The sequence below is a fragment of the Aliiglaciecola lipolytica E3 genome (assembly GCF_000314975.1).
Classification (GTDB): domain Bacteria; phylum Pseudomonadota; class Gammaproteobacteria; order Enterobacterales; family Alteromonadaceae; genus Aliiglaciecola; species Aliiglaciecola lipolytica.
In genome coordinates this window covers 1-50,507 of the sequence record NZ_BAEN01000056.1, presented here as the reverse complement: position 1 = coordinate 50,507, position 50,507 = coordinate 1, and the positions used below count along the sequence as shown (strand labels likewise).

The 50,507-nt window shown below is 40.9% G+C and carries 49 protein-coding genes; 20 read left to right on the top strand and 29 right to left on the bottom strand.

Features of this window, described 5'->3' with window-relative positions; translation table 11 throughout:
• Both GLIP_RS13920 and GLIP_RS13915 read left to right on the top strand, forming a co-directional pair.
• Positions 1-1,753 (top strand): extracellular catalytic domain type 1 short-chain-length polyhydroxyalkanoate depolymerase (locus tag GLIP_RS13920; RefSeq protein WP_040523002.1); only part of this gene is annotated, 1,753 nt, incomplete at its 5' end.
• 261 nt (positions 1,754-2,014) lie between these two features.
• Positions 2,015-2,725: a phytanoyl-CoA dioxygenase family protein gene (locus tag GLIP_RS13915; protein ID WP_008845290.1), complete on the top strand. Its 711-nt coding sequence runs from the start codon at positions 2,015-2,017 to the stop codon at positions 2,723-2,725.
• Here the strand turns inward: GLIP_RS13915 and GLIP_RS13910 are convergent.
• Complete coding sequence (locus GLIP_RS13910; protein ID WP_008845289.1) at positions 2,703-3,812, bottom strand: NAD(P)/FAD-dependent oxidoreductase; 1,110 nt, start codon at positions 3,810-3,812, stop codon at positions 2,703-2,705. The two genes, GLIP_RS13915 and GLIP_RS13910, sit on opposite strands and share 23 nt — an antisense overlap.
• Positions 3,813-4,088: 276 nt before the next feature.
• Between GLIP_RS13910 and pckA the strand changes: the two genes are divergently transcribed.
• The 3 genes from pckA (at position 4,089) to GLIP_RS13895 (ending at position 6,457) form a co-directional block, all read left to right on the top strand.
• Entirely contained in the window at positions 4,089-5,699 is a 1,611-nt protein-coding gene (gene pckA / locus GLIP_RS13905) for a phosphoenolpyruvate carboxykinase (ATP) (protein ID WP_008845288.1), read from the top strand.
• A gap of 210 nt (positions 5,700-5,909) precedes the next feature.
• Positions 5,910-6,164 (top strand): hypothetical protein, encoded by a 255-nt coding sequence (locus GLIP_RS13900; protein ID WP_008845287.1) that lies wholly within the window; start codon positions 5,910-5,912, stop codon positions 6,162-6,164.
• 74 nt (positions 6,165-6,238) lie between these two features.
• Positions 6,239-6,457, top strand: coding sequence for a hypothetical protein (locus GLIP_RS13895; RefSeq protein ID WP_008845286.1), 219 nt, complete (start codon positions 6,239-6,241; stop codon positions 6,455-6,457).
• Between the two features lie 24 nt (positions 6,458-6,481).
• On the opposite strand, the gene htpX is transcribed toward GLIP_RS13895, so the two are convergent.
• Positions 6,482-7,354: a protease HtpX gene (gene htpX, locus GLIP_RS13890; protein ID WP_008845285.1), complete on the bottom strand. Its 873-nt coding sequence runs from the start codon at positions 7,352-7,354 to the stop codon at positions 6,482-6,484.
• A 319-nt stretch (positions 7,355-7,673) separates the two neighbouring features.
• Here htpX and GLIP_RS13885 point away from each other — a divergent pair, with 319 nt between their 5' ends.
• Together GLIP_RS13885 and GLIP_RS13880 are read left to right on the top strand one after the other, a co-directional pair.
• Positions 7,674-8,072: a c-type cytochrome gene (locus tag GLIP_RS13885; protein WP_008845284.1), complete on the top strand. Its 399-nt coding sequence runs from the start codon at positions 7,674-7,676 to the stop codon at positions 8,070-8,072.
• A 50-nt stretch (positions 8,073-8,122) separates the two neighbouring features.
• Positions 8,123-10,756, top strand: coding sequence for a bifunctional diguanylate cyclase/phosphodiesterase (locus GLIP_RS13880; protein ID WP_008845283.1), 2,634 nt, complete (start codon positions 8,123-8,125; stop codon positions 10,754-10,756).
• Here GLIP_RS13880 and rep read toward each other — a convergent pair.
• Positions 10,727-12,745 carry a DNA helicase Rep gene (gene rep / locus GLIP_RS13875; protein ID WP_008845282.1) on the bottom strand — a complete coding sequence of 673 codons (2,019 nt, stop codon included), beginning with the start codon at positions 12,743-12,745 and terminating at the stop codon, positions 10,727-10,729. The genes GLIP_RS13880 and rep overlap by 30 nt on opposite strands.
• Before the next feature lie 166 nt (positions 12,746-12,911).
• On the opposite strand from rep, the gene ubiK reads away from it, so the two are divergent.
• Positions 12,912-13,172, top strand: coding sequence for a ubiquinone biosynthesis accessory factor UbiK (gene ubiK / locus GLIP_RS13870; protein WP_040523013.1), 261 nt, complete (start codon positions 12,912-12,914; stop codon positions 13,170-13,172).
• Positions 13,173-13,180: 8 nt separating this feature from the next.
• On the opposite strand, the gene ubiA is transcribed toward ubiK, so the two are convergent.
• Both ubiA and GLIP_RS13860 read right to left on the bottom strand, forming a co-directional pair.
• The gene (gene ubiA / locus GLIP_RS13865; RefSeq protein ID WP_008845280.1) at positions 13,181-14,044 is read right to left on the bottom strand and encodes a 4-hydroxybenzoate octaprenyltransferase; all 864 of its coding nucleotides are present in this window, start codon (positions 14,042-14,044) and stop codon (positions 13,181-13,183) included.
• A 2-nt stretch (positions 14,045-14,046) separates the two neighbouring features.
• Positions 14,047-14,613 (bottom strand): chorismate--pyruvate lyase family protein, encoded by a 567-nt coding sequence (locus GLIP_RS13860; RefSeq protein WP_226992228.1) that lies wholly within the window; start codon positions 14,611-14,613, stop codon positions 14,047-14,049.
• A gap of 237 nt (positions 14,614-14,850) precedes the next feature.
• Between GLIP_RS13860 and GLIP_RS13855 the strand changes: the two genes are divergently transcribed.
• On the top strand, positions 14,851-15,261 hold the full coding sequence (locus GLIP_RS13855) for a flagellar basal body-associated protein FliL (protein ID WP_008845278.1): 411 nt from the start codon (positions 14,851-14,853) through the stop codon (positions 15,259-15,261).
• Here the strand turns inward: GLIP_RS13855 and glpG are convergent.
• The 8 genes from glpG to GLIP_RS13815 all read right to left on the bottom strand — a co-directional run bounded on the left by glpG (position 15,258) and on the right by GLIP_RS13815 (position 24,233).
• Entirely contained in the window at positions 15,258-16,157 is a 900-nt protein-coding gene (gene glpG, locus GLIP_RS13850; protein ID WP_008845277.1) for a rhomboid family intramembrane serine protease GlpG, read from the bottom strand. The genes GLIP_RS13855 and glpG overlap by 4 nt on opposite strands.
• Entirely contained in the window at positions 16,135-16,461 is a 327-nt protein-coding gene (glpE, locus tag GLIP_RS13845; RefSeq protein WP_008845276.1) for a thiosulfate sulfurtransferase GlpE, read from the bottom strand. Before glpE ends, glpG begins: the two co-directional genes overlap by 23 nt.
• Positions 16,462-16,492: 31 nt before the next feature.
• Positions 16,493-17,515: an L-threonine 3-dehydrogenase gene (gene tdh / locus GLIP_RS13840; protein WP_008845275.1), complete on the bottom strand. Its 1,023-nt coding sequence runs from the start codon at positions 17,513-17,515 to the stop codon at positions 16,493-16,495.
• Positions 17,512-18,708 carry a glycine C-acetyltransferase gene (locus tag GLIP_RS13835; protein WP_008845274.1) on the bottom strand — a complete coding sequence of 399 codons (1,197 nt, stop codon included), beginning with the start codon at positions 18,706-18,708 and terminating at the stop codon, positions 17,512-17,514. Before GLIP_RS13835 ends, tdh begins: the two co-directional genes overlap by 4 nt.
• 187 nt (positions 18,709-18,895) lie before the next feature.
• The gene (locus GLIP_RS13830) at positions 18,896-21,259 is read right to left on the bottom strand and encodes a bifunctional diguanylate cyclase/phosphodiesterase (protein WP_008845273.1); all 2,364 of its coding nucleotides are present in this window, start codon (positions 21,257-21,259) and stop codon (positions 18,896-18,898) included.
• A gap of 76 nt (positions 21,260-21,335) precedes the next feature.
• A complete protein-coding gene (locus GLIP_RS13825) occupies positions 21,336-22,517 on the bottom strand; it encodes a hypothetical protein (protein WP_008845272.1) in 1,182 nt (393 codons plus the stop codon).
• 3 nt (positions 22,518-22,520) lie between these two features.
• Positions 22,521-22,967, bottom strand: a complete 447-nt coding sequence (locus GLIP_RS13820; protein WP_407638176.1) for a type 2 periplasmic-binding domain-containing protein — start codon at positions 22,965-22,967, stop codon at positions 22,521-22,523.
• Between the two features lie 231 nt (positions 22,968-23,198).
• Positions 23,199-24,233 (bottom strand): glycosyltransferase family 9 protein, encoded by a 1,035-nt coding sequence (locus GLIP_RS13815; RefSeq protein WP_008845270.1) that lies wholly within the window; start codon positions 24,231-24,233, stop codon positions 23,199-23,201.
• A gap of 83 nt (positions 24,234-24,316) precedes the next feature.
• Here GLIP_RS13815 and GLIP_RS13810 point away from each other — a divergent pair, with 83 nt between their 5' ends.
• Positions 24,317-25,033 (top strand): 3-deoxy-D-manno-octulosonic acid kinase, encoded by a 717-nt coding sequence (locus GLIP_RS13810; RefSeq protein ID WP_040522998.1) that lies wholly within the window; start codon positions 24,317-24,319, stop codon positions 25,031-25,033.
• Positions 25,034-25,051: 18 nt separating this feature from the next.
• Here GLIP_RS13810 and GLIP_RS13805 read toward each other — a convergent pair whose 3' ends face one another.
• Genes GLIP_RS13805 through GLIP_RS13795 form a run of 3 tightly spaced genes read right to left on the bottom strand, consistent with a single transcriptional unit; the run spans position 25,052 to position 28,077 of the window.
• On the bottom strand, positions 25,052-25,825 hold the full coding sequence (locus GLIP_RS13805; RefSeq protein ID WP_008845268.1) for a glycosyltransferase family 2 protein: 774 nt from the start codon (positions 25,823-25,825) through the stop codon (positions 25,052-25,054).
• Entirely contained in the window at positions 25,825-26,607 is a 783-nt protein-coding gene (locus GLIP_RS13800) for a glycosyltransferase family 2 protein (RefSeq protein ID WP_040522996.1), read from the bottom strand. The genes GLIP_RS13805 and GLIP_RS13800 overlap by 1 nt, the downstream gene beginning before the upstream one ends.
• A gap of 15 nt (positions 26,608-26,622) precedes the next feature.
• Entirely contained in the window at positions 26,623-28,077 is a 1,455-nt protein-coding gene (locus tag GLIP_RS13795; RefSeq protein ID WP_008845266.1) for a capsule assembly Wzi family protein, read from the bottom strand.
• Positions 28,078-28,269: 192 nt separating this feature from the next.
• Between GLIP_RS13795 and coaD the strand changes: the two genes are divergently transcribed.
• Complete coding sequence (coaD, locus tag GLIP_RS13790; protein ID WP_008845265.1) at positions 28,270-28,761, top strand: pantetheine-phosphate adenylyltransferase; 492 nt, start codon at positions 28,270-28,272, stop codon at positions 28,759-28,761.
• A gap of 82 nt (positions 28,762-28,843) precedes the next feature.
• Here coaD and mutM read toward each other — a convergent pair whose 3' ends face one another.
• The 5 genes from mutM to radC form a co-directional block, all read right to left on the bottom strand.
• Entirely contained in the window at positions 28,844-29,656 is an 813-nt protein-coding gene (mutM, locus tag GLIP_RS13785; RefSeq protein WP_008845264.1) for a bifunctional DNA-formamidopyrimidine glycosylase/DNA-(apurinic or apyrimidinic site) lyase, read from the bottom strand.
• Positions 29,656-30,114, bottom strand: coding sequence for a hypothetical protein (locus GLIP_RS13780; RefSeq protein WP_153886345.1), 459 nt, complete (start codon positions 30,112-30,114; stop codon positions 29,656-29,658). The genes mutM and GLIP_RS13780 overlap by 1 nt, the downstream gene beginning before the upstream one ends.
• A gap of 141 nt (positions 30,115-30,255) precedes the next feature.
• Complete coding sequence (rpmG, locus tag GLIP_RS13775; protein ID WP_008845261.1) at positions 30,256-30,411, bottom strand: 50S ribosomal protein L33; 156 nt, start codon at positions 30,409-30,411, stop codon at positions 30,256-30,258.
• 11 nt (positions 30,412-30,422) lie between these two features.
• Positions 30,423-30,659, bottom strand: coding sequence for a 50S ribosomal protein L28 (gene rpmB / locus GLIP_RS13770; protein ID WP_008845260.1), 237 nt, complete (start codon positions 30,657-30,659; stop codon positions 30,423-30,425).
• Positions 30,660-30,888: 229 nt separating this feature from the next.
• The gene (radC, locus tag GLIP_RS13765; RefSeq protein ID WP_008845259.1) at positions 30,889-31,563 is read right to left on the bottom strand and encodes a RadC family protein; all 675 of its coding nucleotides are present in this window, start codon (positions 31,561-31,563) and stop codon (positions 30,889-30,891) included.
• A gap of 175 nt (positions 31,564-31,738) precedes the next feature.
• Here radC and coaBC point away from each other — a divergent pair, with 175 nt between their 5' ends.
• The 6 genes from coaBC to GLIP_RS13735 all read left to right on the top strand — a co-directional run bounded on the left by coaBC (position 31,739) and on the right by GLIP_RS13735 (position 37,224).
• Positions 31,739-32,947 carry a bifunctional phosphopantothenoylcysteine decarboxylase/phosphopantothenate--cysteine ligase CoaBC gene (coaBC, locus tag GLIP_RS13760; protein WP_008845258.1) on the top strand — a complete coding sequence of 403 codons (1,209 nt, stop codon included), beginning with the start codon at positions 31,739-31,741 and terminating at the stop codon, positions 32,945-32,947.
• A 45-nt stretch (positions 32,948-32,992) separates the two neighbouring features.
• Positions 32,993-33,583 carry a nucleoid occlusion factor SlmA gene (slmA, locus tag GLIP_RS13755; RefSeq protein ID WP_008845257.1) on the top strand — a complete coding sequence of 197 codons (591 nt, stop codon included), beginning with the start codon at positions 32,993-32,995 and terminating at the stop codon, positions 33,581-33,583.
• Positions 33,584-33,771: 188 nt separating this feature from the next.
• A complete protein-coding gene (locus GLIP_RS13750; protein WP_008845256.1) occupies positions 33,772-34,347 on the top strand; it encodes a TetR/AcrR family transcriptional regulator in 576 nt (191 codons plus the stop codon).
• A 151-nt stretch (positions 34,348-34,498) separates the two neighbouring features.
• A complete protein-coding gene (locus GLIP_RS13745) occupies positions 34,499-34,822 on the top strand; it encodes a DUF1820 family protein (protein ID WP_008845255.1) in 324 nt (107 codons plus the stop codon).
• A gap of 99 nt (positions 34,823-34,921) precedes the next feature.
• Positions 34,922-36,679, top strand: coding sequence for a DUF885 domain-containing protein (locus GLIP_RS13740; protein WP_008845254.1), 1,758 nt, complete (start codon positions 34,922-34,924; stop codon positions 36,677-36,679).
• A gap of 41 nt (positions 36,680-36,720) precedes the next feature.
• Positions 36,721-37,224: a hypothetical protein gene (locus GLIP_RS13735; protein ID WP_008845253.1), complete on the top strand. Its 504-nt coding sequence runs from the start codon at positions 36,721-36,723 to the stop codon at positions 37,222-37,224.
• A 37-nt stretch (positions 37,225-37,261) separates the two neighbouring features.
• Here the strand turns inward: GLIP_RS13735 and GLIP_RS13730 are convergent, their stop codons facing one another.
• Entirely contained in the window at positions 37,262-37,726 is a 465-nt protein-coding gene (locus tag GLIP_RS13730) for an EVE domain-containing protein (protein ID WP_008845252.1), read from the bottom strand.
• Between the two features lie 169 nt (positions 37,727-37,895).
• Between GLIP_RS13730 and imuA the strand changes: the two genes are divergently transcribed.
• The 3 genes from imuA to GLIP_RS13715 are packed head-to-tail and all read left to right on the top strand — an operon-like array spanning position 37,896 to position 43,119.
• A complete protein-coding gene (imuA, locus tag GLIP_RS13725; protein ID WP_008845251.1) occupies positions 37,896-38,576 on the top strand; it encodes a translesion DNA synthesis-associated protein ImuA in 681 nt (226 codons plus the stop codon).
• 2 nt (positions 38,577-38,578) lie between these two features.
• Entirely contained in the window at positions 38,579-40,033 is a 1,455-nt protein-coding gene (locus GLIP_RS13720; protein WP_008845250.1) for a Y-family DNA polymerase, read from the top strand.
• A gap of 11 nt (positions 40,034-40,044) precedes the next feature.
• Entirely contained in the window at positions 40,045-43,119 is a 3,075-nt protein-coding gene (locus GLIP_RS13715; RefSeq protein WP_008845249.1) for an error-prone DNA polymerase, read from the top strand.
• A gap of 12 nt (positions 43,120-43,131) precedes the next feature.
• Here GLIP_RS13715 and GLIP_RS13710 read toward each other — a convergent pair whose 3' ends face one another.
• From GLIP_RS13710 to GLIP_RS13680, 7 genes are all read right to left on the bottom strand, one after another.
• Entirely contained in the window at positions 43,132-43,563 is a 432-nt protein-coding gene (locus GLIP_RS13710) for an acyl-CoA thioesterase (RefSeq protein ID WP_008845248.1), read from the bottom strand.
• An 8-nt stretch (positions 43,564-43,571) separates the two neighbouring features.
• On the bottom strand, positions 43,572-44,738 hold the full coding sequence (locus GLIP_RS13705; RefSeq protein WP_008845247.1) for an iron-containing alcohol dehydrogenase: 1,167 nt from the start codon (positions 44,736-44,738) through the stop codon (positions 43,572-43,574).
• 167 nt (positions 44,739-44,905) lie between these two features.
• The gene (locus GLIP_RS13700) at positions 44,906-47,026 is read right to left on the bottom strand and encodes a YjbH domain-containing protein (protein ID WP_008845246.1); all 2,121 of its coding nucleotides are present in this window, start codon (positions 47,024-47,026) and stop codon (positions 44,906-44,908) included.
• On the bottom strand, positions 47,023-47,748 hold the full coding sequence (locus tag GLIP_RS13695; protein WP_008845245.1) for a capsule biosynthesis GfcC family protein: 726 nt from the start codon (positions 47,746-47,748) through the stop codon (positions 47,023-47,025). Before GLIP_RS13695 ends, GLIP_RS13700 begins: the two co-directional genes overlap by 4 nt.
• Complete coding sequence (locus GLIP_RS13690; protein WP_008845244.1) at positions 47,741-48,421, bottom strand: YjbF family lipoprotein; 681 nt, start codon at positions 48,419-48,421, stop codon at positions 47,741-47,743. Before GLIP_RS13690 ends, GLIP_RS13695 begins: the two co-directional genes overlap by 8 nt.
• Before the next feature lie 72 nt (positions 48,422-48,493).
• The gene (locus GLIP_RS13685; protein ID WP_008845243.1) at positions 48,494-48,856 is read right to left on the bottom strand and encodes a hypothetical protein; all 363 of its coding nucleotides are present in this window, start codon (positions 48,854-48,856) and stop codon (positions 48,494-48,496) included.
• A 238-nt stretch (positions 48,857-49,094) separates the two neighbouring features.
• On the bottom strand, positions 49,095-49,451 hold the full coding sequence (locus GLIP_RS13680; protein WP_008845242.1) for a VOC family protein: 357 nt from the start codon (positions 49,449-49,451) through the stop codon (positions 49,095-49,097).
• Between the last annotated feature and the right edge of the window lie 1,056 nt (positions 49,452-50,507).

The window sequence follows — 50,507 nt, the reverse complement described above, 5'->3', positions numbered from 1 at the left end:
TCAAGGTAGAGCTCTACTTATAGTTCTGCATGGTTGTACCCAATCTATCGACGCCTATTTAAATGCACAGCTTGAAGTTGCTGCAGAAACATACGGTATGGTAGTAGCGGTGCCAGATGCAATGAATAAAGCAGGCTTTAGCTGCTGGTCCTATTGGCAAGGCACAAAATCACGCACTGCGGGCGACTATAAAAATCTAATCAATCTAGCCATTGCGTTACGCAGTGACTCAGCCTACAACATTGATGATGATCAGGTATATATTTCTGGCCTTTCTTCAGGCGCTTCTTTTGCAAATACCACAGCATGTATCGCACCTGATGTTTTTGCTGGCATGGGCATTAGCGCAGGGCCAAGTATCGGCACTAGTTCCAGCGGGGCCTTAGGAAGTTGCGAGACAGCCAATGTTGCTAGCCGCTGTCAATCGTATGCAGGATCGTTTGCATCTCACTTCGACACGCAAATTGCGTCTATAGCGCATGGGGATGCAGATACCACCGTAGACAGTTGTTATAACCAGCAAAACGCGCAAGGCATGGCAGGCGTTTACAACGTATCTCAAATTCCCGGTAGTCAACAGATAAATCTGGCGGGCAGAACGGCCGATGAAACTCTATGGCAAGACAACCGCGTATCCATGTTATGGCTAAATGGTGTTGACCACTCGTGGTCTGGTGGGCAAGGCGCAAGTGGTTCTTATATTAGTGGCGCCGGAATCAATTATGCTATGTACTTAGGCCAATTTTTTGCGGACAATAATCAACGAGTCAGCCGCAATGAAGCCCCTGTTGTGAACGTACTTAATACACAGGAAAACAATAGTACTATTGTCATTACGGGTTCTGTATCGGACATCGATGGACAGGTTGTACAAGTTGACTTTGAACTAGAAGATTCTGTGGGGAACACCTATTCTTTAAGTACACAAACCCTAACCAATAATAACTTTACTGTTACAAGTGCTAGTTTACCTGATGAGCTCTACACAGTTTCAGCAGTGGCAACAGACGATCAAGGAACTGAATCTGAAACGGCAACAAGTACGGTCCGAGTGGGTCCACCGCCACCGGCCACGGCACCAAATCTAAGTGAAGTAATTGCCACAGTGAATAGCCAATGCGCAACCGTATCCGGAAAGGTTGTGGATGTTAATCAGAATCTGACCAGTGTTGTCGTTGCATTTGCAAATGGCAATCAAACAGCCCAAGTCCAAGGCAATTTGTTTAGTGCACAAGCGTGTAATTTAGCCGGTGGCCAACAAAGCGCAACGATAACCGCAAGCGATGATACGAATCTGCAGTCGAGTGAATCCGTTACGTTCACCATTGATGCAGGACAAACCGCCACGTTAGACCAACACATCAATGCAGGCAGATTAGATTATACAAACTATGCAAATTGCTATTTAGAATACAGCTCTAATGCATTCAAACTTAATGAAGTAGCCACTACAGCGCAGCAGTGTCAGTGGCAAGATGATGATGCCAGTTGTACTGGGCCGGTTCAGGCTTGTAGCAGTTCAGGTGGTGGAGACGGCGGTGACGGCGGTGACGGTGGTAGCCAAACCTGTGAACAGTTCACAACCTATAATTATTATCATAAAACAGCAGGTAGAGCTTATAGCAGCGGCAATCCTTATTCGCCAAACTACTTCGCACAGGGCAGTGATGATGCTATGGCAGGTTCTACTTGGGGCAATACCACATTGCATAGCAGTGATGCACAAACATGGTCGGTAGGAAGTTGTCCTTAGTCGGTACTCTTTATCGAGAAAGTTTATAAATAGCTAAAAGTATTTCAATGTAAACTGGCCAGAGGTGTTTATCATTACCCTCTGGCTTTTTTAGTAAAAGATAATGCCTTACGAAAGATAACTAGTGATGATTAGGTTTAGCCTAAATCGGTAAACGGGTCCAATTTAAGAGATGAAGCGGCGCTGGATGGATTGAAAACTGAGCATAAGTCGACCAATATTGAGTGTAGATATTATCCCTCGCTCACTAAGGACATCGTTATGCATCATGACACTATTGAAGCTATTGCAGAAGAATTTTGGCAACAAGGTTTTGTCGCGCTACCCAATTTCTTTGAATCCCAAGTGATGCAACAATTGCACTCGATTATTCTAGAGCACTTTTCCGATTCTCCACAGTATTTACATGATGCCGATTTCATCGAGAAATCTAAAGCAGAGGTAATTCCCTGGTTTCCACAAAGCGATGGCATCACTCAATTTGACAAGATCGAGCAAAACTCACAATTAAAAAGTTTAACCGAAGAAATTTTGGGAGCTGACTGGAAAACCCAACAATGCATGGTCATGCTGTCAAAGCCCCAATCCAAAGGTCAAGCATGGCATCAAGATTGTCCGCCCGAAGATCAGCAATCATTTAACCTGAATCGATTGGTGTACACAATGGATGTTAATGATGAGGTAGGTGGTCACGTGGTAATCAAACCCAAAAGTCATCTTAGCGGTGAAATAACTACTGGAGAGTTATTTGAAGATTTTGAAGATCAAGTGGTTCTTGCGCCCAAAGCAGGCACTTTAGTATTAATCCATGGTCACTGTTGGCACCGGGTAAAACCGGTTAATAACCAATCGCGGGTTTCGACTAATTTCAGGGCAATACCAAAAGGCATTCCTGAAGGGATCACTGATATCTGCGTTTATCGCAATATGCGCTACCAATTTTCTACTTCTACGATGCTAGTAGAACGTTAGCAACTTCTTCGCCTATGGCCAATGATGCAGTCAGTCCCGGTGACTCAAAACCATATAGATTAACTAATCCTTTGACTCCATGCGTGTCAGCAGTTTGTATCATGAAGTCATGGGCCGTTACCCCTTGCGGATGAAGTTTAGGGCGAATGCCAGCATACGCGGGATGCAAACTGTCATCTTTTAAAGATGGCCAATACTCTCTGATTTTTGCATAGAATTCGGTGCTTTTCGTAGGATCAACACGATAATCCAAGCGATCGACCCACTCCACATCAGGACCAAACTTGACTCCACCACCTAAATCTAATGTGGAATGCACCCCTAACCCTGCACTTTCCGGTAACGGATAAATCAAGTGTGAAAAAGGTGATTTACCGGACAACGAAAAATAACTACCTTTAGCATAATACAAAGGAGGGATGGTATTAACAGGCACCCCGGCAAATCGCTGCGCTAAAGGTTGCGCGTGTAAGCCGGCGCAATTAATCACAAATTTGGCTTTTAATACACAAGGTTGCTCACCGCCTACATGCAAAGTTATGCCCTGCTCTTGGCATGTCGCTTTAACAACCGGGCTTCCCAAAGCTATCGCTCCACCAGCACTCTCAATATCACCTTGTAAATTTAGCATCAACCCATGGCTGTCAATAATCCCCGTAGAGGGTGAATAAAGACCTGCATTACAACGAATTTCAGGCTCTAAAGCATTGACTTGTTGTTGGCTTAACAATTGAAGATCATCAACCTGATTGGCAATTGCCTTGCGTTGGATCTCTTGCAGTTTAGTTTGCTGCGTGTCTGATGTAGCGACAATCAGTTTGCCACAGCGTTGGTAATGAATATTTTTATCATCACAATAGCTATACAGCATCTTATTACCTTTGACACACAACTTGGCTTTTAGCGAGTTTGGAGGATAGTAAATACCAGCGTGAATCACCTCACTGTTGCGCGAGCTTATTCCAGTACCAATTTGTGTTTGGCCTTCCAATACAACGGTTTCTATATTAGACAACGCCATTTGTCTGGCCACTGCTAGCCCTATGACGCCAGCGCCAATGACAACACATTCAACTGATTCAACCAATCTGCTACCTCTACTGTCTAGATTTCATTTTACACCTTACAGACCTTAGCGGCATTTCATTACTACAACCATAATTTTAATACTTACATGCCATTAATTTATTTGGATCGGCAATTTTTTATACCTAATCAGGTTTTTTTCTAACGAGTGCAAACAAACGCTAGTTTTTAGCTCTTAGACCCTTTAGTGTTAGGGGTTCTAGCTTTAATAACGAAGTTAGTCTAATTAAAATAAAAATAATAATAAAAAAACATAAAACCCTACGGAAAATCGTTAATGAATACTGAAAAAATAACCAAATATTTAGATATAAACGGCATTTTGAATGCCACGGAGATAATTCATAATCCATCTTATGAGTTTTTGTTTAGCGAAGAGACAAAAAGCGGTTTAACTGGTTGTGAAAAAGGTATTGAAACTGAACTAGGCGCGGTATCAGTCGACACAGGTATATTTACTGGTCGTTCGCCCAAAGACAAATATATTGTGCGGGATGACACGACAAGGGATACAGTTTGGTGGTCAGATCAAGGGACTAATGATAATAAACCCATTTCTACCGAAGTATGGGATCAATTAAAACAAACCGTAACTCAGCAATTGTCAGCTAAACGTTTGTTTGTGGTGGATACATTTTGCGGTGCAAATGCGGATACGCGTTTAAAAGTGCGCTTTGTTACAGAGGTGGCTTGGCAAGCACACTTTGTTAAAAACATGTTTATTCGACCAACAGAGCAAGAACTTGAAGACTATGAACCTGATTTCTTGGTACTAAACGGTTCTAAAACCGTTGACAAGTTATGGAAAGAACACGGTTTAAATTCAGAAAATTTTGTTGCTTTCAATCTTACCGAAAAAGTTCAGATTATAGGGGGAACTTGGTACGGTGGAGAAATGAAGAAAGGTATGTTCTCAATGATGAACTATCTACTTCCCCTCAAAGGTATTGCTTCGATGCATTGTAGTGCCAATGTAGGTAAAGATGATGACGTGGCGATATTTTTTGGTTTATCAGGTACCGGCAAAACGACACTTTCCACTGATCCACACAGAAAATTAATTGGTGATGATGAGCATGGTTGGGATGATAATGGAATCTTCAACTTTGAAGGTGGCTGTTACGCCAAAACCATTAAGCTAAGCAAAGAACAAGAGCCTGAGATCTATGCAGCAATCCGCCGCAATGCTTTGCTAGAAAATGTGGCAGTTGATGAGAATGGAAAAATAGACTTCGATGACAATTCTAAAACTGAAAATACTCGAGTCTCTTATCCAATAGATCATATTGAAAATATCGTCCAGCCTATATCAAAAGCAGGTCATGCTACCAAAGTAATTTTCTTAACAGCGGATGCATTTGGCGTCCTCCCTCCAGTTGCTAAATTAACTCCGCAACAAGCTGAGTATTACTTTTTGTCTGGCTTCACTGCCAAACTAGCAGGAACTGAAAGAGGCATAACCGAGCCCACACCGACGTTTTCAAGTTGTTTTGGTGCAGCCTTTTTAAGTTTACATCCAACTAAATATGCAGAGGTTCTGCGAAAACGCATGAACGCTGTAGGTGCAGAAGCCTATTTAGTCAATACTGGCTGGAACGGCAGCGGCAAACGCATTTCAATTAAAGCGACTCGTGCGATCATCGACGCGATATTAGACGGTTCGATTAGCCAGGCCGAAATGACTGACCTTCCAATATTTAATCTATCTATACCTAAACAACTCGTAGGTGTAGAAGAAAATTTGCTGGATCCGCGTGACACCTATGAACAGCCTGACTTGTGGACCGAAAAAGCCACCAAATTAGCGACCTTGTTTACGGAAAACTTTATTAAGTTCACTGATAATGACGAAGGTAAAGCAATTTGTGAAGCAGGTCCTAAATTATAAACTCAGATTGTTTGTCTGTAGATATTAATCCACACAAAAACTAACTGAATATCTAAAAGGCTTTCTAATAGGAAGCCTTTTTAACGATTGGCTCCCTTCCCTCCTTTAATCTGCAGTTAACTGACCCAGATCAAAACGCAAACTTCTGATACTGATGTAATACCAATATTGAAAAAAGCCTACGTTTATCAACCTAAGGAATACTAAAGTATGACGAACGAACGCGTGTTGATCTTGCTAAAAATAGTGATGTGCTGTGGTTTATGTTTGATATTGTTGGGGATCTATTTGCATTTATTTAACCAAACAATTGAAGAAATGGGCGTACAAGGAATGATCATTAGCGCAGCCTGCGTTGCAATAGGAATGGTGCTATCGCTACCGACCAAAATGGTGATTACGTTTATTTTAGTCAAACGAGAAGCAGAGCTTCAAAAACAATCAGTTCAAATTTCAAACAAATAAATCACTCAAAAACTTGACTAATATTCAACCAACATTATACTGTATAAAAACACAGTTATGGTTAGGAGGATATTATGACAGCTGAATTGATTACTTTACGCAATACACTTTGTGAGTCTAGCCGTAATGAAATGCAGCAACAGCTAGCTTATCAACAAAGCAAAGAAAAAGAACAACGCGATAAACAATATGACAACCTTGTTAATCGCTTAGATAAATTGAGAGCCCTTGCCAAAACAAAAAATGGCGATAACAACCTAAAGCGAAAAGTCCAAACAAGCTTTGCGTTTTAACTGTGCTTTATTTAAGAGCTGGAATTAACCAGCTCTTAGATTTTCAATTCGCTTCTCAAGGGGCGGATGACTTGAAAAAAGCTTCTGAATTTTACCTGCGTTGATGGCAAAAGCAGCCATTTCGTCAGGCATATCGGGCGTTCCTTGAAAGCTTTTCAGCTTGGCAAGCGCGGCTATCATATTAGCTTTTCCAGCTAATTTTGCACCGCCTTCATCCGCTCTAAATTCTCTGTAGCGAGAAAACCACATGACCAACATCATAGCTAAAAAGCCCAGAATAATTTCAGCAACAATAGACACTATCCAAAATGCGGGACCATGTCCTCTTTCTACCTTGAACACTACCCTGTCAACGACATGCCCGATGACTCTGGAAAGAAATACGACAAACGTGTTCACAACACCTTGAATCAGAGTCATGGTTACCATATCACCATTGGCAACGTGGCTAACTTCGTGAGCTAATACAGCTTCAACCTCATTCTTATTCATATGTGAAAGTAAGCCAGTACTCACAGCAACCAAGGCATTATTTCGATTCCATCCGGTAGCAAACGCGTTGGGTGACGGACTATTAAAAAGCCCTACCTCAGGCATACCAATACCGGCCATTTCCGCTTGACGTCGTACCGTTTCAACAAGCCATCTTTGAGTTGAATCAGTAGGCTGTTCGATAACATGCACACCCATGGCTCGTTTAGCCATAAACTTAGAAAGAAATAGCGAAATAAACGCACCGCTAAAGCCAATTACCGCAGCGTAAACCATTAATGCGGTCAAATCTAAGTCGACACCGTTCTCAGCTAATAATCCCTGAAAACCAAAAAGACTGAAGGTCACACTTAACAGTGCGATAATGGCAATGTTGGTACCTAAAAATAGAAATATTCTTAACATTTATCGCTCCTTTAATTCATCATCACCACTTTTTATTCTAGACACAATAAAGTTGTGGTGACATAAATTCTTTAATTTCTAGCAATATGGGACCATTAAAAAAATCTGCAATAGAATGAATTCAAATATTAAGACTATTTTTTTGGTCATTATTTCAATGAGCTTCTCATGGATTAGCCCATTAACTGCTAAAAATTCCCAAATCACCAATGTAAAAGGAGATATTGCAAAGTAAATTGTTGTTCAGTATCAATATCTCGCTATAATTTGTTATTCTTTGTTAAAGACAAAATTTAAATTTAGGTCGTTGGAGATTATTGTGAAATTAAAAGCGTTGTTGAGCGTGTTAGTTGGAAGTCTGTTGATGTTTGCTGTACAAGCGCAAGACATGTCTGAAGAAGATATTAAATCACGCATAGAGCCAGTAGGTTCGGTACATGTGGCTGGTGCTAAAGCTGATACAGGCGCAGCTGCTGGTCCTCGCTCAGGTGAAGATATTTACAATGCATCTTGCTTTGCATGTCATGCATCTGGTGTATTGAATGCACCGAAATTGCATAATGCAGCTGATTGGGCGCCACGACTTGAAAAAGGTTTTGATGAAGTATTAAGCAACGCTTTAAATGGTATAGGTTCTATGCCACCACGTGGGACCTGTGGTGATTGTTCAGATGATGATATCAAAGCGGCAATAGACTATATGATTGAAGGCATTTAATTTGTTATTACGTGATTCGATGTTTTTAATCACTTGATGGAATGGATTATTTGACTGAGCACTTGAATACAGGTCAGCTAACTGTTGAAGAATTGCGGGAATTAATTCCGCAATTGCAGCAGCTAACCGAAAAATATAAGCGCTCTGAGCAAATTCAAAGAGCGTTATTCGACATATCAGAACTTGCTGGCTCGATCAGTGAGTTGTCGCGCCTGTACGTAGCTATTCATGAAATCATTGGACAGTTCATGAATGCGCAAAACTTTTTTGTTGCGCTATATGAAAAAGATGATGAGTTCGTAGAATTCCCTTATTTTGTCGATCAATTTGACGAAAGTGTAATTAAGCAAATTCCTACCAAAGACTTAATGGGCGGTATCGCAGGTTATATCCTGAAAAGCGGCCAACATTTAGTTTTAACAGAAGAAAACTTCGAAGAAGAATCTGCCAAACGTAAGTTCAAAGCAATTGGTAAAGCCCCAGTCGATCTCATTGGTGTTCCTCTTAAGCGAGGGAACCGCGTAATTGGTGCAATGGTAGTACAAAGTTACGATAAAGCTGTTCGTTATGTTAAAGACGAATTAGATCTGCTTTTGTTCGTTTCACAACATATAGTCAATGCTTTAGACAGAGTGAAAAGCCGCGAACTAACCGAACAAACAATACGTGAACGGACTAAACAATTACGCGAAATTAATGACGAACTACAAGATGAAATTCTAGAGCGCCAAAAAGTTGAGTCGCTACAACAAGCGTTATTTGAAATATCTGAAATAGCTGCTTCGATCGAAGGGGAAATGTCAGATTTTTATGCCAGCTTGCATGATATTCTTGCTCGATTATTGAGTGCCCCAAACTGCTATGTGGCGGTACTTGACGATAAACAAAGCTATTTGGAATTCCCTTATTATAGTGATGAGATTCAAGGAACAGTTGAATCCAGACCATTGAGCAACGGATTAACAGAATTTGTCTTACGCTCGGGAAAAGCAGAATTAATCGATGCAGATCGAGTATCGGAACTGGCAGCAAGAAACGAATTAGATCAAGCTACTGCCGATAACATGATCAAACATACTAACTCATGGATAGGTTCTCCTCTATATGTTGAAGGAGTCATTTCAGGTGTTATTGCGGTGCAAACCTATGGAAACGATACCAAGTATACGCTCAAAGATTTAGAGCTATTAAAGTTCGTATCCCACCATATAGCTGTCGCTATTGAACGGAAACGTGCGGCAGAGTCGATACAAAAATACAATCTTCAGCTTAGTCAAAAAGTGCGAGAGCGCACAGATGAATTGCACAAAACCAATTTGTACCTGAAAAAACAAATTGAAGAGCGCAAAGAAATAGAATTAAAACTTATTCATGATGCTCATCATGATTCCCTAACGAACTTGCCTAACAGGGCTATGTTTAACAGTCGTTTAGAGTTGGCAGTAGCAAATAAAAATCGTTACCCTGACCACCAATTTGCTGTGCTATTTATCGATTTGGATCGATTCAAGCAAATTAACGATAGCCTAGGCCACCATGCTGGCGATATGTTCTTAGTTGAGGTAGCAAAACGCATTGGGAAATGTATACGAGCTCATGATCTTTTAGCCCGATTGGGTGGCGATGAATTTGTTATCTTACTCGATAGTTTTGATGATTTCAGTGATGTTGAAGATGTTGCAAATAGAATTATTAACTCCATCGGAGTACCTTTCATCTTAGAAGGCAAGGAGATGTATTCTGGTGCAAGTATTGGTATTGCGAATGTAGAGCAAGGCTATCAATCTGCTGACGAACTTATCCGCGATGCGGATGCCGCGATGTATCAAGCTAAAGCGCTTGGCCGTGGCCGCTTCGTGTTGTTTGATACCAGTATGCGTCAGAAATTATTAGAAGAATTGGAATTAGAAAATGAATTCCGTAGAACTCTCAAAAATGGAAACTTTGATTGCCAAATTCAGTCTGTAATTGATTTCCAGTCCAATAGTTTTCTTTATCATGAATTTTTCATTCGCTGGGTTCATCCTTCTATTGGAAAAATAAAACGAGAGCAGTTCTGGAAAGTCGCACAAACGAGTGGACTAACATTAGAAATTGATAATTTCATGTTAGACCAAGCGATAAAAATACTGCAACACTGGCAGAAAGTGGGACAAGGAAAGATGACCCAGAAGATTGCAATCAACCTGTCAATCAACCATTTATCGCAAAGTCGATTTGTTAATCAAATCATTGAACGTGTGCAAGAAGCAAAGATAGATCCTGCTAATTTAGTATTTGAGTTTGATGAAAATGAACTAAACCGCAGAGCACAATTTATGCTTCCGGCCATTAAAAAGTTGAAGCGTTCAGGTGTTATTCTGGTATTGGATAATTTCGGTAGCGGATTGGCTTCTTTAAGCTATTTATACAGTTACCCCTTTGACTACGTCAAAATCGACCATCGATTTGTGAAGTCAATCACACGTTCCAAACGTAATTATAATTTAATTCAATCTGTTACAGCGATATCTAGTCAACTGTCATTTAAATTGATAGCGGAAGGGATTGAAAATGAAGAGCAGTACAATGCTTTAATTGAAACTGGCTGCACCCTTGGTCAGGGGCATTATTTGCAATCACCTGTTAGTATGCAGTCAATCTTAGACCAAGACTCACTTCCGGTTAGACAAAATATTTCTTAAATTAGCGATACCTGTTTGTCCTTTCTGCTGGCGAACCTCGGCACTATCTTTGACTTTTTTATGTTCCCAGACAACATCATCTTGAGGCAACTCATACAGGAATCGACTTGGTTCAGGCTGAATGACTTCTCCGAATTGACGACGCTCTTTACTCAATGTGAAAAAGAGCTCTTTTTGCGCGCGTGTAATACCCACATAGGTTAATCTACGTTCTTCTTCGATGTTGTTTTCATCAATGCTACTTTGATGAGGCAATAGACCTTCTTCCATGCCCACCATAAATACATAAGGAAATTCCAAGCCTTTAGACGCATGCAAGGTCATCAGTTGCACTTGGTCGGACTCTTCCGCATCTTCATTGCGCTCCATCATATCGCGCAAAATCAGACGATTCACGACTTCCTGCAACGTCATTGGTGGATCCAATTCATTACCTTCGAGCATGTCACTGATCCAGCCAAATAGAGTACTTATATTAGCCATCGCCATTTCCGCAGCTTTTGGGCTGGTACTCGATTCATAAAGCCACTCTTCGTATTGCATGGCTTTGATCATTTCTCTGATAGTGGCAATGCCATCGCCGCGTACCGCGTTATCTGAAGCTTCAACTATCCAGCGACTAAAAGCTTCAATATTTTGCTGTGCCTTTCCAGCTAATACACTATGCAACTGCGGATGACAGGCAGCTTCGAAAATTGAGCAACCTAACTGATTGGCAAAACTACCTAGTTTTTCTAACGTAACCCGACCTATTCCGCGAGTTGGCGTATTGATTACTCGTAACAGCGCGTTATCGTCGTCTTGATTAACCAATAGTCGCATATACGCCAACAGATCTTTTACTTCAGTACGCCCGAAGAATGACATACCACCATTGATCTTGTATGGAATGCGGTTACTCATCAAAATCTTTTCGAAAAGGCGTGATTGATGATTACCTCGATATAAAATCGCATAATCCTTAAACTGGGTATTTTGCATAAATTTATGGGCTAATAACTCTGCAACTACACGCTCAGCTTCATGCTCTTCGTTTTTAGCAATAATCACTTTTAACGGTTCACCGTAGCCTAACTCTGAAAATAAGCGCTTTTCAAAGACGTGTGGATTATTTTGTATGAGAATATTCGCGGTATGTAATATACGTCCAGAAGATCGATAATTTTGCTCAAGTTTTACCAGTTTTAAGTTAGGAAAATCTTGCTGTAATAACGCTAGATTTTGTGGCCGTGCGCCACGCCAAGAATAGATAGACTGATCATCATCACCAACCACAGTAAACCTGGCGCGTTCTCCAACCAGCAATCGTACCAATTCATATTGACTGGTATTGGTATCTTGGTATTCATCCACCAGCAAATATTTAATCTTGTTTTGCCATTTTTGACGCACATTTTCGTTGTTTTGCAGTAGCAACGTTGGCATCAATATCAAATCATCAAAATCGAGCGCATTGTAGGCTCTAAGATGGGTTTGATATTCGTGGTATATCTTCGCAAACTCCACTTCCCCGGGTGATAACGCGCGCTTTTGTAACTGTTCAGGCAAAATGAGATCGTTTTTCCAATTCGATATACACGACTGTAACAGGCTTAGCTGCTCCTTATCTCCATCAAGTGAGTCTTCAGTCAGGTCTTTTAAAAGTGCCATGGTGTCTTTGTCATCAAACAGTGAGAAACCAGCTTTAATACCAAGGCTGCGGAATTCTGATTTGATAATATTCAGCCCCATGGTATGGAAGGTGGACACTTTGAGTCCGCGTGCATCTTTTTTCCCCATGGTTTGAGATACACGTTCTTTCATTTCTCGCGCAGCCTTATTCGTAAAGGTAACCGCTGCAATCTGTCGGGCGGGAATGCCACATTCCTGCACTAAATAGGCGATTTTATTGGTTATTACCCGCGTTTTACCACTGCCTGCACCCGCCAAGACCAAGCAAGGACCCGAGATATATTTAACCGCTTGATTTTGACCGTCGTTGAGTTTCATGGATATGTTCTTGAGAAATGGCCGGGAATTGTAAAAAATAACCGACCGAATTGCTAGCGTAGTTAAACGGGAATACCAATAAACCTGCTCATTTTTAAAATAGGAAAGTTCAACACCAATGAATGAGTTTGCGTTACAATTAGGTTTTCATTTGGAGGCGCTATTCATGTTGGACCCAAAAAAACTCGAAGATATTGCGAAACAAATCACTGACTCTATTCCTCCTGGCGTTAAAACCATGGCTGAGGGCGCAGAGGCGAAAGTTAAACAAGTATTACAGTCACAGCTGAGCCGTCTTGATTTTGTCAGTCGAGAAGAGTTTGATGTGCAAAGTCAGGTACTGATCCGCACACGAGAAAAGCTTGAAGCGTTAGAAGCAAGACTAGCGCAGTTAGAGAGCCAATCTAGTCTACCAGACACTGAATAGATAATCGGCTAAGCGATTATCCAGTAGTGGCAACAAAGGCCGATTGCTACACACATGCCTGCATAATGGTTGTTTAAAAAGGCTTTGAAACAATTCGCTCGGTTGCGGTTTTTTATCAAATGTTGTTGATAAGCGAAAAACGCCAACATGGCCACAAGTGATAAAAACACTGGCCATGTCATATTCAAGAAGTAGGCGATATAGGTTAATAAAACCAAAGTAATTAGCTGCGTTAACGCTATTGCTAACTTATCCCATTTTGCAAACAAAATGGCCGTAGATTTTACTCCAATGCGCAAATCGTCGTCTCTATCAACCATGGCGTATTCAGTGTCATAGCCAACCGTCCAAATCAGATTCGTGGCATACAATAGCCAACCAAGCCAACCTATTTGTTCGTTAATCGCCATAAAAGCCATCGGAATAGACCAACTAAATGCTGCACCTAAGACGACTTGTGGTAAGTGTGTATAACGCTTCATAAACGGATATAGAGTAGCGAGCGCCAACGCTCCAAAAGACAACAAAATAGTTTTAACGTTAAGGGTAAGAACCAATAAAAATGATAAAAATATCAAAGCAGTGAATAACAACAGTGCTTCTTTTTCTGATACCTCTCCACTCACTAAAGGGCGAGATTTAGTTCGTTCTACTTTTCCATCAACATTCCGATCAGCGTAATCGTTAATCACACAACCAGCACTGCGCATGGTGAACACTCCCAAAACAAATACCACTGCTATTGTTATTGGAGGAGTACCATTTGCTGCAATCAAAAGCGCCCAGACAGTTGGCCACAACAATAAATAGGTGCCGATGGGTTTATCCATACGCATTAATTTATAGTAAGCCTGAAGCTTTGTACTTTGCATATCTAACCTTGTTTACTATAGGCAGGGCAATCAGGTAAAAATATTTCAGCGACCATTAACTGCAGTTGTTTAAAGTCAAACACTGAGCGCCTGCCCCACAACGTGCGCTGCTTACAGATACCTAAAGTATTTAACAAAGAGTGACTTTCAGATAAACATGATAACTGAAAAGGACGTCGCACGAATCGTTCGTCATTAAAGATAATTTGTCCCAAAGGTTTATTTCCCAACTCAGCAAAGTCCATATCACATAATTGTTGCGGCAATACTGAACGTGCAAACACCCAAGGTTGACCATTACCAATTAAAATAACTTCTCTAACTTGCCAAAAGGAATCATGCAAAGCCGACTTAGCCCCACTAAATTGTGCAAGTTCCTCAAGGTCCGGTTGCATTTGCCGTTGACCTATTAAAGCGAGTTCAAAATCAACACAATGGGATTGTAATCTTTCAGTCAACGATCCGGTGTTTAACAGCCAGTTCTTGAGGTAAGGGTCGGCTATGCTCAAGTCGTCTGCCGCAGACCATTTTGTTGAAAAAGAAACCGGGAATGTTAATTGATGATTCAAAATAGCACTAAGTCCATGAAAATATGACGGTATCATAACCTGAATTCAGGTTATGATATCAATAGCTGATAACATTCTGAAGAAAATAGAATGATAAGATTTAATACGTTGTAAAGTTATTATTATACCGATAGCAGTTATTAAATGAGTTAAGCTAACCCAGGAAAGTTGATACACTAGATTACGCTTGGTTAGGTTTTTAGTTAGCACATTAGAATTGTATATTTTATTTGAGATATGAATATGAAATCTGTGTTTTTTGCGATTGTTTTAACGGTTCTTTCCGGTCAATTTATCGGTAATGCTCAGGCTCAATCTAATTTTGCATATTACGGTTTAGAACCAGATATTGTGACCAACTTTTTAGGTTCTAATGCGAATAATCTCGGATTTGTGCGTACAACAATCGAATTGATGCTAGAAGATGCCGATTACATTGAAGCAATTGAACATCACTCTCCGCTTTTACGTGCCACCATAATTGATATTCTCGGTAGACAACCTAAAGACAAAGTGAAATCCTTAACCGGTAGGGAAGATTTCCGTAGAAGTAGTTTAGAGCGTATACGCGAGCTGATGCAAAAAGAAACAGGCAACCCGATGATTAAAGACATCATCATTACTAAATTTATTGTTCAAGGCGGTTAAAGAGCGTCTTTTTGGCTACGATTTTGAGTGAAATGCACATAACACCAAGCAATAGCACAACCACAAACCAAGCCTAACGTATGCGCGGTGTTGGCGACCGAAACCCAAAGAATATCGACATATCCAAGTACCAACCAAACTAAAGAGAATCCAATAATATAGTTAGGTAAAGCTAGCCCCCATTGTGGACGTAACCAGCCACACCACCAAACAAAACCAATTACACCATATACCACACCTGACAAGCCGCCGAATTCGGGACCATCCGTCATTAATTGTCCCAAGTTTGGGATAATGGCACAAAGCAGAAATATAAGCAGTAAGGTGCTAGAGCCGAATTTTTTTTCAATTTCTTTACCGGCAAACCACCACCAAAGTAAATTAAAAATGATATGCATTTCATCGAAATGAATAAAAGCGGGCGTAATAGCTCGCCACCACTGCCCAGATTCAAATAACAAATTCCACGGCAACAACATAAGGTGCTCATTAACCCAATATGAGCCGCCAGCCAATGAACTAATATACACCAACAAACAAATACCCATGATTAACCACATAAATGGCGTCTGTTGGAATGATGTCCACCTAATCTTAGGTAAGATAGCTTGCTGCCTATCGTGGATTATTTCTTGCCGAAGTTCCCATGCTTTTTGCTGATACTTAGGATCGGTAGGATTATCAACAAATTCTTTTACGATAAATGCAGCTTCTTGAATAAGATCAGGCGCGTCTAACAGCACCTGATGATTCAAATCACCTTCAACGTAGGCATAACTAGCTGGAATATCTTGGCTTATAAGATAAGTTACCAACAATAAAGCGGCATTTTCATTACCAAAACTAACCAACGCGAGTTGGTTTTCCTCAATTTCAGTCTTCAATTTGAGTAACATATGGCAAAGAGCTTTTCCAAGCTTCAAAGCCACCATCTAAGCTGTAAACTTGCTCAAACCCCTGATGAATCAAAAATTGCGCAGCTTGCTGACTACTTATGCCGTGATAACAGCAAACAATCACCGGTGTTTCAAAATCTGTTTCAGACATAAACTGATGCAGGCTGCCATTGGTTAGATGCACAGCCCCTTCAATATGTCCTGCCGCGAATGATTGTTCATCACGAATATCTACTATTCGTGCACTTTGCTGAGCCAAAAGAGCCTGACTTTGCTCGGCGGAAATATGTTCAAACTGCTCCAAATCGACTCCTATCAACTTATTTAATCTTAGTTTACCAATTTAATATAACTTTACCGGATTGACCGGATTCCATCACGTCAAATCCTTGCTGAAAATCATCTATATTATATTGATGAGTAATGATTGGACTCAAATCTAATCCAGATTGTAAAAGGCTCGCCATTTTATACCAAGTTTCAAACATTTCACGGCCGTAAACACCTTTAATGATGAGACCTTTAAAAATTACCTGATTCCAGTCGATTGCCACATCTTTAGGTGGAATGCCTAACATAGCAACCTTACCACCATTATTCATTTTAGCCAGCATATCTCTAAGCGCCGATGGCACGCCAGACATTTCCAGTCCTACGTCAAAGCCTTCGGTCATACCTAGCTCATTCATCACTTCTTTTAAATCTTGTTTACTGACATTAACGGCGCGGGTGGCACCCATTTTTCTTGCCAAATCTAAGCGATATTCGTTGATATCTGTAATCACTACAAACCGCGCGCCTGCATGTTTTGCCACAGCCGCAGCCATGATTCCAATGGGACCAGCACCAGTAATCAATACATCTTCGCCAACTAAGTCAAATGACAATGCGGTATGTACTGCGTTACCAAAAGGGTCAAATATCGAAGCCAGTTCATCACTGATATTATCTGGAATTTTAAAAGCGTTAAATGCAGGGATCACTAAATATTCAGCGAACGAGCCTTGTCGATTTACACCTACCCCTTCGGTGTTGCGGCACAGGTGGCGTCTGCCAGCACGGCAATTACGACAATGGCCACAAGTAATATGGCCTTCTCCGGACACCCTGTCACCTTTGCTGAAACCACGCACTTCTTGGCCGATTTCAACTACTTCTCCAACATATTCATGTCCGACAATCATTGGCACAGGAATGGTATTTTGCGACCAATCGTCCCATTGATAAATATGCATGTCGGTACCACAAATAGCCGTTTTATTAATCTTAATTAATAGATCATTGTGTCCAAGTTCGGGAATCGGAGCATCATTCATCCAAATCCCTTTTTCAGGATATAGTTTCGCTAATGATTTCATGAGATCACCTTTAGTTCACGGCCAACTTCAATGAAGGCGTCAATGGCGCGATCTACTTGCTCTATTGAGTGTGCTGCAGACATTTGTGTGCGGATGCGTGCCTGCCCTTTTGGTACAACAGGAAATGAAAAACCAACAACATAAATGCCACGTTCCAACATTTTATCTGCCATTTCACTAGCCAATTTAGCATCGCCTAACATGACCGGGATTATCGCGTGATCTTTTCCTGAGAGAGTAAAGCCTGCGTCTTGCATACGACTTCTAAAATGACGCGCGTTACGATTGAGCTGCTCACGTAAGTCATGTCCTTGCTCAAGCATCGAAAACACTTCCAAAGACGCAGCCACAATCGGCGGCGCAACTGAGTTAGAAAACAAATAAGGTCTGGAGCGTTGGCGTAACCATTCAACAACTTCTTTCTTGCCCGAGGTATAACCGCCCGAAGCGCCACCCAATGCTTTTCCGAGTGTTCCGGTAATAATATCTATTCGACCGATAACGTCATTATACTCGTGGCTTCCACGCCCATTCTCACCCACAAAGCCAGTGGCATGACAATCGTCAACCATAACCATTGCATCGTATTTGTCGGCAAGATCACAGATACCACGCAAGTCAGCAATCACACCATCCATCGAAAAAACACCATCTGTAGCAATGATTTTAAATCGAGCACCATCTTCGCTTGCTTGAATAAGTTGTGCTTCTAACGCTTGCATATCGTTGTTAGCGTAACGGTAGCGTTTAGCTTTGCAAAGGCGCACGCCATCTATGATGCTGGCATGATTTAATGCATCAGAGATAATTGCATCTTCTGGGCCCATTAAGGTTTCGAACAAACCGCCGTTAGCGTCAAAGCATGATGGGTATAAAATGGTGTCCTCCATTCCCAAAAACGAACTAATTTTTTGCTCTAACTGCTTATGAATATCTTGGGTTCCACAAATAAACCGCACCGAAGCCATTCCAAAACCGTGTTCGTCTAAACCAGCCTTAGCTGCAGCAATAAGCGACTCATGATTGGCTAATCCAAGATAATTATTTGCACAAAAATTTAAAACCTGGTCGCCACTTTGCACCATAATATCAGCCTTTTGAGCAGAGGTGATGACGCGTTCAGTTTTATACAAACCGTCTTGTTTGACTTGCTCGATTTGCTGACTCAGGTGTTGGTAGAAAGATTCGCTCATATTGCCCCCAATGATTTAATTGGCGCTATATTAAAAGAAATTGTGATAGGTAACACGTTGCTACCCCGCCGAAACACTAATTATAGGCCAAGGATAGGTGTAAGGTTTTGATTACACATGCAGATTTAAGATCCAGCACGAACGAATCTGCTAAGCAAAAGCATTCGTTTCTCGTTATCTACCGAATTTATTGGCCATATTGCCAAATCCCGTCTTTGCAGTATTTTTGTAATTCCTCAAACAGTAAATCTTCAGGAATAGGTTTTGCAATGTAAAAACCTTGGGCCATATTGCAATCAAATTGCTTCAATAAATCTATTTGCAATTGCTCTTCAATCCCTTCAGCAATCACTTTCATTTTTAAGTTTTGCACCATGGATACGGTTGCGGCAACAATTTGTTTATCAGCATCATTGGTCAACATGCCGTCAATAAAAGCGCGATCTATTTTGATGAAATTGGCTGGCATGGTTTTTAAGTAGCTTAACGACGAATACCCCGTACCAAAATCGTCGATAGAAATTAAAAAGCCCTTATCGATTAAAGTTTGCATAATCTCGGTAGTGCGTTGGATATCAGAAACTAACGTACGTTCGGTTAACTCCAGTTCGATTAGGTCCGGTGCTAAACCAGATTCTTTTACTTTCTCTTCCAAATACGGGACTAAATCAGGGTCAAGAAATTGAATCGCAGCTAGGTTAATGGCAATTTTAAGATTGGGATAGCCATGTTGTTTAAACGCATTCAACAAATTAAATGCATTTTCAATACACCAGTAGCCTAGGGTTAACATAAACTCTGTGTTCTCTAGAATTGGGATAAAATAACCCGGAGAAACTGGCCCTCGATCGGGGTGATTCCATCGTAATAGTGCTTCAAAGCCGACTAGTCGTCCTGTTTTAAGTTCAACTTGAGGTTGCAATGAATAACTAAAATGATCATTAATTAGTGCACTGCGAGCTTCATCTTCTAACGCCACTTTATCAATAGCATTTTTGGACATTGAATCAACATACAATTCAAGCCGGTTTCCACCATGATTTTTAGCTTGATACATGGCAATATCGGCACATCGAATCAGCTCATTTACATTGGCGTCCGATGAAGACGTGTACGCAAAACCCACGCTGGTAGACACATAAAATCGAAGCTGCGCCACATTTATTGGCGCTCTAAACCTATCTACCAATTTTTCAGCAACTTCCATAGCGCTTTTTATGTCGTCCACATCACTAAGCAAAATGGCAAATTCATCACCACCCAAACGACAAGCTAAATCATGGTCTTTTAAGACACTTTGAAAACGCGCTGCCGCTTCTCTTAATAATTCATCACCAATGGTGTGCCCATAACTGTCGTTCACCTTTTTGAAGTCATCTAGGTCGAAAACCATCAGCACTACAAACTTATCTTCGTTGCCTAATTTAGCAACCGCCTGTTTGGTTTTAATCACCAACATATTTCGATTTGGCAAACTAGTCAGTTGATCAAACATCGCCATTTTTTCTAGTTCGTTGGCTTTGGTTAACACTTCATTGTCGAGCTTCTCAAGTCGGTCTGCTAACTTATTGGCAGAATCGTTTAAAGTGTCTAATTCATCCACGAAATAGTGTTTACTTATGCGGCTGCGAGACCTAAATTGCTGATAATCTCGCGAAGCTAACAATGGCAGTCTTGCAGTGAAATCAACCAAACGCTGACGTACGCTATTAGTAATTAAGTAAAACAACAGCATAGCCACTACAAATACGACAGAGGCCGTCATCAAGATATTTTTCTGATACGCCAAATGAGCCAAAACCATGGGCGTGATGTCATGAGCAGCCAGCACATAGTCATGGTCAGAATTAACCGTGCTCATGGGAATGAGTGCGACAAAATAATGCTTTTCGTCAATACTCAACTGCGCTCCAGAAGATGCCAAAGCATCAACAGATAGGTCTTTAGGAAAAGCGCTAATTATAGAATTGATTAAATTTTTATGTTTAGTTGCTAAGGGCTCATGTTTCAAAAAATCGCGTGCATATAAAGTATCTGGTTTTTCTTTGACATAAACTAAGGCAAGTGTGGCGTCTGTTGATTGATTTAAAAACGCCAAGGTATCAACCAATGTTAAACTCAACGTAATCACGGCCATGCTGTCATCACTATGCAAAATTGGAATGGATAAAACCTGAGTACATTGGATAGAGCAATAAGTGATTTCTTTAGAGTCTTGGTTTTCTAACACGTAGTCGGTATTGGTCTTAATGTGCTCCGGAATATCAGGTTCAGAAGAAAACACTAAATTTTTAGAGCCATCAAATAACCAAACTTTTTCCACTTGCATATTATATTGTAAAAACACCAGTCGCTTTGATAGTGAATGCGCCAATGCCAATATTGCTTGGGGTTGATCCTGGTGTAACTGAACTAACATCTCTACCCAAGATTCATTTCGACTACGAAACATTTTGTTTAACAACAAATATTGGCTTTGATTTTGATGTTTAATCTCTTGTTGCTTGAGCAGCAAATCTTGGTTGGTTTTTTGCAGCCACAAAAAAGACATCGAAATACCAAGTGCTAACAAAAATATTAGCAGCAGCAAGAGCATTTTATTGGTGAGGCTAACGAAGCGCTTCATATCAGAACCAATGCGCCAATTGAATACCCCAAATATTCCAATATTTATGGTCGTTTTGTATTGTATTAGGTAAGAACACTGGTGCTAAACGGCCCGTGCCTTTTACTCGATGAAATTCAGCCTGTAATTGCCAATTTTCTGAAAATGTCCAACTTGCGCCTAATGTAAACTGATCTTGGAATCCAAAATAAGCGGGAACAGTACCGCCCGATAACGCCGCTCGCTTCTCTCCACTACGATCTTTGCGGTCTAGATCAAAAATATCTAAACGAGCGGTTGCTGTGATATCTTTATTAATAAAATATCTTCCTTGAATATAACCGCCTTCAGAAGTTGAGTCGTTAATGAATCCCGGAAATATTAGATCTTCGTAAATACTACGTTCTCTGAACAATTCAAACGCCAACTGCCAATGTTTAGCATCATAGGTTCCATGCAACATAAGCCGCTGAATTTGCGCGTCGCCGTCGATGAATGCATCTTGATCCCCACTGACATATTTAAATTTAGAATCAAGCAAACCTGCACTAAAACGCAACGCTTGATTGTGCCAAACTAAATTCCCTTGATGTACAAACTTTTGTTCTATATCTCCACTAGCCGTTACAGCAATCAAGTTTTTAGTTTGTTCTTCACTAATAGGTGAATTTCCATAACTCCAATTAAACTCCCACTCACCCAAAGCGTTAGCTGTATTGGCTACGATGGCGACCCCATCAACGCCAAGCGCTACGTCTCGAAATGCATCAAAGTAAATTGATTGAGGCAGAATAATGGTTGGCCGAGTGTGTGGCACATCCCGTGTTGAAGAGTAAATCCAGTGATAATTTTTTACTCGACCTAAATGCATATTAACTTGCCAATCCAATGAATTAATGGCTCGCCAATCTAGAAATAAATAATCTACACGCAACCCTTCGGGGTAGCGATTGCCGCCATTTAAATAAACGATTTGGCCAGCCACCCTAAAATTAGTATCTAAGGTATATGACGCGTTGATACCCACTTCGGTTAGTTTTAACGTTGCATCACCATCATCATCAATGTAATTGGAGTTTTGTGCTTGAATCACGCCTTGTGCGACAAAACCTCGCCAATTAAACTGATCGCTAGCGTTTGCATTGAAGGATAAAGCCACATTTAGGAAACAAATTAGAGTTAGCAAAATTACCTTTAGTTTCATTTGCTATTCTCCTACCACTTCAATTTTTTTAATTTTATTGCCACTATTAATATTGAGCATATAACCAATAGCGCCGGGAGTTTGTTGGAGTTTTTCGAGCATTTCTTTTTGATTGGATAATTCTGTAGGTTTATCACCTAAGCCGGAATATGCCAGTTTATTCCAAAGTCTTTCTATTTGATATGGGAACATTTTAAGGACATCTTTGCAGAGAGCTTGGTGAGCCGCACTTTCAGTTTTTAATACGAACACAATAATAGGCTGGCCATCAGGCCAAACCGTTTGTCGCATTGAAAATATTTTGCGCAACTGGCTGGAAGTCAGTGCATCTGTCTGAACTTCTACATTGACTAAAACACTGACTGGCGTTTCTTTCGAGAAGACGACAGTGGATGTCAATATCAATAAAATTACAGTGACCTGGGCCAGCCTACTTAACAATCCTTTCACCTTTCCTCTAAATACAGGACTCCACCTGAGAAACTAAGATTAGTTTATCTTTTTCTATTTTGCGCAAGCTTTTTAGGGTTAATATCAGATTTCATTAAGATTTTTATACTTTGTCGACTACAAATGGTATTTCAAAACTGTAGATCTGATATTTACTAATCACTATTCGCCTAGAGTATAATATTTACCAGCACGACTCAATCAATATGCAGCGCTATTGAAGGTTTAGGGCTAATGTCGCCCAATTAAGTTGTCAACTTGCTTGATGACTTTTTCTGTGTCAATTAATTGCATTAATTTAGTGCCTTTTGCACGAGTCCCCCAAGGTAATTCTTGCCATGTTTTGCCGGTTTGCTGCTCGATGACTTGGTCATAAACAGACACAACATGTTGCAAACTCAAATATGGTCCGGTTCGCCGTGGGTTACTATGTGCATATAAACCAATTACAGGTGTTCCCACTGTGGTTGCCATGTGTGCAGGTCCAGTATCAGGTGCGATAACCAACTTGGCCTGTTTGAGTACAGCGAGCATTTGTTTTAGCGACGTTTTTCCAACTAGGTTTTTATATTGATGTTTACCACTTGCTTCTATTTGTCGCGCTAAATGTCTATCCATGTCTGCAGGACCGCCGCACAATACCACTTGATACCCTTTGTCATGCAGGTAATCAGCAACTTGAGCATAACGTTCAGGCAACCAGTTTCTTTCAGATTTACTCGCTGCGGGGCTGATAACAGCATAAGATTTAATTTCGTTACATAAAGATTTAGCGAATAGTTCGTCTTCTTCGGTAAGCGGAATAGACCAGTTTAATCCGTCACTTTGAGGGACGTTTATACTGTCCGCAAAACTCATAAAGCCTTCTAAAACATGTGCATGCTTTTGTGCGGCCACACGCTGATTTGCAAACAACCAGTGCAATTCTTTACTTCTATTCCAATCAAAACCAATTTTGCTTTTAGCTTTGATTAATCGCGCTGCCCAATTAGCTCTAAATGCAACTTGCATCAAAAAAAGCGCGTCAAACTCTTCATTATTCAATTCTGTTTGTAATTTTAAATACGCTTCTTTCCCTAGCTTTTTATCGAAGACAATAAATCGCACATTTGCCATGCCTTTGAGTAGTTGATACTCGACCTTGCCAATGATCCAAGTAATTTCAATAGTGGGTGCATGTTGAATAATGCGATCAACCATGGCGGCCGCATGGCAGACATCACCAATTGCAGACAAGCGCAGAAGACAAAGTTTTTGGACTTTCACTGTGGTGGTTTCGATAGCTGCTGAATTATGTTGTCAATTTCATTACAATTCATACTATTACACAAGGGCGAATGCGAATTTTTATGACAGATGTTAAGCAAATCAGCAATCAAGGAGAAATAATCCGTTTCGATTCGCATTATCTACCTGATTGTCGTTCTGAATATTTTGAACCTGAATATTGGCAACAACAAAATGCCGTTATAGGTTCAGCCCTTGGTAGAGGCACAACTCACTTTATTAAAGCCGGCATGCATGAGCTTGTTTTACGGCACTATTGCCGTGGTGGTTTAATGAGTAAAGTGCTCAGCGATCAATATTTGTATCTAGGCATAAGTTCTACCCGCGCTTATCAAGAATTTAAGTTGTTAAAAAGAATCAACGAGTTAGGGCTTCCCGCCCCCACGCCCGTCGCTTACCGCATAATCAAAAAAGGCATGTATTACCAAGCTGATTTAATCACCCTAAAAATAGCAAACGCCAACGACGTTCATCATATTCTACAAACGCGATCTTTAACCCAACAAGAGTGGGAGAAGATTGGCGAAACTATTGCATTATTCCACCAGCAACAAATTTTTCATCATGACCTTAATATTCACAATATTATGCTGGATAACCAAAGCAAAGCTTGGCTTATTGATTTTGATAAATGCGCCGTGAAAGGGGGTAATACATGGAAGCAGAAAAATTTGGATAGGTTGCTTAGATCATTGAATAAAGAGAAGGTAAAATTTGCTAACTATCACTTTCAAGCTAGCGATTGGCAAATGCTATTAGACGGTTATTCGAAAATATAATCGGGTAATCACGATTCACTACTTTTGTTTGTTTTTTTCCACGTAGTGAAGCTCATGTAGCTTAGCTTCTTTTAGAAAGCCGTACATGGCAGAAATATAGGCATGAACCAATCCCCTTCTACCGGATAGAAACATTCTATGTAAAAAATATTCTTTAAAAAACATCAAAGGGAAGACGAATATCAGTTTTAAAAACGAGGGTTTCTTGCCCTTATTAAACTTCTCTAGTGCCTTTAACGAAGAATATTTATTCTGCTTTTCCATTAATACAGCTGTCGAATGGTAACCATGGTGAGTAGCTAGACCAGGTATATCAGTTTCTTTTGCATCTTTGCTAAGTTTAACATTTTCATGCACTAAGCGATCTTGTGGGAAGGTAACTTTATGTTGATTGTAAAGCCTAACGATGGAACGTTTGTCAGATCTAACATCCATTGGCTTACCCCAAAAAACATCTTCAAAATACAATCGATATGCGTCGGCGCGGCCTTCATTCACCATAGTCTGCATTGTGCTAACTAGTTCTGCACTTAGAATTTCGTCACCATCGACATTGAGCACCCAGTCATTTTTGCACAATGACATTGCATAAGATTTTTGTTTGGAAAATCCTAGCCAATCTTGATGATAGACTTTTGCACCGTTTTGCTTTGCAATACTTACTGTATTGTCTGTACTACCTGAATCTACAACAACAATTTCGTCAAATACCTGAAGATTCTGCAGGACTTGTGGAAGATATTTTTCTTCATTAAGCGTAATAATAAAAACACTAATTGGAATATTAGACATTAGCGTTTTGGTTCCGTTTGCGACGACTCTTGTTGTAAAGCCCACAAAGCGGCATATTTGTGAAAGGCATATTGGCCAAGAATGATTGCCATTAAAAAGCCTCGTTTACCATCTAAAAACCCGAGTCTTAGAATATACTGTTGTAAAAAATCCACAAAGAAGCGTAAAACGGCAAAACTTAAAGATGATTTCTTGTTTTTCTTGGCTTTATCTCCTGCCCCCAACACCGCGTACTTTAGATGTTTTTCCTGTACATGATAATAATCTCGCCAGCTGTAGTGCAATAATGGGGATTTTAAAATACGAATATTTTGAACCGGCATTTCGAGCGTTTCATGCACACTTCGATGCTTAAAATTAGCACCGGTTTTAATAAACAGTTTACCCTGTGGCGAAGCATAGCGACCATGTTTTAGGGTTTTGCCAAATAAGAAAGTATGCCACGGAAATTTTATAAAAGTGGCCTCTAAATCTGGTTCTGATAAGACAGCGTCAATTTCGTTTTTTAGTTCTTCAGTGATCACTTCATCAGCATCAATATTCAGTACCCACTCATGCTCACAATAGGTGAGCGCACGATTGCGTTGCGCGCCAAACCCTGGCCAATCGGTTTGATGTACAGAGTCTGTGTATTTTTTTGCAAGCTCGACCGTACCATCAGTGCTGCCCGAATCAAGCACAATAAGTTGATCAACCCAACCCGCCAGCGGTGCTAAACTTGCGTCAATTCGATCAGCTTCATTACACACGATCATAAAGCAGGATATTTTTCGTCTAGTCATACGGTAATGTCTCAACTACAGACTGTATTTAATTTCGGAAAATACAGTGAATTCGTTTTCTGTACCCTGCTGGTTTACTTTGCTGGCGTCAACAACTGCGCCTAACTTCACTTGCCAGTTTCCCCAAACAGTTTGATAGTAACCACTTAGTTGGGTAATTTTTTCAGTTAGTCCAGTTTGTTGCTCCTCTGAACCACCATCATTGATTTTAATATAGCGAATGGCTGCCTCAAATACATCACCATTGCTAAAATGTTTTAAGTATCCCATAGATGTCATATTCGCATCTGTTTCACGGTTGTTACCCAATTCACGAGTGTAATAGCGATATCCAGATGAGTAAGTGCCGCTCTCATAATAACAATGTGTTACATCAACTATGGCGTCGTCACAAGAAACGTTGGTATCACTGTTTTCCAAGTAAATTTTACCGCCACTTATATAACTAGAAATTCCGACACTATTTGCTTGGTTGCTAACATTAAACTCACTGGAATCACCTTCATCCACATACTGTCCATAAAGGCTAATTGGATGATGTAAAATCTGAAACGTATATTTAGCATCTATAGCAGCTAAATGACTGCCAATATGCGTTTCCATCGATGGATCGCATTCTTCTGAGCCATCTGAGCAGCGCTTTTGAAAAGTCAGAACTCTATAAAAGTCATTCATACGGTCAGGTTGACCGTCACCACCCCACACCGCCAACCATGAAAGACCGACTTCTAACCCGGCTAGTGGTTGCATGGTAAAACGGCTAGCCCATATTTTTGCGTCAGGCACATCACGACTATCTTCTAATTGTCCAACTTGTGCTGTTGCATACCAAGGCCCTAAAAAAGCTAACCAAGGTGAAGTTGACGCTGTTGTTTTTGATCGTGATAAAGCCAAGGTAGGAATTGGTCTGGCGTTATTAGACAAGATTAAACTATTACTATGAGACGGCCCCCACCATTGGTCGATGGAGCCAAGGCGAAGATTCCAATCTCCAAGTTGATAAGCTAAGTAACTTTGATCAAAGTTTTGTTCCCCATTAGGTTCGAAATTAACCGAAATTTTTCCGGCAAATCTGCCTATATGAGTCTCTGAATTTATGTTTAATCTACCTTTCTCTCCTTGCTGACCATCAAAACTAGCAAAACGACTGCGTTGCGACGCGCCATAGGCGGTTACCGAAGAAAAAACATCTTTATGTTTCTGCAGCGTCAGATAATGTTTTAACCGATTTGCTGACACCAGCGCTGTTGGATGCATATTCGTGGTATCTACCAAAGAGAGCTGTTCTGAAATGCCTTTCCAAGGAATTGGAAATGTCGTGGTGACACTACGTAAATAACCAAACTCACTTAAAATCTGAACATCATAATGAAGCTGGGGATCTGTAGTACCTACCCAAGGTGATGCAGAGCTGTAGCTTGAAATAAGCAACGACAACGATAACAAACTAAACCGAATGCACTTAGGCACTAAAAACACTCCTTAATTTAAGTAACCTCAATTCGGGTTTTATCTACTTGATTTGATTTCCGCACATTTTGTTGATGAATAGCAATACATCAAAAACTCTGATGATCTTGCAAGGCTATTCACCCTTGGATTTATGCGTAGGTCTATTATAAGCTGTGTGTTTACATTATTGAACTTCGACGAGTTGTTAAAATGCACACAAAAGCCATTTACCCAGGTACATTCGATCCTATCACTAATGGCCATGCTGACCTAATTGAAAGGGCAGCTAATATGTTTTCTTCAGTTACTGTAGGTATTGCAGCTAATCCAAGTAAGAAACCATTGTTTACCTTAGAAGAGCGGGTAAATTTAATTAAGCAGGTTACTTCGCACTTAAATAATGTGGAAGTAATTGGGTTTACCGGATTATTGGCGGATTTTGCCGATACGTTAGATGCCACAATTTTAATTCGTGGCCTACGTGCGGTTTCCGATTTTGAATATGAATTTCAATTAGCCAACATGAATAGACGATTAAATCCAAAGTTAGAGAGTGTGTTTTTAACGCCTGCTGAAGAAAATTCGTTTATCTCCTCCACTTTGGTAAAAGAAGTCGCTATGCATCGCGGTCAAGTTGATGAGTTTTGCCACCCAGTAGTGCAAAAGGCATTACAAGAAAAATTCCATAAACAATCAAAATAAGATATCGATGGGCAGAGTTTTAGCCTCATAGATACAGCCGCAGTTCTTCATGGGCTAAAAGCCCATGCTATATTCTGGTTGTTTACCGCTGGCACTGTGGACAAAAAAAGGTGTTGCGCTGACCAATCACCACAGACTTTATCGGTGTTTCACAATTTACACAGGGCAGTTTGGCGCGGCCATATACACGCAACTCTTGTGCAAAATATCCTGGGTTGCCATCTGCCTGAGCAAAATCCTTTAATGTGGTGCCACCTTGCTCTATAGCTTTTGCCAACACATCTTTGATTATTGGGGTTAAAGCAATATAGCGTTTTTTACTCACCTTTCCCGCAGGTCGTCTTGGGTCTATCCCTGCTAAAAAGAGTGATTCATTAGCATAAATATTTCCCACTCCAACAACCACTTTATTATCCATAATAAAACTTTTTACGGGGACCTGTTTACCGCGGGATAAATCAATTAAACGCTGCGCGTCAAAGTCTTCCGTCAGCGGTTCTGGGCCTAACGATCGAAATAAAGTATGTGAGTCCTCACTTTTGTTTAACCACAGGCAAGCACCAAAACGACGAGCATCATTGAAGCGTAGACATTGCCCATTATCTAGCTGAATATCTACATGGTCGTGTTTTTGTAACGCGGTTGATGTAGGGACGACTCTTAGACGACCTGACATACCAAGATGGAGAATGATGCTCCCTGCGTCAGTATCAATTAATAAATATTTAGCGCGGCGACGAATCGAGTTTATTCGCAATCCATGAACCAAATGGACTTCTTCAGGAATTGGCCAACGTAGCTGCTTATTGCGGACCACAACCTCTTTGATAGTTTCACCAATCATGTGAGGTGAAATACCTAAGCGACTGACTTCAACTTCTGGTAATTCTGGCATTAATAAGTCTCAATTAATAATGAAGAGATGGAGGTATCGCGAATTTGAAATAATTGTTGTTGGTGCAAAACCAGCATATGTTCGCCATCTTGATACAGTTGAAATACACGACCGCTATTTTCTCCGGCCAACCATGCAATGGCAATTTTTGGCATTTGCTGAGGAATGTCACCATCAAATGGGGTCATTTTTAATGCTTGCCAATTTCCTGCAACTGTCAGCATTTCAGCTTCAGTAACCGTTGATGGAGGAGTTGCGCGCCAGCCTTGACCAATCCGCTCGATGGTAATTGTTGGCATTTGCAACGTCATCAAAATTGCATGATTAGGAATCAAGCTAGTTTGTAAATCACCGTCGTCGCCACCGGTAAGGATATTATTAGTGGTATTAAACAAAAATATCATTAACAACATGCTGACGATAATGACATTGTTCCAAGCTTTTCGTGATAATCGCATGTTAACTATAAAGGTAAAATTTAAACTGAAGATATGATACGTAATTTACTTAGAGATTATAGTGTAATCGCTTTTTAACTGTTAAATAACGCAAAAAACCCGGTATAAACCGGGTTTTTCGGGAGACAAAAACAAGCAGGTTTACTTGATTTTGGCTTCCTTAAACATAACGTGTTGGCGAACTTTAGGATCGTATTTTTTGATCTCCATTTTGCCAGGCATATTACGTTTGTTTTTGTCAGTGGTGTAGTAGTAGCCAGTACCCGCTGAAGAAACTAATTTAATTTTATCACGCATGGTCGGGCTCCTTAAATTTTCTCGCCACGGGCACGGATATCAGTAAGAACTGAATCAATACCTTTTTTATCGATGATACGCATGCCTTTTGGCGTTAGGCGTAATTTAACGAAACGGTTTTCACTTTCAACCCAAAAACGGTGGGTTTGAAGATTTGGCAAAAAGCGACGACGAGTCGCGTTTTTCGCGTGAGAGCGGTTGTTTCCTACCGCTGGGCGCTTACCAGTTACTTGACATACTCTGGACATCGTATTTGTCTCCAAAACAACTTTTAACAATCAGCTTCGCTATACAAAGAAAAGCAATAAATCACACTAAACGCATAGCGGTAGTGACAAGAGGGCGCATTTTATACAGTATTTGCAGGTTACGATCAAGGTTTTTGTGCTAAAAGATCTGACTTTCCCTTGTTTGCGCTACAATTTAACCAATATGTTGCATTTACCTTACGCTTACGCAATTTCTAGCTGTCTATATTTACACCATTCCCCGTTCTGCAAAAGAAACACAATCTCCGTCTCCCACCACAATATGGTCAAGTACAGTCACATCTATTAGTTCTAAGGCCTGCTTTAGTCGTTGGGTAATATGTTTATCTGCTTGGCTAGGTTCCGCTATACCTGATGGGTGATTATGACTCAATATTACCGCTGCGGCATTATGTTCCAAAGCTTGCTGAACAACGACTCGGGGATAAACACTGGCCGCATTTATAGTACCGAAAAACAATTTTTTGAAAATAATTAATCGATGTTGGCTATCTAACATCAATACCGCGAAAACTTCGTTTGGTTCGTCACGCAATTGACTTAACAGATATTGTTTTGTGCGATTTGCGCTATCAAAAGTATGTTTACGGGTAAGAGATTGTGCAAAGTAGCGTTTTGACATCTCAAGTGTGGCTTGTAATTGCACATATTTAACTTCACCTAAGCCTTTACCTAAACAAAATTGATTTTTACTGGCGTTTAACAAACTGCGTAGTGAACCAAACTGAGTTAACAAATCTCTGGCTAGATCAACTGCGCTAAGCCCTTGCACGCCAGTCCTTAAAAAGATAGCCAACAGTTCTGCATCTGAGAGTGCTTCACTGCCCATAGATAGGAGCTTTTCTCTAGGCCGCTCCATTTTTGGCCATTGTGATAGTTTCATGCTTCCATGCCTGAATAGTTATTAATGTGAATAATTGCTCGAATATAGCTAATTAAACCTAGCAAAAGATCGCCGATCAGGCCAATATTAAGCTATATCAAATACCTAAGTGTTTTGTCTAACATCAACCTTGGGTAAAATGCACCTTTAGGTTTCCAGTTAAAATTTAGACACTATGGCTATTCAAAAACACAATGTTTTACTCGGTATTACCGGCGGAATTGCGGCTTATAAAACACCGGATTTGGTCCGAAAACTCACCGCCAACAACGCCGATGTTCGTGCTGTGCTTACAGCGTCTGCTGAACATTTCGTCAGCCCATTAGCGTTACAGGCAGTATCAGGAAATCCGGTTTCAACCGATTTACTCGACCCTGCCGCAGAAGCTGCTATGGGTCATATTGAATTAGCTAAATGGGCTGATAGTATTCTGATTGCACCCGCAACAGCTAATTTTATTGCAAAATTAGCCCATGGATTAGCTGACGACCTGCTATCGACACTGTGTTTAGCAAGTACGGCAGAGCTGTACATTTCACCAGCTATGAACCAGCAGATGTGGCAAGCGCCAGCGACTCAGGAAAACCTTAAAATATTAACTAATCGCGGGGTCAACATTATTCCCCCAGATTCTGGCGAGCAGGCTTGTGGTGATGTTGGCCAAGGACGTATGCCAGAGCCGCAATATTTGGCTGATTTAATCACTCAACAAAAACCTCAGCAAAGCTTGGCCGGTAAACAAATCGTCATTACCGCTGGGCCGACCCAAGAAGCCATTGATCCGGTTCGCTACATTAGCAATCACAGCTCTGGAAAAATGGGTTATGCACTAGCAAATGCTGCGTTGGCAATGGGCGCAGAAGTAACGTTAGTCAGCGGGCCAGTAAACCTATCCGCCCCTTGCAGTGCTAACTTAATTAAAGTTGAGAGTGCCCAGCAAATGCATGCTGCTGTCATGGCTGAAATTGAGAATGCAGATATTTTTATTGGATGTGCTGCTGTTGCTGATTACCGTCCATCTGATGTACAGAATCAAAAAATCAAAAAGAACAATCAAGAGTTAACCCTTACTTTTATCAAAAACCCTGATATTCTTGCCGATGTCGCAAAACAACAACAGTCAGTGTTTACTGTCGGTTTTGCCGCCGAAACACAAGATGTTAGCCGCTACGCAAAAGAAAAGTTAGCGCGCAAACAACTTGATATGATTGCGGCTAATGACGTGTCAAATAGCAGCATTGGATTTAACAGTGATCAAAATGCGTTAACGGTTTTTTGGAAAGAGGGTGAAAAATCTCTAGAAGTTGCCGATAAAAGACAACTTGCCTTTGAACTAATGCAATTAGTATCTGAACATTATAGAAATAAACATGCATCGAAATAACCAGAATAATAATAAGATGGTCTTACAGACAGGGAGACATCAATAATGCCCGCGATTAAACGTCCAAACCGCAGAGCTCAAATATTACAATGTCTGGCAAGCATGCTAGAAAGCAACCCAGGCCAACGCATTACCACGGCGAAATTAGCCACTGAAGTAGGGGTTTCTGAAGCTGCGCTCTATCGTCACTTCCCCAGTAAAGCCCGTATGTTTGAAGGTTTGATTGAATTTATTGAAGAAACGTTATTTTCGCGGATCAATAAGATTATCAATGAAGAAAAAGATAGTGCTGTGCGTATTCAGCTTATCGTGCATCTAATTTTAGGTTTTTCAGAAAAAAACCCAGGGATTACCCGGATTTTAAACGGGGACGCATTGATGGGCGAACAAGAACGATTACGTGGCAGAGTGACACAGATCTTTGAGCGATTAGAAACTCAATTAAAACAAGTCTTGAGAGAACGAAAACTACGAGAAGGTAAATCATTACCCGCTGATGAAGGTGTTATTGCAAATATGTTGATTTGTTACACTGATGGACGCATTAATTTATTTATCCGCAGTGATTTCAAACGCAGGCCGACCGAAGACTTTAAAGAAACCTGGCAGTTTATTAGTAAACAGTTTTTCTCATAAACCTTGTAAGCATAAACTCGCCTTTCGGCGCAGTTTAGTTTCAACAGTATTGTTAAATATCAAACACGTTTCAGGGGCTACAGCCCCTGCTACACTTCTAAAGGCCAAGATTTGTAGGGCCTTGACACACAAAGATTCTTAGCTAACCTATAAAGAACAGCTGTTCTTTTTAACTGGGCCATCAATAAATGCCACGTAAAGCGTTATACAACGTAGAAGAAGTTCTCGAGCAAGCAATCGCAGTTTTCCTAGAGCATGGTTATCATGGTGCAATTATGGAAGAGATCATTGCCAGAACAGATTTCAATCGAAGAGGTTTTTATCTTGAGTTTGGCTCTAAACAGCAATTTTTATACATAGTACTCGCCCATTACCAAGAACAACATTTATCTAAAGCGTTTTCCCATCTTGAACATAATATCGGCATGCAATCTATCCAGGGTTTTTTCTCAGCTTATGTAGAATTAGTAAAAGGACGTGGTTGTTTGTTGATTAACATTATTACCGAATTAGGTTTTGATGATCCTAAAATTCGAGATATTGGTCGTCACTACCTAGATCGTCTACAAATTGACTTTATTGCGTGTTTAGAAAAAGCACAACAACTCGGCGAAGTTAGACTTGATATCAATATTGAGTCTACTGGTCTGCAGTTATGTAGCTACGTGCAAGGGTTTGCAGTAAACGGTATTTTGGCTGGTGATACTGACGAACTAACGCTAGCAACGCGTGCAATTCTTGGTCCTTTAAAACCTTCAATATAATCGCTCCAAGCTTAATCAGGTTTTTATTTGCTTTTCGAGTTATCCATCAGAGTCTAGTTGAATTTCACTTGGCGATTCTATTAGATATAGTTAGAATTCACGCCCGTTTCGAATAACCTTAATTTAGTTTGTATAACAAAGAGTGAGTGAGATGACATCCAAAAAACCCGTGTTTAGGGTGCAGTTTGTAAGCAATGGCGAACGCTATGAAGTTTATGTGCGAGAAGTTAGTCAAGGCAGTATGTTCGGTTTTGTCGAGATCGGTGATTTTGTGTGGGACACACACACTACATTAGTTTTAGATCCCAGCCATGAAAAATTAAAAACTGAGTTTGCTGATGTAAAACATACTTACCTACCCATGCACAGTGTTTTGCGCATTGATGAAGTCAATAAGCAAGGAACGGCTAAAATTACTGAATTATCAGATAAAGTAACGGCCTTCCCGAGCCCTATATATACGCCCAAAAACTAGCTAAATCCGCCTTAGAAACCAACCTCTCCAATTGTAGATTTTATGTTTTTGCGGTTTTACTTTAAGCTGTAACAAATAGCAAATATGAAGTACCTCACTATGCGTGTAGTTTTGAATAAACTAGCAGCGTTTTCTCTGCTGCTAATAAGCCTGCAGATAGCTGCGTCTGAACAGCAAAAATTAACTCAATTAATGGATGATATTTGGCAATACGAACTATCCATTTCGCCCCTTTACGCTAGCTCGCAGGGCAATCACGAGCATGATGACAAGCTTGCAGATATCTCCCCTACCGCACTTGCAGAGCAAAATGATCGGTTTAAATCTTTCTTACAGCAAATCGACGCCATTGATAAAACCCAACTGGCTCGCTCAGAGCAAATTAATTTATTGATGCAGCGCTACCGAGTGCAAAACTATATCGATGAATATCACTTTAAAGCCCATTATGTACCGCTTACTTCTGAGTACGGATTCCACAGCAGTATGGCAGGACTCCCCAAGTCATCTCGTTTTAGCAATCTGCAGGACTACCAAAACTATTTAAGCCGGTTGCGTCAGATCCCAGCTTACTTTGCTCAGCAAATTGCCTGGATGAAAAAGGGTATGGCTGTTGGTATGGTGCAGCCTCAAGCTGTTATGTTAGGTTTTGAGAAATCTGTTGAAGCTTATTTTAATGGCAAAATTGAAGACAACACGTTTTATGCGCCTTTCAAAAAAATCGCTAAAATCAATGCGACTAATGCACAAAAACAGGCATTGTTAAAAGAAGCGAAACGCGTGGTTAAGCAAGATGTTATGCGGGCTTATCACGATTTCTACAATTTTTTAGTTGATGATTATATTCCCAACGCAAAATCAGATGTGGCGTCAAAATCCTGGCCTAATGGGGAACAGTTCTATCAAAATCGCGCTCGTTATTATACCACCACAGATTTGTCCGCCGATGAGATCCACCAGCTTGGGTTGTCTGAAGTTGCCCGTATTCGTTCTGAAATGCAAAGTGTTGTGGATAAGCTTGAGTTCGAAGGTGACATTAATGATTTTATTCGGTTCTTACGTACTGATCCCCAATTCTATGCAAAAACACCTGAGGATTTGTTAAAACACGCTGCTTACGTGGCAAAACGTATGGATGCGAAATTACCCAAATTATTCTACAAGTTACCCCGTACACCTTATGGTGTTGCCCCGGTTCCGGATGCCATTGCGCCTAAATACACGACAGGCAGATATGTCTCTCCGCGTCGAGACGATGAACCAGGTTATTATTGGGTCAACACCTATGCGCTAGATAAACGTCCATTATATGCAATCCCTGCGCTGACTTTACACGAAGCAGTACCAGGGCATCATTTACAAATATCCCTTGCATCTGAAATGGATGATTTACCTAATGTGCGCCGTTATACCTACATCTCAGCGTTTGGCGAAGGCTGGGGCTTATACTCTGAATTTTTGGGCAAAGAAGTAGGCATTTATCAAACACCTTATGAAGAATTTGGCCGTTTGAGCTATGAAATGTGGCGTGCCTGTCGTTTAGTGGTGGATACTGGCATGCACCTTAAAGGTTGGTCTCGACAACGTGCTCTAGATTATATGTTAGAAAATACAGCGCTTTCAGAACATAATGTTACTACCGAGATTGACCGCTACATTTCATGGCCTGCACAAGCGTTGTCTTACAAAATTGGCGAATTAGAAATTAAAAAGTTACGTGCTGAGGCAGAACAGGCTCTTGGTGATAAGTTTGATTTACGCGCCTTTCATGACGCTGTGCTCGAGCATGGCTCTGTTCCTTTGATGGTATTAAGGGAAAACATACAACTTTTTATACAAAGTGAAGCTTCTGAATAATAACGTGCTAGCTTAATAAAATAACGATAGAGATAATTTAAATGGTTTTAATGTTCAGCATTTCTGGTTTATTGCTGTTGTCTTTAATTTATAGCGTGTTGCGTTTTCAAGCCGCACAAAAAGAAATTAAGATACTTAAATATCAAGTGAAATCACTGGATGCCCATAGCCGTTTTTCACTCAGTGCATTACTTTTGCTATCTGCGCAATTGCAGCGAATTTATATTGCCCGCTTAGAAAACTTACAAGCACATGCGCTCATTCATCCTGACGATTTTGCTATTGCCAAATTTATTATAAGTCAGGTTGAATTTATCATCGTTGAATGTTGTGAAAAACACGCGACTGTTGAAGAAGCTTTAAACAAAACCTTTGAAAAAGCTGGCTACAACATGGCACAAATCAACAAATATATTGCCAAGCAACCTTCGGAAGTTCGCATTCCTTGGTGCCAAAATACTGTCGGTGGATTTATTTCAGCTTGTTATAATCTCACCTCAGATAATGTACGCATCAAAGAGACAGAAGAATTACAAAGCGCTTAACATTAAAATCCTGATTTTATTTATTGCTGAATTCAGATCACTGTTCACAATGCGCAAGTAAATGCTCAAATTCCGCTTTTGTTACAGGCATAATTGATAGTCTATGGCCTTTTTTCACTAGCCCCAATTCTGTAATTTCAGGCATACTTTTGATGTTTTTCAAACTCAATATCTGCTTGAATTTTGCTACAAACTTCACATCAACCATGAACCATCTAGGATTTTCCGGATCTGATTTAGGATCATAATAATTGGACTCAGGATCAAACTGAGTATGGTCTGGATAAGCAGCTTTTACTACTTCAGCTAAGCCTGCAATCCCCACGTTTTTACAACTGGAATGATAGATAAATACCTGATCACCTTGCTGCACTTTATCGCGCAAAAAATTACGCGCTTGATAATTACGAATACCATCCCAATGCTCAGTTTGATTGGTTCTATTCGCCAAATCATCGATACTAAATGCATCCGGCTCACTCTTAAACAGCCAATAGTTCATACTCTACCCTTTTATATTCTTAGTTATCACCCACACAATTATTCATCAACTTACCGCAAAACTTGCATCTATGAAATGGATCAATATACTGTACATAAACACAGTATAAATTTAACCTCTCAAACCGCAAGGTTGAAAGGTACAGTTTATCTGTCGGACGAGGTTATTTATGAATACATTATTGGAACAATTAAAGAATAAACGCTTAATCTGGCAAGGTAGTCAACAAGAGCAAAGCTTTACGGGTAATAGCACCGGCTACGCCGAACTTGATGAAGCTCTGCAAGGTGGTTTTCCACAATCAGGCGTGATTGATATTCACAGCCCTATTGGCATTGGCGAGTTACGCTTATTGTTACCGGCGTTACGTTATCGTCAGCAAGATAAGCGTCTGTTGGTATTTATTGCCGCTCCGATGCAAATTAATGGCGAAATGTTAGCCGAATTTGGCATTGCCCTTGAACAAGTTTTAATTGTTCAACCAAACAGTGCTGAGCATGCTCTGTGGAGCGCAGAACAATGCTTAAAGAGTGGGTGTTGCGACAGCGTACTGTTATGGCACCAGCAGCTAGAAATTGCGCAAGCTAAACGTTTACAACTCGCCGCTGAGCAAGGTGATGCTTTGCATGTTGTGCTACGCCAAAATCGGCAATTGAGTTTGTCGTTGCCGGTTAATCTGGCGATGAAACTTAATCCTCATGCTCAAGGCTTGGAAGTGCAAATCACTAAGCGTAAAGGGGGCTGGCCTGCTCATTCGTTTAACGTCAACATGAGTAAAGCCTGGCCGGAGCTAACCTTGAACCAGCCCACCGATAATGTGGTTTCATTTCCTCGTGCGAAAGTCAGTTAATTATGCAACCGCTTTGGCTGTATTTACATTTTCCTCACTTGCAGTTAGACAGTCTCTGCGATGCTATGCCCCAATCTCATGCAAAAGAGCACGATGGCGTATCTGCACACATCAACCATCAACACTCTTTGGTTATATTGCATCACAAAACAAATTGCGTCTTACAGTTAAACCAAGCCGCGACTGATGCTGGCATTCGCATAGGTATGGGCTTGGGGACTGCAGCAGCACTGGATCAACATCTACAAGTTTTGTCCTATAAAAGTGATATAGAGCAAAAAAAGTTAATTGAGATTGCCGAACATTTATATTTAGTCACTTCAGACATCAGTCTTTTTCCACCTAATGGTTTGTTGCTACGTATTCACAATATGTTGATGCTATACGGCGGACTTAAGGGCTACTGGCGGGCTCTTAAAGCCCAGTTAAACGATTTTCAGGTGCATTATTATTATGCCTCTGGACAATCCCCCTACGCTGCCCGCCTTCTGGCTCGTACAGCTTGGAACCAGATCAGCGACCATCTTCCCATGTTGCTGCACCAAATTGGTATACGCCAACTGGTTGATTCCGAACTAGATAGAAAAACAGTGGATAAACTTGCTAGGGTGGGCATTCACTGTATTGCCGATTTAATGGCACTACCACTGAAAGATGTGGCTAAGCGTTTTGACATAGATTTGGTGACTTACCTAGGTAGATTAAGTGGAGAGTTTCATCACCCGATGGATTTTTATCACCCTCAATCTAAGTTCCAACGTTACTTGGAACTTCTCTATGAAATCAGCCATACCGACACGTTAATGTTCCCAATGCAGCAATTACTGGCGGCTTTAGAACAATTCTTAAAAATACGCGATCTACTCACTCAAAAGATTATCTTTACCCTCTATCAACGTGATCAGGAGTCACTCACCTTAGAAGTAGGCTCGGCGCAAGGCGAGTATCAGGCTAACAAATGGGCTAACCTAACCGTATTAAAGCTCGATAATTTAACCTTGAAGGCTCCCATATTTGCATTAGAGCTAACCACCGCTGAAACACAGTTACGTAGCCCTGAAAAGACCGACCTGTTTAACGCCAGCAAAGGTACGCTCAGCTATTTACAGTTAATTTCACTACTACAGGCGAAACTCGGGGAACAAGCCATTTCACAAGTCATGTTGGACGATGATTTTCGTCCCAACAAAGTGAATCGTTATGTACAACCACAATTGAAAAGTGCGCCTAAACCAATTTTAGTGCAGCCATTACGACCGAGTTTCATGTTGAAAATGCCACAGCCATTAACCGAAAAGGTGACCGTTATACATGGGCCAGAGCGTATAAGCACTGGTTGGTGGGACAGCCAACCTATCACTCGAGATTACTTTATCGCTCGTAACCAACACGGCCAATGGTTATGGATATATCGCGCCGCTAGCAAGCAATGGTTTGCGCACGGCTTATTTAGTTAAAGAGCACTCCCATGGCCTACGCCGAATTATTCTGTCAATCCAATTTCAGCTTTTTGCAGGGTGCTTCCCATCCGCAAGAATTGGTCCAACAAGCCCACTTTCTAGGTTACGAAGCCATCGCGATTACCGATGAATGTTCAGTGGCTGGCGTGGTGCGTGCTTACACTGAAATAAAAGACCATCAGCTTGGGATTAAACTGATTGTGGGGAGTTACTTTACATTAGATAACAGTTTGAGCTGCGTTTTGTTATGTCCCACCCGCGAAGCATACGGTGAATTATGCCGGATCATTACTAACGCTCGCCGACGCTCTCCCAAAGGTGAATATGCACTGGCCAAATGGGATTTAAAAACCATTAAGCACTGCTTTATGCTGTGGCTTCCGAATGGCGATATGAACCTCGATGAGCCTTGGGCTATTTGGCTAAAAAAGCACTATCAAGATCGTTTATGGATTGGCGCTCAGCGGCACCTAACTGCTAACGAACACACGATGCTCGCTCATTATAAAAAGCTCAGTCGCTTATTTGACCTGCCTATTTGCGCATGTGGTGGAGTATTAATGCACAATCCAAGTCGGCAGCCGTTACAGCACCTACTAAGTGCAATAAAGCAACGTAGTACGGTAGCAGAGCTTGGCCGGGCGTTAATCTCTAATAGTGAACGAAGTTTACGCAGTCAGGATAAGTTAAATAAACTGTTTAAACGTGCTTGGTTGGATAGTTCTGTTGAGATTGCGCGTAGGTGCAGCTTTAATATGAAAGAGCTACGCTATGAATATCCTGCCGAACTCATCCCCAGCGGTAAAACCCCAAAACAATATCTACGGGAATTGGTCGAAAGCGGTATCCAAAAGCGCTTTCCAGAAGGGATAAAAGCCGATGTACGAGAAATTATTGAAAAAGAGTTAATCTTAATCGAGGAACAAGAATATGAATTCTTCTTTCTCACTATCTATGATGTCGTGCAATTTGCACAGTCACAACAAATTTTATATCAAGGACGCGGTTCAGCTGCCAATTCAGTCGTATGTTATTGCTTGGAAATCACCTCCGTCGACCCTCGCCAAATCAATGTGTTATTCGAACGTTTTATTTCCAAAGAGCGAGATGAACCACCTGATATAGATGTGGATTTTGAACATCAACGGCGCGAAGAAGTCATTCAGTATATTTATAACAAATACGGACGTGAACGTACCGCCATCGCGGCAACCGTCTCATGTTATCGGTTTAAAAGCGCCTTGCGAGAAGTAGGCAAAGCATTAGGCATTAACGAAACTCAGTTAGACTTTTTTATCAAAAACATTAACCGCCGGGACAGCGGATTAAATTGGCAGGCGCAAATTGCTGAACTGGGATTGGATCCTGCTTCACAAAAAGGTAAACACTTTATCTCGCTGGTAAACGAGATTATGGGTTTCCCCCGACATTTATCACAACATGTTGGTGGGTTTATCATATCTTCAGGTCCGTTATACCAACTCGTGCCAATCGAAAATGCCGCGATGGCAGATCGCAGTGTCATTCAATGGGACAAAGACGATTTGGAAAGTCTTGGCTTACTCAAAGTCGATGTATTGGCGTTAGGCATGCTCACTGCCATTCGCAAGTCTTTTCAATTAATTGAAACGCACTATCAGCACACTCTTAGTATTGCCCAAATCACTAAGCTCGAAGATGATCCGCAAGTGTATGGGATGATCCAAAAAGCCGATACGGTAGGTGTGTTTCAGATTGAGTCCCGTGCGCAAATGAGTATGTTACCTAGGTTAAAACCTAAAACTTACTATGACTTAGTGATACAAATAGCAATTGTCAGGCCTGGCCCCATTCAAGGCGATATGGTGCACCCTTTTTTGCGCAGACGTGATGGCAAAGAGCCTATTGAGTATCCATCAGAAGAAGTCGCTGGGGTGCTGAGTCGCACAATGGGAGTGCCTATATTTCAAGAACAGGTGATTCAATTAGCCATGGTAGCTGCAGGGTTTACCGGTGGTGAAGCAGATCAACTAAGACGGGCCATGGCTAGCTGGAAGAAAACTGGACAACTTATGCAGTTTCAGGAAAAGCTTATCAACGGCATGCTTAAACGGGGATATACCCAAGACTATGCTGAGCGTATATTTAATCAAATATGTGGCTTTGGTGAGTATGGTTTTCCCGAGTCCCATTCTGCCTCATTTGCGGTGCTGGCTTATGTGTCCTCATGGCTAAAATATTATTACCCAGAGGCATTTTATGTTGGGCTGTTAAATAGCTGGCCAATGGGCTTCTACCCTCCAGCTCAATTAGTCCAAGATGCTAAGCGTCACCAAATCAAAGTTCTTCCGATTTGTATCAATCATTCAGACTATGAGCATATTCTGGAAAAAGCAGAAGATACCTTGGCCATTCGTTTGGGGTTACGCATGATTAAAGGATTATCCAATGCTACTGCGCAGATGATATTGGAGCAGCGCCCAAAAGATGGCTATACCTCTGTGGTAGAAATTAAACAGTTGGCTATTCGGAGCGATCAGATTGAAGCGCTTGCTAGTGCAAATGCATTATCTGGTTTGGCGACCAATCGTTATAAAGCCCGCTGGGCACTCATGGAAACGGAAACGGAATTACCGCTATTAAAAAATCAGGAACAAACATTCTTATTTGATGTTTCACCGTCAGAGGTGGAAGAAATGGTAGAGGATTATGCTGCTACCAGTTTGTCGCTTACACGTCATCCAATCCAACTGTTACGCAATGCAGGAAAACTAGGAAGATATACCGCAGCTAATCAGTTAGCCGACAAAGAGCATAAATCAGTGGTCAATGTTATTGGCGTGGTGATTGGCAGACAAGCACCAGGTACCGCTGCGGGAGTGACCTTCATGACACTTGAAGATGATACAGGTTGCAGCAACGTGGTGGTTTGGCAAGCTACTGCCCGGGCCCAGAAAAAGGCCTTTTTGAAATCCAAAATCATCAAAGTTAGCGGTATTCTTGAACGTGGAGATGGCGATGTAACTCACATTATCGCCGGAAAAATTACCGACTTAAGCCATTTGCTGGAAGATCTTAATACCTCTTCCAGAGATTTCCATTAGCCAAACTCAGCTCTAATCTATTTGAATCATATTAAGCGCTGTGTGGATATTTTTCGGAATAGCTGTACTTTTATTAGTCTGTTTATCAACAAACACATGCACAAAATGTCCTTGTGCTGAAGGTAAGGTTTCTCCTTCAACAAAAATACCTATTTCATAAGTAACCGAACTATTGCCGAGACGCAAAACCCTTAAACCAATATGTATAGTTTGAGGATACGCAATCGGCGAAAAATATTGGCACTTTGACTCAACAACAAATCCAACAATCCCATCGTCATGAATATTCAAACCACCTTTTTCAATTAAATAACGATTAACAGCGCTGTCAAAATAAGCGTAATACTGCACGTTATTAACATGCCCATAAATATCATTATCAGCCCAACGCGTTTGCATTGGATAGAAGATTTTATATTCGTCTTTATTTAATTTAATGCTCATCATTACGCCTAATATGCAGCACGATATAAGTTTAACGCGTCGTTGCGCTCTATCTTCACAGGATTATTAATTAACAATCGTTGTTGCAACATAGATTCATCAGCCAGCATCTCTAAACTGTCTTGGGACACCCCACATTGTCGTAATTTAGTTTGCAATCCCAAATCAGATATTAACTTTTCAAGCGTCTCGATTAACGCTAGCGCTTTATCCTTATTACTTAAATCTGTGGCAAGATTTGGACACACAATAGGTGCCAACTGGGCATAAAGATCCGACGCTGCTGATAGATTAAAGCGCAGTACATGCGGCAGCATAAGGGCATTGCTCAAACCATGAGGAATGTGAAAGTGTCCACCAAGAGGATACGCTAGAGCGTGTACTCCAGCCACTGGCGCGTTTGCAAACGCCTGACCCGCCAACATCGCACCGAGCAGCATATTACCGCGCGCTTCTACATTATCACCTTGATTCACGGCAAGACTAATATTGGCTATCAGCAGTGATAACGCTTTCGTCGCTAACATATCAGAATAAATATTCTTTTTAACTTTGCTAGTGAAAGCTTCTATGGCATGCACCATTGCGTCAATTCCCGTTGCCGCAGTGATATCGGGAGGCAAACCGGTCGTTAAAGACGGATCCAAAATAGCGATATCTGGCTGCAGAACAGCGGACACTACACCGGCTTTTGTAGAACCACCGGTGGTGACTATTGAAATTGGCGTCACTTCTGAACCAGTACCAGCCGTAGTTGGTACTTGAATAAGCGGTAATCTAGGCTGATTAATTTGGTCTACGCCATAACAAGAGCTCAAATCACAGTGACTGTTTGGATGAGCAAGTACTGCAACCAGCTTAGCGACATCCATCGAGCTGCCACCCCCAAATCCCACTATTAATTCAACATTATTTTTTCGGGCTAAGCTGACCGCCTCAATAATCGTTGAATCAGCAGGATCAGCTTCAACTTTATCAAACACAGTTAGCGAAACAGAGCTCTTATTGAATATTTGCAAAGTTGAATCTAGTAGACCCACTTTAACGATACCACTATCAGTAACAATAAGAATACGCGAAAGCTGACGTCGCGCGAGGGTGTCTTTGAGGTAATCTGCAACCGGCTTACCAAAAACGAAGCTTGCAGTAGTAGAGAACGTGAATTCATCAATCATAAATAAGCAGTCCTGAGGTTTCAGCTATATTAATAACCTACCGCCTACACTAACCTGTCAAACCAGTATGACAATATAGCCATACTGGTTTGTCAAATTCAGCTTACTTATTTAGACCTATTCACAGATCAGAACTCAATCCATTAAGATATTTTAACCAATTGATTTTAATCGTAAAAAGGTGACCTAACTTCCGTTAAGTTTCTGAGTTTAACAGGACGTTGCAACATCTGACCACCATCTCGACCAATTGGTATCCACGGAATTTTACCGCGCCCTTTAGCTGGCGTGAACGTAAATAAGTCGAATGGAATAGAAATATAAAAGCCTTTGGTAAAGCTTCCTTCACCATACTCTTCAGCAGAAACATTAGTAAATGCTGCATAAGCGCCTACGACAATTCCGCTATCAAAGCGCTTAGCTACATCGATATTAACCCCTTTATCTTTCGCCAAAAATTGCCCTGCACTAATGCTGAGTTGCATGTCTGGTAAGAATTCCGGTGTCCAATAAACGCTAGCATGTCCGGTTAACGCCTTGTAATCGAAAAATGCTGTCTCACTATCGAAATCTCGCTGCTGAACGTAATTTACATCGACTCCAAACGACAAACTACTATCAACCGGACGATACAATATCTCGGTACCAACACCGCCAAACATGGTTTCCAAATAGCCTCCGTAGACTTGTGCGTAGGTATCTTCAGCAATTTCGTCGAACCAATGTACAAACGCATTTTCCATTGTCACTTTGCTACGCGTAACGTATTCCCTAATTTGAGTCCGGACTCGTGGCAATTGAGATTGTTGTGAATCTGTTAAGAAGCGAAATTTATCGAAATTTTCTAGCAAGGTTACTTTCAATCCACCACGCACAGAAAAGTTTGGATTGAACTGATATCCACTATTTACAAACACACCGCCTTGATACAAATAAAAATCTTCTGGATTGCCAAAAGTCTGGATCCAAAACGTTTCCATATTAAATATAGGCCCAGAATAATCTTTGGGATGATAGTTATCATTTGTAGATTGAGTAGGGTTTTGCCTTACATAGGTTGATTGAATATCTGTTTCTAAACGTTGGTAATTGGCAGCAATTTTGAACTCTTCTGCATCAATTTTAGTTTCCAACATGGGGATATTGGCTAGCGTATCTACTACTTTATAAGTCTTGATTGAGTCGGGTAATTCAGACGCTAAAATTCTACCTACGCGTTGTGTCGCTTCATCATGATCGCGATAGCCTAATTGACTACCGTAAACGATCATTTCATCGCCTTCAGTATGAGTCGCGTTTATTAAAAAGCTACCTTCATTGGCAAGATCTGCATACAGACGCTCGCGATTAATGGTGTCAATTGACTCGGCAGGTTTTGCGTTTCTGAGCTCTCTTGGTGGTCGGTCATATTTTACCTGTTTAACCGTGTGCATGTTAAAGTTGTATGACACACCAAAGCCTACTGTGTTACCCCTTTGGTAACTCAGATTAAAGTCCCAATTATTGTATTTATACACCGCACCAACATTCCATTCGCTATCTTGTTGAAGTCTACCTGCGCGATCGTTGACGTAGTTATTGCCGTCATATTCGAGTTTAAGCGTTAGACCTTCAAGCGGTGTTTGATATTCTATTCCACCAAATATTGACGCTGGACCTTTAAAGAACTCGTTATAGTCGATTTTACCGCCTCGGCCAGTAAATCCACCTGGACGTTCACAAAATGAGTCGCGAACTTCACAAAATGGATTAGTAATATTACCGCCTGCACCCAGGTAACCAGTGCCCAATCCAAGATGGATATCGAATGGACCAATTGCTTTACTAAAATTTATGAACTCACTACTAAAAAAGCCTGTTCCTCCGATATCAGTAAAGCCAAGTGAGACATCAGGTAAATAGTAACTCTCTTTAAGCAGGCGAAATTTAACGTCGATACCTTTGTCTTTCAGCGTCTGGTCGCCACTAAAACTTTCATACGGACTATAACGTCTGGTTCTTACATCGGTATACCTTACAGTAGACTCCATCCACGGAAAAAGTTGAATGCTTGCAGACCAAAATCGATATTGGTCGATATCATTGTAGCTAAAATAAAATGAGCCTTCTTTCGCCATTCTCGCAGTGGGTGTTTGTAATAATCCAGTTCCACCCCTAACCATTTGCGATATATTCCCGTTGTCGTCATCGAACTCCTTTTCAGTGGCTAATGCAGTTGTAGCGACAACATTAACGAATACGATATTGGCAGCAAATACACAGCCAATCATCCTTCTAACAGTGATCATTCAATTACTATCCTATTTACTGCAAGTTTGGCTATCAGTTGATTAACCCGCTTGTTTTGTTCAAACCATTGATGTTCCGCTAGAGGGACAAAAATCTGTGATCCCGGCATAACTTGTAAGCAGCTATGATTCCAATAAGCCACAGGGATCTCTCTTATCTTCCCGTTAGGTTGAATTGCATAGACGATATTGCGGTCTGCAGATTCAGTTTTATTAACCTGCTTCAATTGATTTTTAATACACACTGTATTGTCGTATTCAATCGTAGTTGGTTGATCAACAGCCCCAAACACATACAATTTCGTTGGGCGTTTAGTTACAACTAATTCGTACTTCCCACTTTCAAATAACGGATTACTACTACGATGATAACGTGCTAAGTCGTAATCAATCACAGCATTCATATGCGTTGCTAACTTCCAGCCTTTTATCTGCGTTTGAAGCTTTTCTACTGAGTCTGCGTCTGATGTAATTGCATTTAGTTGCAAGAGTAATTCGTCGCGTTTTTGTTCAGCATACTCACTATCAAGTTTAAATAGCTTACTGCTTTGCCAATACCAATTTTGTTTTAAACCAATGGAATCTAAAACTTGATTAAGTCTGGGGTTTTCTTCAAAAGATATCGTATTGTCATTAACTTTAACGACAACCTGAGAAATTGCCTGATGTTGAACGCAAGAAAATATTATAATAGTGGCTATAAATTCTTTTACTTTATTCATTACTGTCCCCCACTAATCTCATCGCTCGGCTGACATATTGAATTTCGTAGCGCTCTGAATCCACTGAAAACTGTTGTGAGGAGCGCAGTAATTGGCCCGTTTCAGCGTGATACCAAAAAAGATTTTGCCACGTATCTGAGCGGCTAAGTAAGCCTTCACTTTTTACGTTTTCTATCACTTTTGAGGAGACAAATTGTTGATTCAAAATGTTCAAAGGAACATTCTTTTCAACGCTAAAACTGGACGTTAATTTAATCCCGTAGTGATCATTATTTAAGTCTATTTCTCTATACCAAGTAGCTGAAACATCTACGTCACTTTTCGATATTAGCGGGTCATCGGTCAAGTCATTAACATGGACTAAATTTTTGCCTAATAATCCCAGTGTGCGGACAAGCCTTCCGTTTTGAGTAACCAGCATTGCATCATCCGCAGAGACCCATTTATATTGATTATTTTCGATAAATCCTAAAGCCATAGTTGCGTACGGTCTTTCACCGCTTTTTATATAGATGAGATCGATGGGAGATTCAACAACATCTTTTTGACTAAGCTCAATATCGTTCTTAGTGCTAAAATATAACTTCACGTTTTGTTGATAAGCGCGCTGAGTCGACGAGCAAGCCGATATAAAAATCGTACTGCAAATCATGAGACTAAAAATAATTTTCATAGCTTTCCACTATTGCTGTTACACGACCAATAAAAAAGCCGCCATAAGGCGGCTTTAAAATTTTATCTCAACTTAGTTCGAAGGCGAATAAGTAAAGGTAACAGGAACAGTTGTAGTACCAGTTCCTGAGGTAGTTACAGTAATAGTTGTACCAATACATACACCATCTACCAACTCGTCATCACCTTCACATGAAGGAGGAGGAGGAGGCGGAGGAGGAGTAGGTCCAGGACGCTCAGGCGCTGAACCACTTGTATTAGACATAGTTGCACCAATGATAGCAGCACCAACTGCACCAGCAGCAATCATTCCGCTACTAATACCGCCAGCAGCACCACCGCCAGCAGTCCCACCACCTTGGTTTTCTGTTTGCGCGTTCACGTTAACAGAAACTACCGCTGCAGCTACCGCTAATCCGATTAAACTTTTCTTCATCACTTTTCCTTGAAAGTATTTGACACCTAGAGATGGATATTAAAGTATCCGTTCAACGATCTCAATGCCTATTTTACGATCTACTGCCGAATTCGAAATTATTTTGATCTTAATTTTTTAAATTACGATCTTTTGTCTCTTAATATAGACACAACCCGTTATTTTATTAACACATTTGCAACATAATCCATATAGATTTCAATAGCTTTTATAATAAAAGCTGTGCCTATAGTTTGTTCTAAACTTTTTCTGACCAAACTGCAAATTCATTCCCGCTTGGCTCGATAAAATGAAACCGACAACCTCCTGGAAAATCAAATATTGGCCGTGTTATCTGACCTTTATTCTCTGTTATTTTATTTAATGTAGCTTGAATATCTGCACTATAGAAAACCAACAAAGCTCCACCGTTCTCAGTTTTATTACAGGAGTTAGCTCTGAAAAAGCCACCATCTAAACCTTGATCAGAAAATGAGGTGTAATCTGGCCCATAATCAACAAAATCCCATGAAAAAACCTTACTGAAAAATGTTTTTGTTGATTCTAAATCAGTTGCACTAAACTCAACATAATTTAGCTTTTCATGCTTACTCATATTTTTTCCTATTGATCATTTTGAATGTTGATATGAATATTAGTGTAACGGATAACATTGAAGTTAGCCTCGGAATCGGATAACTAGCTCGAGAAACATATCCTATTTCACAGATAGGTTATGAATCATGGGGCAGAGCCCTTGTTACGGCGTTAATTATCTTTTCTTTCTCACATGGGGGTGGACTCGGTTGCTTTTAGCTTCACAGAAGCGTTAACCGATGGGTGAAAACGGGGCTCTCTGGAGCACCGCTCCAGCCGTTTGAACGACTCAAGCTTAGCTTGAGGCTGAGAATCCACTTTGTGAAGGTTGACTGCGGGAGTAGATGTTGCGCGGCAGCGCTTTAGAAGGAATGCTACCTATATCAATGTGCATAAAGGTAGCTTCGTTAGATAAAGCAGCATTCCACGGGCTAAAGCCCGTGCTACAGGTTTGCGCGTTTCTTTTCTCTCACATGGGGGTAAGCGAGGATGTTTTAGGAACGCAGTTCCGCCCGAGCGCACGACCGACATGGATGTCGTGCTGGAGACAGCCACATGGATGTGTGACACCTAGTTACCTATTACATGGACAGGTATTGCATAACACTCGATGAGTATGGTTTCCCTTGGGGTGTAATTGCGCGGCAACGCTTAGAGTAAGGGCTATCCAACTGTGATGGAGATATCCGCCTAAGATGTAAAGTCTGTAAATGCAAAAAAGGACTACCTTTACGGATAGCCCTTTCTCTAATAGGAGTCTGGCGCACTGGCCGTGGGCATGAATACTACTCTCACATGGGGGTGGAATCGGTTGTTTTTAGCTTCGCAGAAGCGTTGAGCGACGGAACGGGCAGCATGGATGCTGCACTGGGTGTTGCAGCAGGGATGGTTGATATCTAGCCGTTTATTACATGGACAGGCATTGCATAACACACCGACGGGTTAGGTTTCTCTGCGGGATAGTTCTTGCGCGGCAGCGCTTAGAATGAGGCCACCTTAATTATATTCGATAAATATGCGGATATTTTACAGGCGATCAGAAACGAAAAAAGACCACCCTATTAAGGCGGCTTTA

Coding starts and splice junctions, on each gene's coding strand:
- slmA (WP_008845257.1), top strand. CDS start 32,993: ATGCCCGCGATTAAACGTCCAAACCGCAGAGCTCAAATATTACAATGT.
- GLIP_RS13810 (WP_040522998.1), top strand. CDS start 24,317: ATGACAGATGTTAAGCAAATCAGCAATCAAGGAGAAATAATCCGTTTC.
- ubiA (WP_008845280.1), bottom strand. CDS start 14,044: ATGCAAAGTACAAAGCTTCAGGCTTACTATAAATTAATGCGTATGGAT.
- htpX (WP_008845285.1), bottom strand. CDS start 7,354: ATGTTAAGAATATTTCTATTTTTAGGTACCAACATTGCCATTATCGCA.
- GLIP_RS13710 (WP_008845248.1), bottom strand. CDS start 43,563: ATGAGCATTAAATTAAATAAAGACGAATATAAAATCTTCTATCCAATG.
- GLIP_RS13735 (WP_008845253.1), top strand. CDS start 36,721: ATGGTTTTAATGTTCAGCATTTCTGGTTTATTGCTGTTGTCTTTAATT.
- GLIP_RS13750 (WP_008845256.1), top strand. CDS start 33,772: ATGCCACGTAAAGCGTTATACAACGTAGAAGAAGTTCTCGAGCAAGCA.
- GLIP_RS13715 (WP_008845249.1), top strand. CDS start 40,045: ATGGCCTACGCCGAATTATTCTGTCAATCCAATTTCAGCTTTTTGCAG.
- GLIP_RS13700 (WP_008845246.1), bottom strand. CDS start 47,026: ATGATCACTGTTAGAAGGATGATTGGCTGTGTATTTGCTGCCAATATC.
- GLIP_RS13895 (WP_008845286.1), top strand. CDS start 6,239: ATGACAGCTGAATTGATTACTTTACGCAATACACTTTGTGAGTCTAGC.
- mutM (WP_008845264.1), bottom strand. CDS start 29,656: ATGCCAGAATTACCAGAAGTTGAAGTCAGTCGCTTAGGTATTTCACCT.
- coaBC (WP_008845258.1), top strand. CDS start 31,739: ATGGCTATTCAAAAACACAATGTTTTACTCGGTATTACCGGCGGAATT.
- GLIP_RS13680 (WP_008845242.1), bottom strand. CDS start 49,451: ATGAGTAAGCATGAAAAGCTAAATTATGTTGAGTTTAGTGCAACTGAT.
- GLIP_RS13830 (WP_008845273.1), bottom strand. CDS start 21,259: ATGTCTTTTTTGTGGCTGCAAAAAACCAACCAAGATTTGCTGCTCAAG.
- GLIP_RS13745 (WP_008845255.1), top strand. CDS start 34,499: ATGACATCCAAAAAACCCGTGTTTAGGGTGCAGTTTGTAAGCAATGGC.
- tdh (WP_008845275.1), bottom strand. CDS start 17,515: ATGAAATCATTAGCGAAACTATATCCTGAAAAAGGGATTTGGATGAAT.
- pckA (WP_008845288.1), top strand. CDS start 4,089: ATGAATACTGAAAAAATAACCAAATATTTAGATATAAACGGCATTTTG.
- coaD (WP_008845265.1), top strand. CDS start 28,270: ATGCACACAAAAGCCATTTACCCAGGTACATTCGATCCTATCACTAAT.
- GLIP_RS13695 (WP_008845245.1), bottom strand. CDS start 47,748: ATGAATAAAGTAAAAGAATTTATAGCCACTATTATAATATTTTCTTGC.
- rep (WP_008845282.1), bottom strand. CDS start 12,745: ATGAAACTCAACGACGGTCAAAATCAAGCGGTTAAATATATCTCGGGT.
- GLIP_RS13825 (WP_008845272.1), bottom strand. CDS start 22,517: ATGAAACTAAAGGTAATTTTGCTAACTCTAATTTGTTTCCTAAATGTG.
- rpmB (WP_008845260.1), bottom strand. CDS start 30,659: ATGTCCAGAGTATGTCAAGTAACTGGTAAGCGCCCAGCGGTAGGAAAC.
- imuA (WP_008845251.1), top strand. CDS start 37,896: ATGAATACATTATTGGAACAATTAAAGAATAAACGCTTAATCTGGCAA.
- GLIP_RS13915 (WP_008845290.1), top strand. CDS start 2,015: ATGCATCATGACACTATTGAAGCTATTGCAGAAGAATTTTGGCAACAA.
- GLIP_RS13690 (WP_008845244.1), bottom strand. CDS start 48,421: ATGAAAATTATTTTTAGTCTCATGATTTGCAGTACGATTTTTATATCG.
- GLIP_RS13730 (WP_008845252.1), bottom strand. CDS start 37,726: ATGAACTATTGGCTGTTTAAGAGTGAGCCGGATGCATTTAGTATCGAT.
- GLIP_RS13720 (WP_008845250.1), top strand. CDS start 38,579: ATGCAACCGCTTTGGCTGTATTTACATTTTCCTCACTTGCAGTTAGAC.
- GLIP_RS13900 (WP_008845287.1), top strand. CDS start 5,910: ATGACGAACGAACGCGTGTTGATCTTGCTAAAAATAGTGATGTGCTGT.
- GLIP_RS13835 (WP_008845274.1), bottom strand. CDS start 18,708: ATGAGCGAATCTTTCTACCAACACCTGAGTCAGCAAATCGAGCAAGTC.
- radC (WP_008845259.1), bottom strand. CDS start 31,563: ATGAAACTATCACAATGGCCAAAAATGGAGCGGCCTAGAGAAAAGCTC.
- GLIP_RS13805 (WP_008845268.1), bottom strand. CDS start 25,825: ATGTCTAATATTCCAATTAGTGTTTTTATTATTACGCTTAATGAAGAA.
- GLIP_RS13780 (WP_153886345.1), bottom strand. CDS start 30,114: ATGCGATTATCACGAAAAGCTTGGAACAATGTCATTATCGTCAGCATG.
- GLIP_RS13740 (WP_008845254.1), top strand. CDS start 34,922: ATGCGTGTAGTTTTGAATAAACTAGCAGCGTTTTCTCTGCTGCTAATA.
- GLIP_RS13685 (WP_008845243.1), bottom strand. CDS start 48,856: ATGAAGAAAAGTTTAATCGGATTAGCGGTAGCTGCAGCGGTAGTTTCT.
- GLIP_RS13705 (WP_008845247.1), bottom strand. CDS start 44,738: ATGATTGATGAATTCACGTTCTCTACTACTGCAAGCTTCGTTTTTGGT.
- glpG (WP_008845277.1), bottom strand. CDS start 16,157: ATGTTACTCAAATTGAAGACTGAAATTGAGGAAAACCAACTCGCGTTG.
- GLIP_RS13855 (WP_008845278.1), top strand. CDS start 14,851: ATGAATATGAAATCTGTGTTTTTTGCGATTGTTTTAACGGTTCTTTCC.
- GLIP_RS13800 (WP_040522996.1), bottom strand. CDS start 26,607: ATGACTAGACGAAAAATATCCTGCTTTATGATCGTGTGTAATGAAGCT.
- ubiK (WP_040523013.1), top strand. CDS start 12,912: ATGTTGGACCCAAAAAAACTCGAAGATATTGCGAAACAAATCACTGAC.
- rpmG (WP_008845261.1), bottom strand. CDS start 30,411: ATGCGTGATAAAATTAAATTAGTTTCTTCAGCGGGTACTGGCTACTAC.